This is a genomic window from Neolewinella antarctica (assembly GCF_011927835.1).
GTDB lineage: Bacteria > Bacteroidota > Bacteroidia > Chitinophagales > Saprospiraceae > Neolewinella > Neolewinella antarctica.
In genome coordinates, this window is the sequence record NZ_JAATJH010000002.1 from 806,601 (window position 1) to 864,271 (window position 57,671).

39 protein-coding genes (1 of these 39 only partly in view) are annotated in these 57,671 nt (G+C 54.3%); 24 read left to right on the plus strand and 15 right to left on the minus strand.

Going from position 1 to position 57,671, the window contains the following annotated elements; genetic code table 11:
• The 8 genes from purD to GGR27_RS08570 form a co-directional block, all read left to right on the plus strand.
• On the plus strand, window positions 1-1,012 hold the 3' portion of the coding sequence (gene purD / locus GGR27_RS08535; protein WP_168036998.1) for a phosphoribosylamine--glycine ligase. 260 nt of this gene lie to the left of the window's left edge; the window shows 1,012 of its 1,272 coding nt (coding positions 261-1,272); its start codon lies off the left edge, out of view; its stop codon occupies window positions 1,010-1,012.
• A gap of 100 nt (window positions 1,013-1,112) precedes the next feature.
• Entirely contained in the window at window positions 1,113-3,926 is a 2,814-nt protein-coding gene (locus tag GGR27_RS08540; protein ID WP_168036999.1) for a two-component regulator propeller domain-containing protein, read from the plus strand.
• A 266-nt stretch (window positions 3,927-4,192) separates the two neighbouring features.
• A complete protein-coding gene (locus GGR27_RS08545; protein ID WP_168037000.1) occupies window positions 4,193-7,255 on the plus strand; it encodes a SusC/RagA family TonB-linked outer membrane protein in 3,063 nt (1,020 codons plus the stop codon).
• A 62-nt stretch (window positions 7,256-7,317) separates the two neighbouring features.
• Window positions 7,318-8,787 (plus strand): RagB/SusD family nutrient uptake outer membrane protein, encoded by a 1,470-nt coding sequence (locus tag GGR27_RS08550; RefSeq protein ID WP_168037001.1) that lies wholly within the window; start codon window positions 7,318-7,320, stop codon window positions 8,785-8,787.
• Between the two features lie 72 nt (window positions 8,788-8,859).
• A complete protein-coding gene (locus tag GGR27_RS08555; RefSeq protein WP_168037002.1) occupies window positions 8,860-10,401 on the plus strand; it encodes a PKD domain-containing protein in 1,542 nt (513 codons plus the stop codon).
• 63 nt (window positions 10,402-10,464) lie between these two features.
• Complete coding sequence (locus GGR27_RS08560) at window positions 10,465-12,141, plus strand: family 16 glycosylhydrolase (protein ID WP_168037003.1); 1,677 nt, start codon at window positions 10,465-10,467, stop codon at window positions 12,139-12,141.
• Window positions 12,142-12,148: 7 nt separating this feature from the next.
• The gene (locus GGR27_RS08565; protein WP_168037004.1) at window positions 12,149-13,003 is read left to right on the plus strand and encodes a glycoside hydrolase family 16 protein; all 855 of its coding nucleotides are present in this window, start codon (window positions 12,149-12,151) and stop codon (window positions 13,001-13,003) included.
• Between the two features lie 78 nt (window positions 13,004-13,081).
• Entirely contained in the window at window positions 13,082-15,520 is a 2,439-nt protein-coding gene (locus GGR27_RS08570) for a T9SS type A sorting domain-containing protein (protein ID WP_168037005.1), read from the plus strand.
• Window positions 15,521-15,776: 256 nt separating this feature from the next.
• On the opposite strand, the gene GGR27_RS08575 is transcribed toward GGR27_RS08570, so the two are convergent.
• The 3 genes from GGR27_RS08575 to GGR27_RS08585 all read right to left on the minus strand — a co-directional run bounded on the left by GGR27_RS08575 (window position 15,777) and on the right by GGR27_RS08585 (window position 18,768).
• Window positions 15,777-17,051 (minus strand): replication-associated recombination protein A, encoded by a 1,275-nt coding sequence (locus tag GGR27_RS08575; protein ID WP_168037006.1) that lies wholly within the window; start codon window positions 17,049-17,051, stop codon window positions 15,777-15,779.
• Between the two features lie 285 nt (window positions 17,052-17,336).
• Window positions 17,337-17,798 carry a GNAT family N-acetyltransferase gene (locus tag GGR27_RS08580; RefSeq protein WP_168037007.1) on the minus strand — a complete coding sequence of 154 codons (462 nt, stop codon included), beginning with the start codon at window positions 17,796-17,798 and terminating at the stop codon, window positions 17,337-17,339.
• 205 nt (window positions 17,799-18,003) lie between these two features.
• Window positions 18,004-18,768, minus strand: a complete 765-nt coding sequence (locus tag GGR27_RS08585; RefSeq protein WP_168037008.1) for a sugar transferase — start codon at window positions 18,766-18,768, stop codon at window positions 18,004-18,006.
• A 754-nt stretch (window positions 18,769-19,522) separates the two neighbouring features.
• Between GGR27_RS08585 and radA the strand changes: the two genes are divergently transcribed.
• Window positions 19,523-20,944 (plus strand): DNA repair protein RadA, encoded by a 1,422-nt coding sequence (gene radA / locus GGR27_RS08590; RefSeq protein WP_168037009.1) that lies wholly within the window; start codon window positions 19,523-19,525, stop codon window positions 20,942-20,944.
• Window positions 20,945-21,076: 132 nt separating this feature from the next.
• On the opposite strand, the gene GGR27_RS08595 is transcribed toward radA, so the two are convergent.
• Window positions 21,077-22,135 carry an aldo/keto reductase gene (locus tag GGR27_RS08595; RefSeq protein WP_245184495.1) on the minus strand — a complete coding sequence of 353 codons (1,059 nt, stop codon included), beginning with the start codon at window positions 22,133-22,135 and terminating at the stop codon, window positions 21,077-21,079.
• Between the two features lie 373 nt (window positions 22,136-22,508).
• On the opposite strand from GGR27_RS08595, the gene GGR27_RS08600 reads away from it, so the two are divergent.
• The 8 genes from GGR27_RS08600 to GGR27_RS08635 all read left to right on the plus strand — a co-directional run bounded on the left by GGR27_RS08600 (window position 22,509) and on the right by GGR27_RS08635 (window position 38,141).
• A complete protein-coding gene (locus tag GGR27_RS08600) occupies window positions 22,509-25,646 on the plus strand; it encodes a glycoside hydrolase family 2 TIM barrel-domain containing protein (RefSeq protein ID WP_168037010.1) in 3,138 nt (1,045 codons plus the stop codon).
• Window positions 25,647-25,749: 103 nt separating this feature from the next.
• Window positions 25,750-28,188 carry an Ig-like domain-containing protein gene (locus GGR27_RS08605; RefSeq protein ID WP_168037011.1) on the plus strand — a complete coding sequence of 813 codons (2,439 nt, stop codon included), beginning with the start codon at window positions 25,750-25,752 and terminating at the stop codon, window positions 28,186-28,188.
• A gap of 92 nt (window positions 28,189-28,280) precedes the next feature.
• On the plus strand, window positions 28,281-29,144 hold the full coding sequence (locus tag GGR27_RS08610; protein ID WP_168037012.1) for a glycoside hydrolase family 16 protein: 864 nt from the start codon (window positions 28,281-28,283) through the stop codon (window positions 29,142-29,144).
• Window positions 29,145-29,392: 248 nt separating this feature from the next.
• A complete protein-coding gene (locus GGR27_RS08615; protein WP_168037013.1) occupies window positions 29,393-32,809 on the plus strand; it encodes a hypothetical protein in 3,417 nt (1,138 codons plus the stop codon).
• A 90-nt stretch (window positions 32,810-32,899) separates the two neighbouring features.
• A complete protein-coding gene (locus GGR27_RS08620; RefSeq protein WP_168037014.1) occupies window positions 32,900-34,090 on the plus strand; it encodes a glycoside hydrolase family 17 protein in 1,191 nt (396 codons plus the stop codon).
• 20 nt (window positions 34,091-34,110) lie between these two features.
• Window positions 34,111-35,625, plus strand: coding sequence for a glycoside hydrolase family 30 protein (locus GGR27_RS08625; protein ID WP_168037015.1), 1,515 nt, complete (start codon window positions 34,111-34,113; stop codon window positions 35,623-35,625).
• Between the two features lie 9 nt (window positions 35,626-35,634).
• Window positions 35,635-37,221 (plus strand): MFS transporter, encoded by a 1,587-nt coding sequence (locus GGR27_RS08630; RefSeq protein ID WP_168037016.1) that lies wholly within the window; start codon window positions 35,635-35,637, stop codon window positions 37,219-37,221.
• 20 nt (window positions 37,222-37,241) lie between these two features.
• Complete coding sequence (locus tag GGR27_RS08635; RefSeq protein WP_168037017.1) at window positions 37,242-38,141, plus strand: glycoside hydrolase family 17 protein; 900 nt, start codon at window positions 37,242-37,244, stop codon at window positions 38,139-38,141.
• 148 nt (window positions 38,142-38,289) lie between these two features.
• Here GGR27_RS08635 and GGR27_RS08640 read toward each other — a convergent pair whose 3' ends face one another.
• Window positions 38,290-39,156, minus strand: a complete 867-nt coding sequence (locus GGR27_RS08640; RefSeq protein ID WP_168037018.1) for a YitT family protein — start codon at window positions 39,154-39,156, stop codon at window positions 38,290-38,292.
• A 267-nt stretch (window positions 39,157-39,423) separates the two neighbouring features.
• Between GGR27_RS08640 and GGR27_RS08645 the strand changes: the two genes are divergently transcribed.
• The 3 genes from GGR27_RS08645 to GGR27_RS08655 all read left to right on the plus strand — a co-directional run bounded on the left by GGR27_RS08645 (window position 39,424) and on the right by GGR27_RS08655 (window position 41,519).
• Window positions 39,424-40,002 (plus strand): sigma-70 family RNA polymerase sigma factor, encoded by a 579-nt coding sequence (locus tag GGR27_RS08645; RefSeq protein ID WP_168037019.1) that lies wholly within the window; start codon window positions 39,424-39,426, stop codon window positions 40,000-40,002.
• Window positions 40,003-40,124: 122 nt separating this feature from the next.
• The gene (locus GGR27_RS08650) at window positions 40,125-40,388 is read left to right on the plus strand and encodes a hypothetical protein (RefSeq protein ID WP_168037020.1); all 264 of its coding nucleotides are present in this window, start codon (window positions 40,125-40,127) and stop codon (window positions 40,386-40,388) included.
• 78 nt (window positions 40,389-40,466) lie between these two features.
• The gene (locus GGR27_RS08655; protein WP_168037021.1) at window positions 40,467-41,519 is read left to right on the plus strand and encodes a DNA topoisomerase IB; all 1,053 of its coding nucleotides are present in this window, start codon (window positions 40,467-40,469) and stop codon (window positions 41,517-41,519) included.
• Here the strand turns inward: GGR27_RS08655 and porD are convergent.
• From porD to GGR27_RS08675, 4 genes are all read right to left on the minus strand, one after another.
• Window positions 41,488-42,468: a type IX secretion system protein PorD gene (gene porD / locus GGR27_RS08660; protein WP_168037022.1), complete on the minus strand. Its 981-nt coding sequence runs from the start codon at window positions 42,466-42,468 to the stop codon at window positions 41,488-41,490. The two genes, GGR27_RS08655 and porD, sit on opposite strands and share 32 nt — an antisense overlap.
• Window positions 42,469-42,564: 96 nt before the next feature.
• Window positions 42,565-43,839, minus strand: a complete 1,275-nt coding sequence (locus tag GGR27_RS08665) for a bifunctional phosphopantothenoylcysteine decarboxylase/phosphopantothenate synthase (RefSeq protein ID WP_168037023.1) — start codon at window positions 43,837-43,839, stop codon at window positions 42,565-42,567.
• A 233-nt stretch (window positions 43,840-44,072) separates the two neighbouring features.
• A complete protein-coding gene (locus GGR27_RS08670; RefSeq protein WP_168037024.1) occupies window positions 44,073-44,423 on the minus strand; it encodes a DNA-directed RNA polymerase subunit omega in 351 nt (116 codons plus the stop codon).
• The gene (locus tag GGR27_RS08675) at window positions 44,389-45,222 is read right to left on the minus strand and encodes an outer membrane protein assembly factor BamD (protein WP_168037025.1); all 834 of its coding nucleotides are present in this window, start codon (window positions 45,220-45,222) and stop codon (window positions 44,389-44,391) included. The genes GGR27_RS08670 and GGR27_RS08675 overlap by 35 nt, the downstream gene beginning before the upstream one ends.
• A gap of 213 nt (window positions 45,223-45,435) precedes the next feature.
• Between GGR27_RS08675 and GGR27_RS08680 the strand changes: the two genes are divergently transcribed.
• Window positions 45,436-46,362 (plus strand): DUF3137 domain-containing protein, encoded by a 927-nt coding sequence (locus GGR27_RS08680; protein ID WP_320060349.1) that lies wholly within the window; start codon window positions 45,436-45,438, stop codon window positions 46,360-46,362.
• A 117-nt stretch (window positions 46,363-46,479) separates the two neighbouring features.
• On the opposite strand, the gene GGR27_RS08685 is transcribed toward GGR27_RS08680, so the two are convergent.
• The gene (locus tag GGR27_RS08685; protein ID WP_168037027.1) at window positions 46,480-47,076 is read right to left on the minus strand and encodes a hypothetical protein; all 597 of its coding nucleotides are present in this window, start codon (window positions 47,074-47,076) and stop codon (window positions 46,480-46,482) included.
• A gap of 282 nt (window positions 47,077-47,358) precedes the next feature.
• Here GGR27_RS08685 and guaA point away from each other — a divergent pair, with 282 nt between their 5' ends.
• The 3 genes from guaA to GGR27_RS08700 all read left to right on the plus strand — a co-directional run bounded on the left by guaA (window position 47,359) and on the right by GGR27_RS08700 (window position 51,637).
• Complete coding sequence (gene guaA, locus GGR27_RS08690) at window positions 47,359-48,903, plus strand: glutamine-hydrolyzing GMP synthase (protein ID WP_168037028.1); 1,545 nt, start codon at window positions 47,359-47,361, stop codon at window positions 48,901-48,903.
• A gap of 146 nt (window positions 48,904-49,049) precedes the next feature.
• The gene (locus GGR27_RS08695; protein ID WP_168037029.1) at window positions 49,050-50,576 is read left to right on the plus strand and encodes an ABC transporter substrate-binding protein; all 1,527 of its coding nucleotides are present in this window, start codon (window positions 49,050-49,052) and stop codon (window positions 50,574-50,576) included.
• Window positions 50,577-50,734: 158 nt separating this feature from the next.
• On the plus strand, window positions 50,735-51,637 hold the full coding sequence (locus tag GGR27_RS08700) for a histone deacetylase family protein (protein WP_168037030.1): 903 nt from the start codon (window positions 50,735-50,737) through the stop codon (window positions 51,635-51,637).
• A gap of 134 nt (window positions 51,638-51,771) precedes the next feature.
• On the opposite strand, the gene GGR27_RS08705 is transcribed toward GGR27_RS08700, so the two are convergent.
• The 5 genes from GGR27_RS08705 to GGR27_RS08725 form a co-directional block, all read right to left on the minus strand.
• Window positions 51,772-52,332 (minus strand): hypothetical protein, encoded by a 561-nt coding sequence (locus GGR27_RS08705; protein ID WP_168037031.1) that lies wholly within the window; start codon window positions 52,330-52,332, stop codon window positions 51,772-51,774.
• 212 nt (window positions 52,333-52,544) lie between these two features.
• Window positions 52,545-53,024 carry a sterol desaturase family protein gene (locus tag GGR27_RS08710; RefSeq protein ID WP_168037032.1) on the minus strand — a complete coding sequence of 160 codons (480 nt, stop codon included), beginning with the start codon at window positions 53,022-53,024 and terminating at the stop codon, window positions 52,545-52,547.
• Window positions 53,025-53,157: 133 nt separating this feature from the next.
• A complete protein-coding gene (locus GGR27_RS08715; RefSeq protein ID WP_168037033.1) occupies window positions 53,158-54,243 on the minus strand; it encodes a proline iminopeptidase-family hydrolase in 1,086 nt (361 codons plus the stop codon).
• A gap of 177 nt (window positions 54,244-54,420) precedes the next feature.
• Window positions 54,421-56,973: a M14 family zinc carboxypeptidase gene (locus tag GGR27_RS08720; RefSeq protein WP_168037034.1), complete on the minus strand. Its 2,553-nt coding sequence runs from the start codon at window positions 56,971-56,973 to the stop codon at window positions 54,421-54,423.
• Window positions 56,974-57,207: 234 nt separating this feature from the next.
• Entirely contained in the window at window positions 57,208-57,660 is a 453-nt protein-coding gene (locus GGR27_RS08725) for a fasciclin domain-containing protein (RefSeq protein WP_168037035.1), read from the minus strand.
• Between the last annotated feature and the right edge of the window lie 11 nt (window positions 57,661-57,671).

Below are 57,671 nucleotides of genomic sequence, written 5' to 3' on the forward strand. Positions count from 1 at the left end.
GCTGTCGCGGGTGCGGTTTTTAGGACCGAGCGCCGCCGCCGCCCAACTGGAAGGAAGCAAGGCTTACGCTAAAGTTTTCATGCAAGAATTTGGTATCCCTACCGCCGGTTACCGGGCTTTTACCGGGGAAACCCTACAAGCTGGGTTGGAGTACCTCGACGGCTCCGCCACCCCAATCGTCCTGAAAGCAGATGGTCTGGCGGCCGGCAAAGGCGTCGTAATCCTCGACGACCGGGAGGAAGCAAAAACGGAACTCAAAGCCATGCTCGACGGTAAGTTCGGCGCGGCGGGCAGCGAAGTCGTCATCGAAGATTTTCTGGACGGCATCGAGTTCTCCGTCTTCGTGCTGACGGATGGTAAAGACTTTATTACGCTCCCCGTTGCCAAAGACTACAAACGCAGCGGGGTAGGGGACACCGGCCCCAATACCGGCGGCATGGGCTCCGTCAGCCACCCACCATTCGTGGACGCCGACATGGTCGCCAAAGTCGAACAGCGCGTGATCCGCCCGACGCTGGCGGGTATTCAGGCGAGAAACCTAGACTACAAAGGTTTCATCTTCATCGGCCTTATTTCCGTAGCGGGGGAGCCCTACGTAATTGAATACAACTGCCGGATGGGTGATCCGGAAACGCAGTCCGTCATGGCCCGACTCGAGTCGGATTTCATGCAGCTCTGTTTGCAAGCCACGGACAGTGAAGTTTATGGCTCCACGGTTAAGATTAAGGACGAGCAGGTCGCTACCGTCGTGTTGGTTTCGGGTGGTTACCCCGGGGCTTACGAAAAAGGCAAGGTCATTACGGGCCTGGAAGATGTTGAGGATAGCTTGGTGTTTCACGCGGGGACGACGACGAACGATGCGGGTGAGACTATTACTAATGGCGGCCGGGTGCTGGCCGTGACGAGTTACGGGGAGACTTTTCAGGAAGCACTGGAAAAGAGCTACGATAATGCACGGAAAATAAAGTTCGAGGGGGTCCAGTTTCGGGAAGACATTGGTTTTGATTTGTAGCCACCGGCCCGGTGCCAAACCGTCAGTCGCCGGACGAATTTCCGCATGGGCTTCACCGGGTAAGTCTTAACACTTAACTTCCCGTTACTGAAGTTGCCCCATGCGGATCCTCCTTTTCTTCACCTTCGTGTTTGCCAGCCTCGGTCTGGCGGCCCAGGCTCAGCCACCTACGCGGACTTTTTCACCCGACGTATATCAAGGCGGTTCACAGAACTGGTCGATCAGCCAGGGCGAGCGAGGCTTCATCTACGTAGCCAATAACCGGGGTTTGCTGGAGTTCGACGGAGAACGGTGGAGCTTGTACGCGTCACCGAATGGCAGCATCCTCCGGTCGGTAAAGGTGATCGGGGACCGGGTCTACGTCGGTAGCTACCAGGAGTTCGGGTATTACGTCCTGCCCACCGAATCCAATTCCCGCGACGCCCCGGCTAGCAACGAACCCGCTTACGTGAGTCTGTCTGCCCCCGTAGCCGATCAACTCAGCGGGGATGAGCAGTACTGGAAGATCGAGGCTTTTGGCGAGCTCGTGCTTTTCCAGTCCCTGAATGAATACTGGCTATATAACCCTACGGATGGGCAACTGAAGCCCTTCTCGGCAAACAACGGCCTGACCAGGTTATTCGTGGTTGACAACGCGATCTACTTCACCGATGGGGACCATAATCTCTTTCGCGTCAGTGGGCAAGCAAACACCACGCCGCTCACGGCGGGCGGGGATCAGTACCCGCTGGTTTATCTCTGGAAAGAACGGGGGCATTTGTTCGCACAGACGGCCGATCACGGAACGGTAGAACTGGTCGGTGAGCAGTGGGAAAAACGTGCGCGTTACCCCTTTCTCCGAGGCCACCAAATTTATAGCGCCACGGAGCTCAGGAACGGGGGCGTAGCGTTCGGGACGATCTCCGACGGTCTCTACGTAACGGACCGCGACGGCCGGCTCGTGAATCAACTCGACCGGGTCGACGGACTGGCAAACAACACCGTGCTCTCCCTTTTCGAAGACAACCAGCACAACCTTTGGGTAGGAACGGATAATGGGATCAGCTGCGTTAACTTACAATCACCCGTGAAGAAATACACGGACCAAACGGGCAGGATCGGCACGGTCTATGCGGCAACCAAGCATCGTGGCCGACTTTATCTGGGGACTAACCAGGGCTTATTCATCCAGGACGATAATGGAGCGTCTCCGCCACAAATCGTGAACGGGACGCGGGCGCAGGTATGGGCACTTTTCGTGCATCACGGTACGCTCTTCTGTGGGCACGACCGGGGGACTTACGTGATAGACGGTGAAGACGCGAGATTGGTATCACCGGGTAGCGGCACCTGGAATTTCGTATCCATCCCAGGGCGGCCGGATTTACTTTTACAAGGGACTTATAATGGCCTGGCTGTACTGCGGAAGTCAGGGAATACTTGGGCGCTGCGCAATACCGTCGAAGGCTTCAACTATTCCGCGCGGTTTCTGACGACCCACGGCGAGCGGGAGGCTTACGTGAGCCACGAATACCGGGGCGTCTACGGATTGCGCTTGGATGCGGATTACCGGCGGGTGGTCGAGGAACGGCTCTACGGTACGCCGGCTAAGGAAAACAACGCTGGGCTAGTAGATTATTCCGGGCGGATCTACTATTATTCGGGGGCGGGCATTTATGCGTTGAAAAACTTTGAAGCGGGTTTTGCGCGGTCGCGGGTGCTGAGTGATTTGTTTGACCCGGCGGAATACACGTCGGGCAGAATGACGGTAGATGACCGGCGGCTATGGTTTTTTACGAATAGAGGGGTAAGTTTTTTGCATCCCGACGTGCTGGGTAACGGCCTGAAACGAAGCAGCATCCCAATCGCGGGTGAGCTCATCGATGCCAAACTAGGCTACGAAAATATCTATAACCTGGGTGGAGATACCCTGCTGATCGGGACGGCGGACGGTTATCTATCGTTGGCGCTTGCTTCCATACCCCTCCACCAACACCGGCTGCACTTACGTAACGTAAGCGCTTTACCTGCCGGGGAAGAAGCGAAGGACCTGGCGTTGGACGACGAACCGAACCTGCGCCACGGAGCGCATAATTTACGGTTCGAGGTGGCCGCCCCGGTGTACGATAAATACTTCACGCCCGTATATCAGTACAGGTTGCTGGGTCAATCGGCGGAATGGTCGGCCTTAAGCCCGTCGGCTACGGCAAACTTTTCGGAACTGCCGGCGGGGCGATACGTCTTTGAAGCTAGGTCTTTACTTGGTCGACGCGCTTCGGAGAACACGGTTCGGTATGCTTTCTCGGTGCGCCCGGCCTGGTACGCTACTTGGTGGGCGCTTTGCATCTACGCCAGCGCCCTGCTCCTCCTCATTTACTTGTTCCACCGAAATAATCGCCAATACTACGAACGCAAAGCAGCGCTGTTGGAGAAGGAGAACCAGCGTAAAATCCTGGTTCAACAAAGGGAAGCCGAACTGGAATTGACCCGGCTCAACAATGAACGATTGCGGGAAGACGTCGCGGGAAAATCACGGGAGATGGCGCAGTCAACGATGAGCCTCGTCAAAAAAAATGAATTGCTTCAACGGATCAAAGACGAACTGAAGGCTAAACGACCCGCCGAAAATAACGTCGCCAAAGTGCTGCAAACGATCGAAGACAACATCGACGAAGCCGAAACTTGGAACGTTTTCAAGCACGCCTTCGAAAACGCCGATCAGGACTTTTTCAAGAAAGTTAAAGAACGCCATCCTTCTCTGACGCCGAGCGACCTCAAAGTCTGTGCCTACCTGCGTCTAAACCTAAGTACTAAAGAGATCGCTTCGATGCTCAACATCTCCCCCCGCAGCGCGGAGGTCAAACGCTACCGACTCCGTAAGAAGCTCGAACTCACGCGGGATGATGGCCTGGCGGACTACATCATTTCCCTCTAGCTCGGATAAAACACCCCAACATTACCCCTACAGTACTTCCGAGCCTAACGAACCCGGGGTGTTTGGTTGCGCAACCGATTGTCGCAAACACTAGCTTTTGAGCCGAATCCGGCGCAATTGGTAACCGATTGAGTTTTTGTAGGGGTGCCAAATACCGACGCTTGCGACACCGGCTGCTACTTTTGAGGCAGGCAAAAAAGGGCGATTTCCCTTTACCCGAAACGTGGTGATCAATCCGCCTTTCCGCTAGTAACTTAAAGTCAGCCATGCGTTCTAAACTTCTACTTTGTGCCCTCTTACTGGGCTGCTTCGGTCTCCACGCTCAGGAGGGCGTTGCTGTTTCAGGAACCGTCACGGACGCCACTTCCGGCGAGTCGTTGATCGGTGCCAGCGTGATCGTCGTTACCGGTGCCGACGGCACGGGCGGCGTTACGGGGACGGTTACCGACATCGACGGTGGCTACACGCTGAACAACGTTCCGTTGAACGCCACGCTCCGTTTTACCTATACGGGTTTTGCGCCTACGGAAGAGGTAGTGACCGCTGCGGGTATAATTGACGTTGCCATGGGCATGGACGCCCAGGCGCTCGACGAAGTCGTCGTGATCGGCTACGGCACCCAGGTGAAGCGTAACGTGACCGGCTCCGTCTCTACGGTAGACGCCGAAACGATTGATGAGCTCAAACCCCAAAAGATCGAGCAAGCTCTCCAGGGCACGGTGGCCGGCGTCAACGTCACTACGCAGTCCGGTTCGCCGGGCGCGGGTCTCAACATCCGGATTCGGGGTATCTCGACGAATGGCCAGAACGCGCCGCTCGTCATTATCGACGGTTACCAGGGTGACCTGAGCACGATTAACCCGCAGGACGTGGCGACCATTACGGTACTAAAGGATGCGCAAGCGGCCGTCTACGGAACGATCGGAGCGAACGGCGTCATTCTCATTACTACCAAAACGGGCAAGAAGAACTCACCCACCAGCTTTAGCTACAATACGTATTACGGTACGCAATCCACTAGCCGCAAACTAAACTTGCTCAACGCAACGGAGTACGGTCTGCTACTCAACGAGAGCTACGCCGCCGGCGGTCAGGCGCTGCCTTTCCCCGATGCTTCCCAACTCGGCGTCGGCACGGACTGGCAGGATGAGGTCTTCGAAACCGCACCGATCGTAAGCCACGATTTCACGGCTTCCGGCGGTAGTGACCGGGTGACTTACTCCGTCGGTGCTTCTTACCTCAACCAGGATGGTATCGTTGGTGGTGACAAGGCCGGCTTTCGCCGCGCGACGGGTCGCCTTTCCCTCGGCGTCGACCTGACGGACAAGTTGAAGTTGACCACCAACGCAATTTACACGTACATCGACCGCGATGCTTTGCAGGAAAACGGATTGGGCGCGGTACTCTTTAACGGGCTGAACGCCCCGCCGACGCTTCCCGTCCGGCGCGCCGACGGTGAGTTTAGTCTGATCCCCAACACCGCCGGCTTCGGCAACGAAGTCATCAACCCCGCCGCGCAAATTGCCAATACTTTCAACGATTATGACCTGAACAAGATCAACGGTATCGTCGGCCTCGATTACAATGTGATTGAGGGTTTAGTCCTGACCGGTCGGGTTGGTTTCAACACCTCCAACAGCGAGGGGCGGACCTTCAATAAGCAGATTAATTACGGCGGTAAAGTCTTCGACATTCAGCGGAGCAGCGTTAACCAGAACGCGATCAACGATAATAATTACACCTTCGATCTTTTCGGTACTTACGAGCGGACGTTCGCCGACGCGCACCACCTGACCGGGACCGTTGGAACGACCTTGTTTCGGGAGCTTGGCAACGGTCTGTTTGCCACTGGTTTTGACGTGCCGAATAACGATTTCGAATTCGCGGACATCTCACTGGCGACCGGTACGTCACCGGAGGGCGCGCGGGACGTTAGTTCTTACAGCTACGACGAGCGGCGCTTATCCTACTTCGGGCGGGTACAGTACGACTACCTTAGCCGCTACTTCGTCACCGCCATGTTGCGCCGGGATGCTTCGACCAAGTTCGGCCCGGAAAACCGCTCCGCACTTTTCCCTTCCGCCACCGCCGGCTGGATTGCCTCCGACGAATCTTTTTTCGGGGACGAAGGACTGGTCGACCTCTTGAAATTCCGGGTCAGCTACGGTATTCTTGGTAATGATCAGATTGTTAACAATGGTTTTATCGGTAGCCTAAGTGGTGAGGCTACGTACGTAATTAATGGTTTACTGGTCAACGGTACTGCCATTGGAACCTTGCCGAATCCTTCCCTTCAGTGGGAAGAGGCGAAGAAATTCAATGCCGGATTCGACCTCGCGCTGCTTGACTATCGGCTCAACTTTACGGTCGACTACTTCATCAACACACGTGATGAATTGCTGATCTCCAACATCCCCGTTTCCGGTATAGTGGGAACCGCCGCCCCCGGTGCTGGATCACCAACCGTCAATGCTGGTTCAGTGCGGAATAAAGGATTGGAACTAGCCATTAATTACCAACAGCGGTTCAATAGCGATCTAAAGCTTAATGTATCGGTTAACATGACGACACTTGATAACGAAGTCCTGGCCGTAAATAATGGAACGGGCTTTATTGAGGGTGGTGCTTTTGGGGTAGGGCAGGATCTATCTCCCTCACGCATGGAAGCCGGACAACCAATTGGATATTTTCTTGGCTACCAAACGGCCGGAATTTTTCAGAATGAAAGTGAGATCGAGGCACACGCATCACAATTAGAAGTAAGGCCGCAACCAGGAGATTTACGCTTCGTAGATACGAATGGAGATGGTGTAGTCGATGAGAGTGATCGCGTTAATATTGGTGACCCGATTGCGGATTACACCTTTGGTGGTAACGTGCGGGTGGACTTTAAAGGCTTTGATTTCTCCGCCTATGCTTTTGCTTCCGTCGGTGGTGACATCGTGCGGAATTACGAGCGCGCACTGCCCAACGTCAACCGGTCAGATTATTTCCTCGGCCGCTGGACGGGAGCGGGAACGAGTACGGAAATTCCCCGCGCGACAACCGCTGCCACCTCAAACAACGTTTTTTCTGATTTTTTCGTCGAGGACGCCTCCTTCTTACGCCTACAGAACGTCCAACTGGGCTACACGATGCCCTTCCGTAAGACGGCCGCTCGCCCATCCTCCCTCCGCATCTACGTCAGCGGCCAAAACCTATTGACCTTTACGAATTACCAGGGATTTGACCCTGGGGCATCCAGTGGCGACCCGATCGGTGGTGGCATTGACTCTGGATTTTACCCCGTAGCCCGCACCATACTATTTGGTGCCAACCTTAGCCTCTAAACGAGCAAAGCGAGTTCAATCCCATCCGATCAAGTTCAGTTTCGATACAAACTATCACGCAAATGAAATCCAAGGTACTTTCTCTTACGCTACTCTTATTCTTTGTTGTTACTGCCTGTGACGATGACTTCGTCGAGCGCACGCCCGTCTACGCCATTGATTCAGAAAATTACTTTAATGCGGAAGCAGATTATAACAATGCGCTGATTGCGGCTTATGACTTACTACAAGCGAGCTACCTCAACGTGATGCTCGGTGAGATCGCTTCCGACAATACCCTGGCCGGGGGCGAAACCGCTACGGATGCGCCCGGTATCCAGCAGATTGACGACATGATTCACACGCCGGTGAACGGACAGCTTAAAAATATCTGGGACTGGATGTTCGCTGGAGTGCAGCGGGCAACTTTCATCATTGAATTTCAGGATAAAACGGAATTTGAAGGACGAGCGCAGATCGTTGCCGAAGCGCGTTTTCTGCGGGCTTACTATAATTTCGAACTGACGAAGTGGTTCGGCCCCATTCCACTGAAGAGTGACGCACGTTTTGCGCTGGGTGATGAAAGTAGTATCCCCAGGGCGACGGTTAGCGAGGTTTACGACGCTATCGAATCCGACCTGACGCTGGCCATTGCGGACCTAGCGGTGGACGCCCCCGCCATCGGGCGGGTGAGCCGGGACGCGGCGCTCGCGCTGCTGGGCAAAGCTCACCTCTACCAGAAAGAATACGCCCAGGCGGCTACCGCTCTTCTCGGGGTGATTGACAGCGGCCGTTACCAGCTAGCGGATGACTACGCGAGTATCTGGGAGCTTACCGGCGAGAACGGTGTTGAAAGTGTTTTTGAAGTCCAGTACACGGACGCCGAGGGTGCTACTTTTGACTGTTTTCAATGCAGTGAAGGAAATGTTGCCGTTGGTTTCAATGGTATTCGTAACCACACAGGGCCACTGTACGATAATGGCTTCAGTTTTAACGTGCCGACCGAGGAGGCTTTCAATGCTTTTGAGCAGGGAGATAGCCGACAGGAGGTCAGTATTCTCGACATTGACGCGTGGGCTGCGGAGACGGGCGCTACGTTCGGCATCGGTAATGAGCATACGGGGTACTATAACCGCAAGTATATCGCCAGAAAAGGCGACGCGAACATCGGTGACCCGGTCTTGACCAACCCGAATAATTACCGGTCAATTAGATACGCTGATGTACTGCTAATGGCCGCCGAGGCATTCGCTTTTATGGAAATGAGCCAGGATGGAAAAGCTCGCGATTACCTCAACCAAGTCCGTCGCCGGGCTTTCGGAGATATGGACCATGACATCAGCGCCAGCGGTCCTGCATTACAGGATTTCATTTTACGGGAACGCCGGTTAGAGTTCGTAGGAGAGGGCCATCGCTTTTTCGATCTAGTTAGAACGGGTAGGGCCGCGGGTGCCATCGACGGATTTACGGCAGGGAAGCACGAAGTATTTCCCGTTCCTTTTCAAGAGATTCAGTTTTCGAACGGTAACTGGGAGCAGAACCCCATGTACTAACATAACCGTAGGTATTGGTGTGCAAACATACCGCATAGGTCTCCCGCCCTTCGCGCCACAATAAAATCAAACATGAAATTTTCCCATTTATTCATTTTCCTTTTCGCATTCACTTTCGTGTCCTGCGACGACGACGATGACCTCATCCCGAACATCAGTGACGTTGCCGCACCGAGTGAGTTGTCACTTGATTTTAGCGTTGCCCCCGATAATTCCGGGCGGGTAACTTTGCGGCCCAACGGGCGTGGTGTGACTTTATTCCGAGTTGACTTTGGTGACGCCGCCGTTGACACGTTGGCGGAGGTCTCGCCCGGTTCCGTAGTTGATTACGTGTATACCGAAGGGAGTTATACGGTAACGGTGGAAGCAATGGGCATCAATGGCCTAACGACTTCCGTCACGGAAGAAATTATGGTAAGCTTCGCCGCTCCGGAAAATCTGGACGTCACGATCGACCGGGTACCCGGCAACGCCTTCGGGATCGCAGTAAGTGCTACGGCCGATTTGGAAGCCAATTTCAGCGTAACCTTCGGTGACGAAGAGGATGAGGAGCCGATCTTTTTTACCGAAGACACCTCCATCGTCCACGTTTATGATGAAGTTGGTAACTACGAAGTCCGCGTGGTCGCCTTCAGCGGTGGCACCGCTACGACGGAGACGACCACTACCGTCAGCATTACCAATCCGGTACTCCTCCCCGTCACGTTCGAAGAAGTAGAACCGGAATTTGTCAGTTTCGGCGGTGGATTTGCTTCGGTAATCGACAACCCGGACGTCAGCGATGGCAACTCCAGCGCCCGCGTAGCCCAGCTTAATAGATCCGCCGGGTCCGAAGTGTTCGCGGCTAGCTTCATTGAACTGGGTGAGCCGATTGATTTTAGCACCCTGACGAAAATCCGCATCAAGAGTTGGTCGCCCACGGCCGGCACCCCCGTTACCATGAAGTTGGAGAACGCCGCTAACGGAGATATTTTTATTGAGCTTGAGCAGACTTCAACCGTAGCGAGCCAGTGGGAAGAAATCACGTTTGACTTTGTGGACCAAGATCTCACTCGCGAGTACTCCAAAATCGTGCTGTTCTACAACCTCGGCACGAGTGGCAACGATGAAAATTACTATTACGACGATATTGAGCAAACGAGTGGTTTGGCCGCCATAACGCTACCCTTAGACTTTGAGCAATCAGTAGATTACGTCTTTACCTCTTTCGGTGGTGCGGGTGCCAGTGTGATTGACAATCCGGATGTGAGCGATGGTAACGGTAGCGCAAAGGTGATGGAATTCCGCAAGGGGGTTGGCTCCGAAACCTTTGGCGGCTCGTTCATCGATCTCGACCAGGCGGTAAACTTTACGAACGGTCAGACGGTGAAGCTAAAAGTCTGGTCACCCAAAATTGGAGCGGAGATTAGGATTAAGATGGAAAACACCGATAATGCGGACGAGAACATCGAGATCTTTACAACCACCACGACGTCTAACCAGTGGGAAGAGGTTACGTTAGATTTCAGTGGTGCCGAAAGTCTCAACAACCTGCGACGCATAGTTTTCTTCGGCGACTTTGGGTTTTCCGGAACGGACGAAGCTTACTACTTTGACGATTTGCGCGTAGAGTAGCAGCATCGAGTTAGTGCAACACAAATAAGAGGCGCAGTAGCGGCCCCCGTAAAAAATAATATCATGAGACGTTCAATCAGTCTTTTTTCTTTGCTTTTTCTGCTGGTCTTCACGTCCTGTGACGAGGAAGATTATGCCTTCGGTGAAGTGCTCGCACCGAGCAGCTTATCGCTAACCACGGACTTGCAGGGCCTGTCCGCCGATATGCCAAATGGTGACGGAAGTGGTTTGGTCAATTTTGTCGCTACGGCCGACGATGCCATCACTTACAAATTTATTTTCAGCGACGGAACGACCGATGTTGTCCCTTCCGGCAGTTTTACGAAACGCTTCACCGTGGTAGGGTTGAATACCTACGACGTGACGGTAGTCGCCTCCGGCACCGGTGGCGTGGCTACTACGCTGACCGAACAATTGACCGTCGTAAATAACTTTGACGACCCCGAAGCCCGGGATTTTTTGACGGGCACCGGCACCAAGACCTGGTACTGGGCCGCCGACGAAGTCGGTCACCTCGGCGTAGGTCCGAATAACGACGACGCAAGGATAAATTACTACGGTGATTTCTACGGGGCAGCCCCCTTTGAAAAGGACGGTGCCGACGAGAGCCTGTGCCTTTACCAGGATGAGCTCATTTTTTCCCGCAACGGCGACCAGTTGCTGTATCAACTTAACAATGCTGGCCAAACTTACTTCAACGCTGGTTCAGAGGGCGTCGTCGGCGGTAGTGCGGGGTTTGACTTCTGCTATGAATTTACAACGGCCTCCACACCGCAGGTAGTGAGCTTTTTACCTTCTGAGTCCGTCGTGGTCGCTAATGACGTTCCCGGCCAGACCCGGGGAACGCTGATGGAATTCACAGATGGAGGCTTCATGAGTTACTACATTGGTCAAAACACTTACGAAATTCTTTCGATTACCGAGAGTCGTTTAGTGGTGCGTAGTATACCCGCGAACGATGCTGGCTTAGCTTGGTACCACATCTTCAGTTCCACTAAGCCGGAGCCAGGTGATACTGGCGGCGGAGACACGGACACTACGAACTACACCAACCCCGTTTTTTCCGACGAATTTAATACCGACGGCCCCCCCGACCCCGCCAAGTGGGGATACAACAACGGCACCGGCAATAACGGCTGGGGCAACGGTGAATCTCAATTCTATACGGATCGGTCGGAGAACGTAGCCGTCGAAGACGGTAACTTACGCATTACGCTCAAGCGTGAAAATTTATCTGGCTCGGAATTCACTTCCTCGCGCTTGGTGACGGAAGACAAATTTGAATTCACTTACGGTCGTATCGATATTCGGGCACAACTCCCCTCTGGCGGCGGCACCTGGCCCGCGCTCTGGATGCTGGGCGAGGATTACGCGACGAACACCTGGCCGGGCTGCGGCGAGATTGACATTATGGAGCACATCGGGAATCGACAAAATACCTTATTCTCCAGCCTGCATTATCCCGGAAATTCGGGGGGCAACGCCGCCACGGAGGAAACGCAGGTTCCTACTATCTCTACGGAGTTTCACGTGTTCACCGCCATTTGGTCGCCGCAAACCATCCGGTTCTTCGTGGACGATGAGTTGTACCACACCTTCCCCAACGACGCATCGTTACCTTTCAACGACGACTTCTTCGTGATTTTTAACGTTGCCATGGGCGGTAATTTCGGTGGTGCCATCGACCCCGACTTCCAGGAATCTTCCATGCTGGTCGACTACATCCGGGTGTTTCAATAATTAGTGGATGAGATACTTGTCTGGTCTGTTAGTTTTTTCCGTCTGTTTTGCTTCCGCGTGTAACGTCACCTCCATCCCCAAATCAGCGAGTGGCGCGGACGCGGGTGCGGGGGTGGCGGGTTCTGAAGCAAAGATTTTACGTGAATCCCTCGCGGATCGTGCGTTACACTGGTCCGACGAATTCAACGGTACCGAACTCGATACCACCGCCTGGAACTACGAACTCGGCGACGGCTGCCCTAACCTCTGCGGCTGGGGTAACAACGAGCGGCAGATTTACACCCGCACGAACCACCGGCTCGAAGGCGGTAATTTGATCATCACGGCTGACAAGCACGGGGACCGATACACCTCTACCCGCATTACGACCAAGGATAAGAAGTCCTTCAGGTACGGTCGGATAGAAACGCGCGCTAAACTCCCGGCCGGCCAGGGCGTGTGGCCCGCGTTCTGGATGTTGGGGGATAACATCGACGAAGCGCAGTGGCCACTAGCTGGTGAAATCGATATTCTGGAATACGTGGGTCGCTCGCCGGGAGAGATTTTCACGACGCTTCACACCAAGGCAAATCACGGAAACAACGCCTCCACCAAAACTACTCGCTTCAAAGACATCGAAGTTGGTTTTCACCGCTACGCCGCCGAGTGGACACCGCAAATGATTACCTTTTTCGTCGACGACCAACTCGTGTTCACCTTTGCCCCGGAAAAGCGCAGCGAGGCTGTCTGGCCTTTCGATCAAGAGTTCTACCTGCTGCTGAACGTCGCCATCGGGGGTAACTACGGCGGCCCGGAGGTGGACGATTCTATTTTTCCCCAGGAATTTACCATCGATTACGTGCGTGTTTACGCATTAGACTGAACTAGCAACGGGTGTGTTGCTTTCAATCAGGGGGTGCATATTAACACCCTCAACTTTTTTACCTATAAATTCGCTCCAATGAAATCATGCTACACTTTATTATTCATGCTACTGTTCTCCGTTGGGGCTTTCGCGCAGACGTCTCAGGTCGATCTTCCCGTCACGTTCGACGAAGAAGGCGTCGATTACGGTTTAAGTGACTTTGAAGGCACTGCCTCCACCCTCATCGAAGACCCCGAGCAACCGGGCAACACCGTCGTGCAGACCATCAAGGGTTCCGGTGCCAAAACTTTTGCGGGCACGACCATCACGTCCGTTACTGACAACCCGGCTGGGTTTGCTACGCGTATTCCGCTCACGGCGGACGCTAGCACCATCCTGGTACGCGTCTGGTCCCCAACCGTGGGTACACCGGTCCGCGTAAAAATCGAGAATGCATCCGAAAGCACCGTAAGCGTAGAGACGCAAGTGCTGACGACGGTAGCCATGGCCTGGGACACGCTCTCCTTCGATTTCCGCAATCAGGCCGCCGGCACCGCCGCGGTTAATTTCGCTTCTTCCTACGAAAAGCTCACCATCTTTTTCGACTTCGACACATCGCGTGATTTCGACGCAACCTATTACTGGGACGACGTCATGCTCGCTGAAATGAACGATGACACCGGTGGTGGCAACGACCTGTCGGAAGTCGACTTCCCGGTCACTTTTGAGAACGACAGCATAGATTACGACCTGGGCGATTTCGGCGGTGCCGAATCCATGATCGTAGAGGACCCGGAAGACAGCGACAACACCGTTGTCCAATCCACAAAGCCCGTCGGCGCGATGACCTTTGCCGGTACAACGATTGCTACTAGCACCGGTTTTATGAACCGCATTCCCGTAACCGCCGATGCAAGCATCGTTCAGGTGCGCGTCTGGTCGCCAACCATTGGCACGACGGTCAGGGTCAAAATTGAAAACAATGCTGCCCCAGCCGTTAGTGTTGAAACTAACGCCGTAACCAGGGTAGCCATGGGTTGGGACACCTTGACTTTTGATTTTAAAAATGCAGCCACGGGCACGCCAGCGGTGAATTACGCTGCGGTGTACAACAAGCTGTCGATCTTCTTTGACTTCAACAGTACGCCGACCAAAGCTGCTACTTATTACTGGGACGACGTCATCTTTACCGGCACGACCGGTGACGGCGGCGACGGAGGAGGAGATGATGCCTCACAGGTGGATTTACCCGTCACCTTCGAAGACGACGACATCAACTATAATTTAATTGATTTTGATGGTACGACGTCCACGATCATCGAAGACCCCGTAGAACCGGGCAACACGGTTGCGCAGACGATCAGAAATGTTGGCGGTGCGACTTTCGCCGGTACGACTATCTCCGCAGCCGGCACTCCCGCACCTGGTTTTGCTACCCGCATTCCGATTACGGAGTCCACTAGCGTCATTACCATGCGCGTCTGGTCACCGGCCGCCGGCGTTCCGGTGCGTATGAAGATTGAAAATTCCAACGACCCGACGGTAACCGTGGAGACAGAGACCCTCACTACCGTTGACAGTACCTGGGAAACTTTGTCTTTCGACTTCAAGAACTCCGCAACGAACAATGGTAACCCTACCGCTGCGGTGAACTACGCATCAACCTACAATAAATTGACGGTTTTCTTCAATTTCGGAGCAGAACCAACCGAAGCTGCTACGTACTACTGGGATGACGTGATGATGGCTGGAGATACTGGTGGTGGTAATGACAACGTTCCCACGATGGCAGCCCCGACCCCCACGCGTGATGCTGCTAACGTGATCTCTTTGTTTAGCGATGCGTACACGGACGTCTCGGTTGATACCTGGCGCGCCGGCTTTAGCAATGGTGAACTTGAGGACATTCAGGTTGATGGTAACGCGACCAAAAAGTACACTAACTTGAACTTTATCGGCATTGAGACGACCAGTACGCCAATCGATCTGGAAGCAAGCAACATGAATACCATGCACCTTGACTACTGGACGCCAAACCTTACGGAATTGCGCATTAAATTGGTCGACTTTGGTGGAGATGGCTCGGGTGGCGCAAGCGCAGATACTGAGTATGAGGATACTACTTCCGTCACGGATTTAGGTCAGTGGGTAAGCCTTGATATTCCACTGTCTAACTTCCAGGATATCAACAAAACTGATATCAATCAGATCATCCTTTCCGGATTTCCTACGGGAATGGGAACGGTCTACATCGACAATGTATATTTCTACAACGACATAACCAGCACTAACGGAACTCCTGAGCTAGGGCTCTTGGAGGCATTCCCTAACCCCGCAATTGATCGGATGACCATTACGGCTCCCGAACGGATGGAAAGTGTCACGGTCTACAGCATCGCTGGTCAGCAAATCGGTCAGTGGATGCCTAATGCAGAACGAATTGAACTCGATATGAGTCAGTACGCGCCGGGTTTCTACGTCGCCCTCGTGGTGGCGGACGGCCGTGCGATGACGGTTAAGTTTATGAAGAAGTAATCCTTACTTCCTCACTTTAAAGCCCCCCGAAACTTTGGTTTCGGGGGGCTTTTCTTATTAATTAATCTCAAATACGTAGCGCCTTGGCACCTGCAGTCGCAATTGTTAATTGATATTACGCGGAACTTTTGTCACATACCACAAAGTATAGTGAAACAAAGCACGAAAGCACGGGAACCGCTCTTTTAGCCAAGCAACAATATCTCTTCCCTACACTTTTGTGTCTATGTGGCATAATCTGCTTGCGCAAGGTCAGTTAGTAATACTTCTTACCCCACCACTGCTTCAAACGTTCCAGAATCGTCCGTTCCGTAGGGTTGTTGGGTTTAGGGACAAAAAAGGCCGTTCCACTTAATTCATCCGGTAGATACTCCTGAGCACTAAAATTGCCTGCGTTATCGTGGCTATAATTGTAGTTCTTACCGTAATCCAGTTGTTTCATTAGTTTAGTGGGCGCATTGCGCAGGTGCAGGGGGACGGGCAAGGTGCCAGTTGTGCGGACGGCTGCCTGAGCGGCCCCGATGGCTGCGTAGCTAGAGTTCGATTTCGGACTGGTGGCGAGGTAAATGGTGGCCTGTGACAAGATGATACGAGCTTCCGGGAAACCAACCATTTGCGCGGCCTGCGCGGTAGTTGTCGCCAACAGTAATGCGTTGGGGTTGGCCAGTCCAATGTCTTCCGAGGCGGAAATGATGAGCCGACGGGTAATGAACTTGACGTCCTCACCACCTTCGATCATCCGGGCGAGCCAGTAGACGGCACCGTTCGGGTCGGAACCCCGGATGGACTTGATCATGGCCGATGCGATGTCGAAATGTTGGTCGCCGGTCTTATCGTAACGGGTGGGGTTAGAGTGGATACGGGCCTTGATCAGCTCGGTGGTGATGACCACCTCCTCGCCCGGTCCGGCGTCGTTCGTAACGAGTTCCAGTAAATTGTACAAGCGACGACCGTCTCCCCCGGAGTACCGGAGCAAACTATCGTAGTCTTCCACCCGCACTGCTTTGCCCTTCATCACGGCATCCCGCGCCAGCGCCCCGTCCACCATGCCGCGCAAATCATCCGCGCCGAGGGGCTCGAGAACGTAAACCTGGCAACGGCTCAGCAGGGCGGGAATGACCTCGAAACTCGGATTTTCCGTGGTAGCCCCGATGAGCGTGACCGTGCCCGCCTCGACCGCCCCGAGCAAGCTGTCCTGCTGCGATTTGGAAAAACGGTGGATCTCGTCGATGAAAAGAATCGGACTGGCGCGGTCGAAAAACTGCCCCCGCTTGGCCTTGTCGATCGTATCCCGCACGTCCTTAACGCCGGAATTAATTGCCGATAGCATGTAGAAGGGCACGTTGAGCTGACTGGAAATAATCTTTGCGAGCGTCGTCTTCCCAACACCCGGTGGCCCCCACAGGATGAAGCTCGGCAGGCGGCCCGACTGAACGGCACGGCGTAGCACCGCCCCCGGGCCGACGAGGTGAGTCTGGCCCACATAATCGTCGAGCGTAGTGGGGCGCATTCGTTCGGCTAGTGGCTGCATGGAGAAATATTAAGGATAAATAGTTGATTTCAGATTCGTGAAGCGACTACAATAAAGTTCGGGGGCGGGTTTTACTCCCGTGATTACTTTTAGCTGGTAATTGGTCGACTTTTAGCCCGGCTTCCGTGTAACGCGGTTCAAGATTCCCATCTGTGCGTTACAGTACCTAAGGCAGTGGATGAGGCGCTCCCAATGGTATTTTATTCAACGGCCCTGACGACACCTATGCACCATTCCACGCGGTTTGGCGGGGCAATAAGTGAATGGCGTCCGTGCCAAATTTTACTACCGCTGCGGGTTAAATAGCATCGCGCGGTGGGGTATACCGTCTTCATCGTACTCGTCGCCAACCCCAACGAAACCAACGGAGTTGTAGTAGGCTTGCAGGTGGGCCTGGGCACTGATCTTGATGGGTTGACCGCCCCAGAGCCGTTGGAGGGATGCGATGGACTCCAGCATTAGCGGCCTGCCGATGCCTTTGCCCCTGGCGAATGGTGCGGTAATCACCCGCCCGATGCTTGCGTAATCAGCGTAAGAGATTCCTTTTGGAACCAAGCGGGTGTAGGCGGCTAAGCGATCATCGTCCGTAGTGCCCAGGAGGTGATGGGAGTTTTGGTCTTTGTCATCTAAATCCTGGTAGGGGCAACTCTGTTCCACAACGAATACTTCGGCACGCAAGCGGAGTAAAGCGTAGAGTTGGCGGTTGGTTAAATCAGCGTAGGCAACCGTACGGTAATTGATCTTCATCGGCGCAAAGTTAGCTCACCGATTGCGGTCGCTGGCAGTTCGTGAGCGGGTGGATTCTACACAAACAACCCGGCCCCGGCGAAGCCGGGACCGGATTGTTTAATTCACCAGTGGATGACGAGTAAAGTTTTAACTATTTCACTCAGGCATTAGCCCGTGTGGGAAATACCACTGGTGGGAGGCGGGAGCGAAATACCGAGCACCCTTAGAGTGCGTTCTCCTCTTCACCCATTACGTTTGCTACCGTCTTAAGAATGCACTTGCAGTCTAGAAAGAAGTTCCAATCGCGGAGGTACTGGAGATCATAATCAACACGGCGCTCCATTTTCCACAGTTCTTCCGTGGGCCCACGGAAGCCTTTGATTTGCGCCAAACCGGTTACGCCAGGTTTAATGTCGTGGCGCTGTAAGTAATTCTCGATGCGTGAACTGTAGTAAGTAGTGTGCGCGACCATGTGGGGCCGGGGGCCGACGACGGACATTTCACCCATGAAGACGTTGATGAACTGGGGGAACTCATCCAGGCTCGAGCTGCGCAGAAAAGCACCGATCTTGGTAATTCTACTGTCGCCCGACGTTGCCTGAACGGTGTCGCTAAGTTTGTTGACGCGCATGGTGCGGAACTTCCACATGCTGAAGGTCTTATTCTTGTGGCCCGTGCGCTTCTGGCGGTAGAAGATTGGCCCCGGGCTGTCGCGCTTGATCAGAAAGCCGATGACGAGCAGCATAACGGGGAAAATGAATAACAGCACGGAGGCACTGAAGAGAACGTCGAAGACTCGCTTCAGGGTAGCCAGAGTGGGGTCATCGAGTGGGATGTCCTGCTCGTCATGAGCGGGTTCGGTCGTGGGGAAGAGAGGTAGCTTAAAGGTTTCAACCTGCGCCCGAAGCGGTTGCGGGTATAACTCCTTAAAGTCATTTGACTGCTGATGAGTCAGGGTACCGGGAAAATGAAGTAGTGAAAAAATCATGTTGTATGTGTTGTTGCTAAGAAAGAAGTAAAGGTCTTCGACTTGCTAGCTACACCACGAACGGAACAAAGGATATCAGATCGAATCTTAGCTCACGCAGGAGCAGAAGGTGAGATGCGACGGAATAAGCGACTTTTTAAAAGCGTGCCTAATACAAAACGGTCCTGAAGAGGTCGCCGCAGTCAAAGAGTATTGATTGTAGCGGATGCGCTCCATCGAGATGCCGACTTAAGGTATTAAGTCAAACTAACGGAAGCACGATCAAGAGTAGTAAGTACTAGTGTACGGCTATTTCAGTAGCCAAGTGTTTGTGTTGTTCTAGTGTAAATTAGGAAGGACGAAAAATGGTTTCAAAAGAACGGACTCCATATAGTCCGCATTGACAGTATACTTATTAACTCAATAAATACAGTCGCAATGTACTCTGAGCTGAGCCAATGAACCAAATTTATAGGTTGATAATTCTACATATGAACGTTTGAGGGGCGTTATCTGCCAAAATTTAACGTTTCGGTGCGTTGCGGGCGCGGATTATTTGCCAAAATCAGCCTCCCCTCGTGGAGTTAGGGGCTGATCAGAAACTCGTAGTAGCGAGCAATAAGGCGCATTTAGACCTAATTTACTTATCTAGAGTAGCCTCGCTTTTCGCCGCAGCGGCCACAAAACAGTGGACGGTTGCTGAAGTAAACGAGGGCTTGGAAATGCGCCAAAATGTTTATATTTGTGACCTCATAACAGCAGATTAAAACAAAACATGGCTAAAACTAAAACCGCCTACTTCTGCCGCAGCTGCGGTGCCGAATCGCCCAAGTGGATGGGCCAGTGCCCGAGTTGCCGCGAGTGGAATACGTTGATCGAGGAAAAAGTCGTCAAGTCCAAAAACGAACGCCTCAACGATAAACCGGACTGGCGCGACGTCGGCGACGGGGCTGCCTCCCGGGCGAGTGGCGATGGCATTGGCCCCATGGGAAAAGGTCCCAAACCGGTTGCCCTCAGTGAAGTCGTGGCCGGGGAGGTAGACCGTTTGATCGCCCCCGACCGCGAATTGAACCGTGTCCTGGGCGGCGGTATCGTGCCCGGCTCCATCGTCCTCTTTGGTGGTCAACCCGGGATCGGCAAGTCGACCCTCCTGTTACAGCTAGCCCTGCGCCTCGGTAAAAAAGTGCTCTACTGCTCCGGTGAAGAAAGTGAGGAGCAAATCAAGATGCGCGCCGATCGGCTCGGTGGCGACATGACTAACTGCTACCTGATCACGGAAACGAACACTCACAAACTCCTTAAACACGCCGCGGCCATCAAGCCCGACCTGTTCATCGTCGATTCCATCCAGACCCTCGCTAGCCCCCACGTGGATAGCATGGCCGGTACGGTCAGCCAGGTTCGGGAGTGCTCCCACGAGCTCCAGCGGTTTTCCAAAGAATCCGGCATTCCCGTTTTTCTGATTGGCCACATTACTAAAGAAGGCTCCATTGCCGGCCCCAAACTGCTGGAACACATTGTGGACGCCGTCCTCCAGTTCGAAGGCGACCGCAACTACACCTACCGCATCTTACGAACCCTGAAAAACCGTTTCGGTAGCACGGACGAATTGGGCATCTACCAAATGGAAGCGACCGGTCTTCGGGAAGTCTCCAACCCTAGCGAATTACTCCTCTCCGAACGCGACGAAGATCTGAGTGGCTCGGCCGTCTGCGCGACGTTAGAGGGTATGCGGCCGATGCTCATCGAAGTACAAGCCTTGGTCTCAACCGCCGTTTACGGCTCACCCCAGCGAACCTCGACCGGCTACGACCCCAAGCGCCTGAACATGCTACTGGCCGTTTTAGAAAAAAGGGCGGGTCTGCCACTCGGTAACCAGGATGTGTTCCTGAACATCGCCGGTGGCCTCAAGGTGGATGACCCAGCGATCGATTTGGCCATCATTGCCTCCCTGCTTAGCTCTGCGATGGACGTGACGATTTCACCGGAAGTCGCGTTCGCCGGGGAAGTGGGTCTCTCCGGGGAAATCCGGGCGGTGACGCGCATCGAGCAACGCATTCAGGAGGCAGATCGCTTAGGCTTCCGCTCCATCTACGTCAGTAAGTACAACGTAAAGGGCCTCGACCCGGATCGGCACAGCATCAAGATCGTTACGATCAGCACGGTGCGGGAATTGTACGATGACTTGTTTGCGTGAAGAATTAGGCGGTAGATAATTAGGCGGTAGGAACGTAGGCGGTAGGCTGGTAGGCGGTAGGGCGAAAATTATAATCTTGATCAATTATCTACCGCCTACCGCCTACCGCCTACCGCCTACCGCCTAATCTTCCTAAACCGCCGGATCAGGATACCGCCCCTGCACCCCCTCAAGTTCCTCCATCACCTCCTCCGACAACCGCACGTCAATACTTTCCACATTCTCCCGCAGTTGCGCCATACTCGTCGCACCGATAATCGTGCTCTGGGTAAAATCCCGGTCGTTGACGAAGGCTAGGGCCATCTGCGTCAGGTTCAAACCGTGCTTCTTGGCAATCGCCGCGTATTCCTCGGTGGCGTGGAGAGAATTGTCGCCATTGTAGCGGCTAAACTGAGGAAACTGGTGTAGGCGCGCATCCTCGCGTTCCGTCTTGTTGAGGTACTTGCCCGTCAGGCGGCCCATGCCCAGGGGAGAGTAGGGGAAGCCGGCGATGTTCTCGCGTAGGCACACTTCGGATAGACCGACTTCGAACCCTCGGCTCAACAGGCTGTAAGGATTTTGGATGCTGACCGGGCGGGGCAGGCCGTGCACGTCGGCGAGGTGGAGTAAACGCATCACACCCCATGGCGTCTCGTTGCTCAGGCCCCAGTGCTTGATCTTGCCGGCTTTAATTAGCTCGGCCATTGTTTCGAGAATCTCCAGGAAGTCATCTTCCCACCGGTCGTTTTTGATGCTCTGGACGCCACGTTTGCCGAAAAAGTTGGCGCTGCGGGCGGGCCAGTGGAGTTGGTAGAGATCTAAGTAATTGGTCTGCAGCCGATCGAGATTTAGCTTGATGGCGTCGTTGATTTGGCGTCGGCTAAAGCCAAGGTCGCCACCCCGGATGTGCCGCGCCATCTTACCGGGGCCAGCGATTTTGGTGGCCAGGAAGATCCGGTCGCGCATCCCCGTTTTTTGGAGCCATTGCCCGACGATCCGTTCCGTCGACCCTTGCGTTTCCGCGCGGCTCGGTACGCTGTATAATTCCGCCGTGTCGAAAGCATTGATGCCGGCTTCAATGGCGTAATCCATCTGCTCGTAACCCTCTTCGGCGGTGTTTTGCTCCCCCCACGTCATGGTGCCGAGGGTAATTTTAGAGATGTTGTAGCCGGTGGTACCGAATTGATTATAGCGCATGGTTGAAGTAATCATTCCCCGGATCAATTGTTTGGTCGAGGGGGCGTCCCGACTTAGTCGGGACGGGTGCCGGGTTGACGGGGGCAGCTACTAACGAGCCAAATATGGTGACTAATTACGGTAAAACAGGTTGCTGAATTATGATACGTGTATCAGAATAAAGAAGATGTGTAACTGCATAGTGCTTTCGGCAAGGCGTATAATATTCTATTCGCAGGTCGTATATAAAATTTTGTTCTGAGCCAACGGAAAAAAGAAAGTGTTAATTTCATGGGGCAATCGGTTGCAGTCGTGCTTACTTTGGCCAGCAGCAAGCCTCCGTCGACGACTCCTTTTGGTAGCTAAATTGGTTTCTTGCCCTTACACCATTGTACAAAATCCCGCGGATATGCCCAGAAGCAACTACTTAATTATCATAGGTCTCTTGTTCCCATTCCTGCTTGCTGGTCAGTCCAACGACGTCCGGGTTCGCAACGATGGCGGTTCCTTCACGCTCACGGTCGACGGTAAGGAGATGATGATCAACGGAATGAACTGGGATTACTTTCCCATCGGCACCAATTTCAATTACAGCCTCTGGAACCAGCCGGACGATATCGTCCGCGCCGCGCTCGACGACGAGATGGGCTTACTGAGCAATATGGGCGTGAACACCATTCGCGTCTACACCGGCATCCCCGCCAAGTGGATTACCTACATCTACGAGCGCCACGGCATCTACACCATGCTGAACCACTCCTTCGGCCGCTACGGCCTGACGATCAACGGCGGTTGGGTCGCCAATACCGAGTACTCCGACCCGGCAACCCAGGAATTCCTGATGGCCGAAGTGATCGAGATGGTCTCTCAGTACCGGAACACGCCCGGGCTGTTACTATATCTACTAGGAAACGAAAACAACTACGGCCTCTTCTGGGGAGGTGCCGAGACCGAAGACATACCCATCGAGGACCGCAAATCGACGGAGCGCGCGCAGGCGATGTACGAGTTGATGAACGAAGCCACCGTAAAGATGAAGTCGCTGGACGACACCCACCCGGTAGCCATCTGTAACGGTGATCTTTTGTTCCTCGAACTGATTGTAGCGGCCTGTAAGGACGTCGACATCCTGGGTACGAACATGTACCGGGGGGCTTCTTTCGGCGATGCCTTCCAGAAGGTGAAAGACGACTTCAACAAGCCAATCCTATTTACCGAGTTTGGTGCCGATGCATTCAACGCGCTGTCTAACCAGGAAGACCAGAAGAGCCAGGCCTATTACATGGTCAACAACTGGAAAGAGATTTACGCTAACGCGGCCGGAGTGGGCGGCGCGGAAAATTCCCTGGGCGGATTTACCTTCCAGTTTAGCGACGGTTGGTGGAAGTTCGGGCAAACGGATTTTCTCGACGTACACAACAATAACGCTTCCTGGTCCAACGGCGGGTACACCTTCGACCACGAAGAAGGGGAGAATAACATGAACGAGGAATGGTTCGGTATTGCCGCTAAGGGGCCGACGAACGAGCGGGGTCTCTACCAGCTTTACCCACGGGCTGCTTACTACGCCCTCCAGAGCGCGCACAGCTTCGATCCTTACGGCGACGACGCTTCCGAGGAAAACCTCAACACCTACTTCTCCACCATCAACCTCCAGGATGCCGTACTCAAAGCACGGGGCGACAAGGCCGCCATGGAGCAGCAGCGCACTGGAAAAATTCAGGTTAGCCGACTCTCCGCTGAGTTTACCACTTTCAATACCGGCGGAAAATTAATCGCTACACCCAGGGATGCCGACCCGGATCTGGTCCGCTTTCCCGACGAATTAGGCTTCGACCACATGCAGTCCTTCTACGTGGGGCTCAAGGCCCAGCCAACGGCTAATCTTTCGGCGGAAGTACAGTTCAACATCCTGGGCAACGTAGCCGAAAACCCCATCAACGAAGTATTCTACGAGAACCGGGGCCGCGGCGTCAACATCAACACCGTTACCAATGGCCCGCAGGATCTCAATGACATCAACCGTCTGGCCGTCTACCGCACGGAAATCAACTGGACGGGCGATCAGTTCGACCTACGTGGTTTCTACCGGACGGGCCACTACCACTGGGGCTACGAAGGCGATTTGTTCGGTCTCTACCCGGAAGCGAACTACGGTCCTAACATCGATATCTACAACGGTAATGCACCATTGGGCGTCGAGATCGACGGCAAGAAGATGTTCAAAGGACTTAATATCGCCGTAGGTCCGGAACTCTGGTGGGGAGCGAATCCTGCTTTTTTGGTCCGCTACGGGCGTGAATTCGGAAAAGTGAAACTGACGGGTATTTTCCACGAGGACCTCGAACAACGGGGCGCTACGGAAAGCTCGTTCGCCATCCCGATGCCTAAAACGCGCCGCGCGACATTAGTAGGCGAGACCACGATCGGTGGCCTGGGCATTGAAGCTGGGGCTATGTGGGGCGGAAAGCCTTTGGAAGATCGTATTTTTCAAGTTTACCGGCCTGACGTCGATGGTTCCAAAGCTTTCCAGGACAAGATCGACGGTAGTGACATGTGGGGTGGTAAAATGAAAGTGACCTACTCCAAAGGCCCCGTCAACTGGTACGCACAGGCCGCCGCCATGGGGCTCGTCGCTAACGGCGGTGCGGACTACACGACCACCTTTACCGGTTGGCGACTCAGGGGTAACTCCGTCGGTAATCAGTACAGTGTGCTCAGTGGATTCACTTTTTTGATGGGCGACTTGACCATCGCACCCAACTTCATGTGGCAGCAACCCATCGAAGGCCCGATCCCCGACGACGTCGCGGCTCCGGGGCGCCCACGAAACATCTTCGACGATCCGTTTTCCGTGCGCGATAACCGGGAAACGGTTGCGGGGGAGATTTTATTCACCTACGACCCGACCCCCGCCACCTGGATGTACGCCTGGGACAGCGACCGGGCGGAAGACGCCAAATTTGCGGCCAGCGCGGGTTTCGTGTTCCGCCACCTGCCCACTACGCAGGACGCCGCCATCGGTATTCTGCCGGACGGCCGGACGACTTTCCCCTTCCCCGGTGCCGCGCCGGCCGAAGACCTCTGGGAAGCTCACGCTCGCATCGTTTCCAAGATTACCCCCGAGTGGGGCATCATTGCTAACCTATATACTGGTACCGCCCAGGCGAACGGTTCCGACCCCCGTAAGATCGAGCGGTCCGGATTTGACGTCCGCATGCTTTATAAGCAAGTGAAGTTGACGGCCATGTACAAGAATAACGACTGGGGCCCTTATGACTACCACCGGGATTTCAACCTCACCTTCCCCCACCAACTGATGCTGGACTTGTCCACTACCCTCGGCACGCCAAAATGGTTTGAGCTACCCGCTACGCAGATCGGTGTTCGTGGTACCTACCGAACCATGAACCAATTCTCCCCCCGGTACTGTCCGTCCCGCTCGCTCGAAGCGGGTGAGTTCGTCTGTGACCCGATGGCCGTTGGCTTCGACGACGGTAACGAGTGGGAGATTCGTACCTACCTCCACGTTAATATTTTTCAGTAAGCCTTCCCGTCAGCGCTCCCGTAGCGGGTGGCTCGACCAAACGTAACTATCCATGCAATACTTAAATATACACCGGCCTTTACTGCTGTCCTTATCTCTGTTAATGCTACTATTTGCTAGCTGCGAAAGGGATTTAGAAGAATTACAGCCCGCAACCTTTCCGACTGACGGTGACGTCTTCATCGACGGTTTCACCGGCGGGCTGCAATACGCCGTTTTTGCCGGTGCGAAGCCCACGGCATTCGACGTAGATACGGAGACCAAGTATAAGGGGACGACTTCCATGAAGTTCTCTGTCCCCGATGCCGGGGACGCGCTAGGGTCATACGCGGGGGGGACATTTTTTTTGGAGTCGGGCCGCGATTTGTCCGGTTATAATGCGCTTACGTTCTGGGCAAAAGCTACGAAGGCGGCCAACATTGATGTGCTTGGTTTCGCTAATGACCTCGGTGCAAATGTTTACCAGACGTCCATATCCGGTGTACCAGTAAACACGGACTGGAAAAAATACTATATCCCCATTCCGGACCCCGCCAAATTGACCATGGAAAAGGGAATGTTGTACTTCTCCGAAGCGCCGGAAAACGACCGTGGGTATACCTTTTGGCTCGATGAGGTTAAATTCGAGAACGTCGGAACGGTCGTCAAGCTAAGTTCCCTCATTTTTGGTGGAGAGGACCGGCAAGAGTCGGTCGAGTCCGGTGCCACGTTTACCGCCACGGGTACTGCAATTTACAACCTACCCGACGGTACGAACCAGATCGTTACCGTATCATCTTCCTCCTTTGCCTACACCAGTTCAAACCCCGATGTAGCCACCGTAAGCGAAGCGGGAGTAGTGACGGTTGTCGGTGAGGGTACCGCGGTAATCACGGCCACGCTTGGTGGTGATGAGGTCGTGGGCTCACTCACGATCGGAGGAAGCGGAATTGCTATTCGTCCTTCTACCGCTGCTCCAACACCGGACAAGGACGCTACGGCGGATAACGTCATCTCAATTTTTAGTGACCAATATGAGGACGAAACGATAGATTTTTATAATGGCTTTTGGACCGACTCTGATACGCAATCTGAGATAATTCAGGTATCTGGCGATGACATTATCCGTTACTCGCAATTAAATTTCGTTGGTACGGAGTTTAAGAACCCAACAATCGACGCAACGGGTGTTAACCGAATGCACATCGACATTTGGACGCCAGACGACATTGACGAACAGGCTGACTTTACAGTTAAACTGGTCGATTTTGGCTCAAATAACCAATTTGGCGGAGGTGATGATGCTGAGGCTTCCATCATCGTTAAGGCGCCAACATTGAAGAGTCGAGAATGGATAAGTGTTGACGTGCCATTAGCTGACTTTTCCGGCCTGTCATCCCGCGCTAACCTAGCTCAAATTGTGTATGTGGCAGACGGCATACCGAATACGGTTTTCGTAGATAACGTTTATTTTTATTCCGGAGAAGATGGCGGCGGCGGTGGAGGCGGTGATGGCACTGCGCCAAATATGGCCGCACCTACGCCCACAAAGGATGCCGCCCAGGTAATTTCTCTGTTCAGCGAAGCTTACGAGGACGTGCCCGTAGATAATTGGCGGGCAGGCTTTTCCGAAGCCGATTTTTCTGACGTCATGGTTGCCGGTGATGCCGCTAAGCGGTACGACAACTTAGACTTTGTCGGAATCGAAACGATCATGAATCAAATTGACGTAACCGAGATGACGCACTTTAGCATTGACGTTTGGTCGGCTGGGTTCACTTCCTTCATAGTGAAATTAGTAGACGCCGGTGCCGATAGAATTCTTGGCAACGATAACGTCGCCGACGACACGGAGTCATTCGTGATCTTCGATACTCCGGCTCAGGCTCAGTGGGTAACCCTCGACATTCCACTTGGTGACTTTGCCAGCCTGATGGGGCTAAAAAACATTGCTCAGTTAATCGTCGAGGCTACGCCGAGAGGAGAAGTAACCGCCTTTATCGACAATGTGTACTTTTATAAAGATGAAGGCGGCGGTGGCGGCGGTGGCGGCGATGGGGGACCATCCACGGCCGCACCTACCCCGACTACTCCAACTACCGACGTGATCTCATTATTCAGTGATGCTTATGACGACGTTGCGGTTGAGACGTGGCGGACGGATTGGTCTACGGCCGAGTTTTCTGACGTGATGGTCGCGGGCGACGCAGTAAAGAAATATTCAGCCCTGGACTTTGTTGGAATTACTACCGAAGCAAATCAGCTTGATCTTAGTGAAATGACTCACATCCGTCTCGATGTGTGGTCAGCGGATTTCACCTCGTTTAGCGTCAAGTTGGTTGACTTTGGGGCAAACGGTATAGGAGAACAAACCCTCGGTGATGATGCCGAACATCAAATTGACTTCGCAATGCCCGCCACGGGTGAGTGGATCAGCTACGACATTCCGCTCTCCGATTTTACGGGCTTAACGACTAAGAAAAACATAGCTCAGTACATCCTCGTTGCAAAACCCGCAGGAGCGGCAACGGTCTACATTGATAATATGTACTTCCGGAAATAATGCGGGCGCTACTACTTATTTGTTCGCCGAAGTAACTGTAATGACTTTCGCCGCGGGAAGAGCCTCGGGTTGGTCCATATAAAATAAAAACCATGGATACCTTACTAATAAACTCGAAAGCCGTGTGTCGCTTTTTGGGTATACTAACAATCGCTACGGGTTTTGCGGCGTGCGACGTAAGTGAAGACCAGCAACTGGACGAACGGTCCTACGAACTCGTCTGGAGTGATGATTTCGACGGCGCGGCCGGAGAACTTCCCAGTGCCGCTAACTGGACTTACGATATCGGAAACGGCCCTGCGGGCTGGGGTAACAACGAGCTTCAGATGTATACTGATAACCCCGAAAACGTCTCGTTGGATGGGAACGGTAACCTGCTGTTAACTGCAATTAGGATCGATAATGAAAACGGCGACCAGTTCACCTCGGCAAGAATTAAGACCGAAGGGCTGTTTACGAAAGCGTACGGTAGGTTCGAAGCACGGCTGAAGACACCCTACGGACCGGGCATCTGGCCGGCATTCTGGTTGCTGGGGGATAACTGTAACGAGATGCCCTGGCCGCAGTGCGGAGAAATTGACATCATGGAACTGCGTGGGCAGGAGCCCAACAAGATTGCCGGAAGCGTACACGGACCCGGTTATTCCGCCGGTCAGGCCATAACCGCGGATTATACCTTGGAAAATGGTCGGTTTGATGCTGAGTTTCGCATCTTCGCGATCGAGTGGGGCGAAGATTACATCGACTACTTCGTGGACGACTTTCTGTATCAACGGATTACGAAGGAAGACACTGAAGAGGCAGATGATGGTAAGGGGGAATGGGTCTACGATCATCCCTTTTACATTATCATGAACGTGGCCGTCGGTGGTAATTACGTCGGGTTCCCAGTGGACGCTACTCCCTTTCCACAGACGATGACCATCGATTACGTGCGCGTGTATGAAGAGCGGTAAGCGTGTCATCGGCGAGTTTTGCGCGCCGTAGTAGTTATTTGGGGAGTTACGCTTTGCTACTCCGCAGGGATAATGGGTACACACTGCTTGGTCGTGCAAGCTAGACCGTCACCGTGATGGGCATTTAGGTGCTGCACGGCAGGAACCCTGCACCCGCGTCCGCGCCCAATTACCATACTATCAATCTTGCGCCACGGCATACGAACCTGGTTGTGGCGAGGTGAGAGATTCATAACGAAAAATACAATATGTCCAAATTAGAGCGGGTTCAGATTAAAGCGGTTGATTATTTCAAGATCACCAACGTGGACCAGATGCGTCCATTTTTAATGAGCGTGGTGAGTGACGCAAATCACTGGCTATTTATTTCCAGCAACGGTGGCCTTACCGCGGGCAGAAAAAACTCGGAGTTTGCTTTATTTCCCTATTACACGGACGATAAAATCACCGAATTCGCCGAAACCACCGGTAGCAAATCAATTTTCAGAATTGGTGATGGTGATGCCGCGAAAGTCTGGGAGCCATTTTCATTAAGGGATAATGATCGCTACGAAACGACGAACAACGTATATAAAAGCACGTACGGAGATCGCATTATTTTTGAAGAAATCAATCATGACCTGGGGCTGACCTTTTCCTACGAGTGGTGCTCGTCGCAGCGATTTGGTTTCGTGCGTAATGGTCTGCTGCGAAATACCTCAGATAAAAATATTAGCGTCGAACTGATCGATGGTATCAGAAATATCGTGCCCGCCGGGGTGGGGAGCGAATTACAGAACCGCTCCAGTAATCTCGTGGACGCTTACAAAAGAAATCAATTAGACCAAAAGAGTGGCGTGGGTATTTTTGCCCTGAGTGCCATCATTGTCGACAAAGCGGAGCCCAGCGAATCCCTGAGTGCCAACGTGGTCTGGTCAATCGGGCTTTCCGGCGCGACCCGCCTCCTGTCATCCCGCCAGCTAAATGCATTCCGCGAGGGTGGCCCGGTTCGGGAAGAGACCGACGTAAAGGGGGAGAAAGGCGCGTACTACTTATGCCATAAGTTGAACCTTCCGGCCGGTGAAGCAGAGGAATGGACCATGGTGGCGGACGTGAATAAGAATCAGTCCGACGTCGTATCCATCATTCACCAACTTAGTGGAAATGGTGAATTGCGCAAAGAGATTATGGTGGACGTTGCCTCCGGAACCCAAAAACTCATCAGCTTAGTGGGCGCTTCCGACGGATTGCAAAAGACCGGGGATGAGTTCCGCGACGCACGTCATTTTTCGAACGTACTGTTTAACATCATGCGGGGGGGCACTTTCGATGATGGTTACAATATTGAGGGCAAAGACTTTAGCCAGTACCTCAAAAAGGCGAACCTCGGTGTCTTTAACCTGCGGCAAAAACAGGTCGACGCACTGGGTGAGGAATTCACTGTTTTCGACCTGCGCAGCCTGACCGATCGCAAAGACGAGCCTGACTTCCGCCGTTTGGTGACGGAATACCTACCCTTAAAATTCAGTCGCCGCCACGGCGACCCCAGCCGCCCCTGGAACAAATTCTCCATCAATACCCAGAGCGAAGTGGATGGTTCCAAGATCCTCGACTACGAAGGTAACTGGCGGGATATTTTCCAAAATTGGGAAGCACTCGCGCACAGCTACCCGGAGTTTATGGAAGGCATGATCCATAAATTTCTGAACGCCACGACCTTTGACGGTTATAACCCTTACCGGGTTACCAAGGACGGATTTGACTGGGAGGCGATCGAGGAAGACGACCCCTGGTCATACATCGGTTACTGGGGAGATCATCAAATCATCTATCTCCTTAAATTCCTGGAATTTATTGAGGTACAGCGGCCACAAGTACTGCACGAAGTGGCAAATGAGTCAGTGTTCGTATACGCTAATGTCCCCTACAAAATAAAGCCTTACGATAAGATCGTAGAGGACCCTAAAGACACGGTTGATTTCGACCGTTCTTTGGATGAATCCATTCGGGAGAAGCGAAGCACCATGGGCGCGGACGGTGCGCTGCTCACTACTTCCGGCGGAGAACTATACCGGGTAACCTTTATCGAAAAAATGCTGGCTACGACGCTCGCAAAAGTCTCCAACTTTATTCCCGAAGGTGGTATTTGGATGAATACCCAGCGGCCGGAATGGAATGACGCCAATAACGCACTGGTCGGTAACGGGGTCTCCATGGTGACGCTGTATTACTTGAGACGCTTTTTGACGTTCTTCAAAAAGTGGACGGCGGAGCTAGACCTTGAAGAGGTGGACCTGTCCGGTGAACTCCTAGCGTATTTTGATGCCGTTCATCAGATTCTGCGGGACCATGAGGTCAAAGCGGGAGACGAAATTTCCGACAAGCAGCGCAAAAAGGTAGTGGACGGTTTGGGCCAGGCCGCATCGACGTACCGATGGAAAATCTACGATAGTGGCTTCTCTGGCAAGCAGGGATCGCTATCTCTAGCTAACCTTACTGACTTCTTGACGGTTAGCCTCGCTCACTTGGATCATAGTATAGAAGCTAACCAACGCGCCGATAAGCTATTCCACGCTTACAACCTGATCGACATTGAGAAAGACGGATTCGGCGTGTCGCACCTGGAGGAGATGTTGGAAGGTCAGGTTGCCGTGCTGAGCGCGGAATACCTCAACCCACAACGTGCACTGAACGTAATCGAAGCGCTTTCCAAAAGTAGTCTTTACCGGAAGGATCAGAACTCTTACATTCTGTATCCTAATAAAGAACTCCCGGGGTTCCTCGATAAAAACACCATCCCCGCCGACCGGGTAGAGAAGTCGAAGTTACTGACGCAGATGCTGGAAGCTGGAGACCAGCGAATTGTCAGTAAGGATTTGAACGGAGAATACCATTTCAGCGCCGAGTTTAGGAACGTGAAAGATTTACGTGCCGTACTAAAGACCTTGTCCGGCGGTAAGTTCGGTCAGCTTCCGGTAATCGAAAAAACCCAACTGGAGGCCGCGTTCGAGGCGGTGTTTAACCACAAAGCCTTTACCGGACGTTCCGGAACCTTTTACGGTTACGAGGGTCTCGGGTCCATCTACTGGCACATGGTGTCCAAGCTGCAACTGGCGGTGATGGAAAATTACCAGATGGCCGTTCGGGAAGAGGCAGATGACAACACGATCACTTCGTTATTGCAACACTACCGCGACGTGGCGGAGGGTACGGGTCTCCACAAAAGCCCGGAGCTTTACGGTGCCTTTCCTACCGACCCCTATTCCCACACACCCGGCGGAAAAGGCGCGCAACAGCCCGGTATGACGGGGCAGGTAAAGGAGGATATTCTTTCCCGGCTCGGGGAACTCGGTATTTCCGTAACGGACGGTCGGCTCACGTTTGCACCTACGGCCCTGCGCCGGTCAGACTTTCTTAGGGAGGCTAGTACGTTCAGTTACGTGGACACCAACAGTAGGGATCAAAAAATCAGCGTAAGTAAAGATGCCATCGCCTTCACGCACTGCCAGTTGCCGATTATTTATAGATTGGGGGAGCGGAAAGCCATCGAGGTAAAACTTACGGACGGCACGGCTAATCAACTGCACTCGTTGCAATTGGATAGGGACACTAGTCGCGAAGTATTTATGCGCAGCGGAACGGTTGAGCGTATCACGGTAACCATCCCGGAATCTCAACTAAAATAATCTGCTTCCATGCGCTTATCATGCATTCGTCTTTTCTGTCTTATACTGCTGCCGTGCCTCTATGCCTGCGACACGGATAAAAAAACAAACATGGATTTACCCTCGCGCACCGCGAAAGATATTTTAGGCCAACCCGGGTTTACCGCTATTTCTTACGGCGGGTACCGATCTACGTCACGCGACGTACAACCCACGATCAAGCAGATCAAGGAAGATCTATTGATCCTTTCCGCGATGGGTATTCGAATAGTCCGGACCTATAACGTGCAACTCGCTCAGGCCGGAAACGTGCTGGTCGCTATCAAAGAACTGAAGGCCGAGGATGCTTCTTTCGAGATGTACGTGATGCTTGGTGCTTGGATCGACTGTAAAAATGCTTGGACCGGACTTGAGCCGGACCACAACCAGGAAAGCGAACAGAACCAGGCGGAGATTAAGCGTGCAACGGATTTCGCCAAGCAGTACCCGGACATCGTCAAAGTAATTGCCGTCGGCAATGAAGCCATGGTGAAGTGGGCTGCGGCCTATTACGTGCAGCCGGGCGTTATTCTGAAGTGGGTTGATCACCTTCAGGATTTAAAGACCAAAGGAGATCTTTTGGCTGATCTTTGGATCACGAGCTCCGATAACTTCGCCTCCTGGGGCGGTGGGGGAGAGGAGTACCACGTGGAAGATCTCAATAAACTATTCCGGGCGGTCGATTACGTATCCATACACACCTACCCGATGCACGACACGCACTACAATCCGGTGTTTTGGGGCGTGACGCCTGAAGAGACGGAGATGACCAAAGAGCAACAGATCGACGCGGCCATGGTCCGCTCACGGGATTACGCTATTGCTCAGTACGATTCGGTCGTCAATTATATGCACGGTATCGGAGTGGACAAGCCCATCCACATCGGAGAAACCGGCTGGGCGAGTAGCGCAAATGAGCTTTATGGCAATGGTGGGTCTAACGCAACCGACGAATATAAGCAAGCCCTTTACCATGACTACATCCGCGAGTGGGCCGGAAAGAACGAGATGGCTTGCTTCTACTTTGAAGCCTTCGATGAGCCCTGGAAGGATGCCGGTAACCCGGGCGGGTCTGAGAATTTCTTTGGTTTGTTTACGGTGGGCGGTAAAGCCAAGTATGCTTTATGGTCGGCCGTCGACGCGGGCATCTTCGAGGGGCTGACGCGTGATGGTAACCCTATTGCCAAGACTTACGGCGGCGACTTAGAGAAATTATTGGCGGACGTTCCTGTCCCAAATGAGTTAGTGACGCCAGCTCACTGAAACGACACAATATCTTCGTCATGCAAATTCGACATCTCCTTTATCTACAATTATTTTTGGTCATGTTATTAGGTTGTCAGCCAGCGGGAGGAAATGGAGGCGTGAATGATGATGGAGCATTAAGCGTTACCGTTTTTGAAACTTCGGCTGATGGTAACCAATTGACCGCCATCACCCCCGACGGGTCTGTTGGTGACCCTTCAATAATTATAATTAATCCGGAAAAGGAGTTTCAAACCATCACTGGTTTCGGTGGGTCATTCACCGAAGCTTCCGCCTATCTGCTGAATCAGCTTAGCCAAGCTAATCGGGATTCTATCATCAACGCCTATTTTGGAGACGATGGCGCTCGCTATTCCCTTACGCGCACCCACATCAACTCCTGTGACTTTTCGCTAAGTAACTATTCCTACGCGCCCGAGGCGGGAGATACGGAGCTCAACAGCTTCTCCGTAGTCGAAGACGAACCGGATCTAATTCCAATGATCCTGGACGCCCAAAAAGCTTCCACTGATGGCTTCAAAATCATTGCCTCCCCCTGGACGGCCCCGCCGTGGATGAAGGATAACAGAGATTGGCGAGGCGGCAAGCTGGAACCTAAATATTACGACACCTGGGCTCGCTTTTTTGCCAGGTATCTGGAAGCCTACCGCGCTAAAGGAATTGATGTTTGGGGAATCACCGTAGAGAACGAGCCACTCGGTAATGACAACAACTGGGAAAGCATGCACTACACACCCGAGGAAATGTCCGAATTCGTCGCTAATCATCTTGGGCCAGTACTGGCAGAAGCCGGTGAGGACGTCAAAATTCTGGGGTACGATCAGAACCGGGGAGATGAGATGAAAGATTGGGTGGACGCCCAGTACAAAAACGAAGCGGCCGCAAAGTACTTCGACGGCACCGCCGTCCACTGGTACGCCAGCACCTACGAGCACTTCCCCAAAATGCTCACCTACGCCCACGAAGCCGCGCCGGATAAGCACCTGATCCAAACCGAAGGCTGCGTTGATTCCGAAGTGCCCAAGTGGAGAGATGACGCCTGGTACTGGAGTAAGGAAGCCACCGACTGGGGTTGGGATTGGGCGCCGGACGATCAAAAACACCTTCACCCGAAGTACGTCCCCGTCTACCGCTACGCCCGTGATATGATCGGCTGTCTCAATAACTACGTCGATGGTTGGGTGGATTGGAACATGGTACTCGACCGCCAGGGCGGCCCGAACTGGTTTGAGAACTGGTGCGTCGCCCCCGTCATCGTTGATCCCAAAGCGAATGAAGTCTACTTTACGCCCTTATACTACACCATGGCCCACTTTAGCAAGTACATCCGGCCCGGTGCCAAGCGGATCGGCTTTGAAAATGCGGATGAGTCCCTGCAGGTGACCGCCGTCAGGAATCCGGACGGCTCCATTGCGGTGGTCGTGCTAAACCAGGACACTGAAAAGAAGTCGTTCCGCCTGTCCATCGGGGCGCGCACCCAAGATATCAGCATTAGCCCCCGGGCTCTCCAAACCATCGTCGTCACGCAGTAATTTGAAATCATGTCATCAGCTAAAGCAGCATCCGCACTCGATACGCCCACGCCAGACCGGGATAAGGTCCCACTTCTTCAGAAGAGCGCGTTTGGTGCGGGGCAGTTTGTCCTAAATCTTCTGCCGGGTGCCCTGAGCTTTTTTCAGTTCTTCTTGCTTACCGCGTTTGGGATCGACCCATTCCTGGCGGGTTTGTTGAGTGGTCTACCGCGAATTTTCGATGCGGTGACCGACCCGATCATGGGGTTCATTTCCGATAATACAAAGTCCAGGTGGGGCCGCCGGCGGCCTTACATCTTCGTCGGTGCTATCGCCAGCGCCGTACTGTTTGCCCTTCTCTGGCAGATGGACGATGCAAACGGCAGTACCTACAATTTCTGGTACTTCCTCCTTTTCTCGCTGATCTTCTTAATTGGTAATACCATGTACGCCACGCCATTGGTTGGCCTGGGTTATGAGATGACTTCAGACTACAAGGAGCGTACCCGTATTCAGGCGTTTGGCCAGACGGCGGGTCAACTGGCCTGGGTTGTCGTCCCCTGGTTCTGGGTGATTATTGCGGACCCCGACGTGTTTGAGTCGCAGGAGGTTGGCGTTAGGACCATGGCGCTGTACGTAGCGGGTATTTGCGCGGTGCTGGGTATTCTTCCGGCCATATTTTGTAAGGGGATCGATGCGTCGAACATGGGAAACCGAAAAGAAATTTCCTTTAAGACAATGTTCACGAACCTAACAGATCTTTGGGAAGGCATCAAAGAAGTATCAAATAATAAGCCCTTCTTGAAGCTTTGCGGAGCCACCTTTTTAGTGTTCAACGGTTTCCAAATGGTGGCGTCATTCAGCGTGTTCATCATTGTTTTTTACCTCTATGATGGTAGCTACGAAGCGGCTAGTACTTGGCCGGCATGGTTTTCTACCATCACGGCCCTTCTAACCGCCTTTTTGATCATTCCCATCATTTCGTGGATGGCAAATTCATTTGGTAAGCGTAAGGCCTTCATTATTTCCACCGGAATATCCATGGTAGGGTACGTCCTCAAATGGTGGGGTTTCGATCGGGAATTGAACGAAGAATTTAATGAAACAGGACTCGGTCAATCATTGAACAGTGGTACGGCGGCTCTTTTCGAATGGATGAATCCATTTCTGGAGAGCGTCGGTATGGACTGGTTTACGATTAACACCGACGTGACGGCTCCGTGGCTCATGTTCCTCCCCGTCCCGCTAATCGCCTTCGGTATGGGCGGCCTATTTACGCTGATGATGAGTATGACGGCGGACGTTTGTGATCTGGATGAACTGGAAAACGGTATGCCACGCAAGGAAGGTACCTTCGGAGCAATCTACTGGTGGATGGTAAAACTGGGCCAGGCACTCGCCCTGGTAATTGGTGGAGCCGTGTTGTCCTGGGTCGGTTTTGAGGGCGACTCCGCTACGCAAACCGCCGAAACCATGCACAGCCTACGGATAGCGGATATTTGGATCCCCGCCGCGACCGCTGGCCTGGCCATGATCGTCATGTGGAGTTATTCGCTAACGGAAGAACGCGCCGAGGAGATAACGAAGGAACTGGTTAAGCGACGCGGCAAGCTCTAATCAACTCATAAAACAACAACATGTCGTCAAGAACAAAGGTGCAATTTGGTGCCTCCGGTGTATCCGGCCGGAATTACGTAGAACTGGGGAAGGACAAAACCAGAGAATTATTTAATCGTACGCTCGCGGGCGGGCTGTCCGGGTTCTGCATCAGTCCCTACGAGGAAGGGCAGCAGCCTGGCGACCACCTGACCGAAGAACAAGTCCGACGACGGCTGAATATCATCCAGCCACACTGCAAATGGGTCCGGTCATTCTCCTGTACGGAGGGTAATGAGTTAGTACCCAAAATTGCTAAGGAGCTTGGTATGAAAACCATGGTCGGTGCCTGGTTAGGTGACGATCCGGAAAAGAATAAAGTAGAGATCGCCGGGCTCATTCGCGTTGCCAAAGAAGGCTTAGTGGACATTGCCGCGGTCGGTAACGAAGTCCTCTACCGCGGAGACATGGAGTTATCGGATTTGCTAGCCACCATCAAGCACGTCCAGGACGAATTGCCCGACGTGACCGTAGGCTACGTAGATGCCTATTACGAATTCACGGATCATCCGGAACTCGTCGACGCCAGTGACGTCGTCCTCGCCAACTGCTACCCTTACTGGGAAGGCTGCCCCTTCGAGCACTCGCTCGTCTACATGAAGCAGATGTACCAGCAAGCCGTCGATGCGGCAAGGGGAAAGAAAGTCATCATCACCGAAACGGGCTGGCCGAGCCAGGGTACTCCGACCAAAGGTTCCGTGCCGTCGGAAGAGAACGCCATGGGGTATTTCATCAATGCTGTGGAATGGACGGAAGAAAAGGGTATCGACTTATTCTACTTCTCCAGTTTCGATGAGTCCTGGAAAGTCGGCGCGGAAGGCGACGTCGGCGCTTATTGGGGTGTTTGGGATAAGGATGAAAATATTAAGTACCAAGAGTAGTTGTGCGCGGCCGCGGGTGCAGGGGAGGTAAGAGAGTCTGTGGTTTGTGGTCTAAAGTCCTGGGTACTATAGACTCCAGACCAAAGACCAAAGACTATAGACCCCAGACCAAAGACTATAGACCCCAGACCCCAGACCCCAGACCAAACTAAACCGTCCGCTTCTTCACCATCCCCCCGTGCACGTCCGATATACTAGAAAATACCATAAAGGCTTTGGGGTCGATGTCCTGTACGGCAAGCGTTAGTTTCCGGATCTCCAAACGGGTGATGACTGCGTAAAGCACGTCGTGGGTATGCTCCCGCCCGCCGCGCGCACCGTAGCCGCCCTGGCCTTTATATACGGTCACACCACACTTGACTTCGTTAATCAGGGCTTCCCGCACGGCCGCGTTTTGCTGGCTGATGATGGTGACGCCCGTGTATTCTTCAACGCCGTCGATGATAAAATCGAGCGCTTTCGACGCCACCACGTAGGTGATCAGGGAGTACATGGCCTGCTCCATGCTGAGTGTGAAGGCGGCCACGATAAAAATAACGATGTTGATTAGAATTACCCAGTCGCTCACCTTTGCACCAACGCGCCGGCTCAGAAAGATCGCCAGTATCTCCGTCCCGTCGAGCACGCTGCCCCCGCGCATGGACAAGCCGATGCCCGTGCCCAAGAATAAGCCGCCGAAGATGGAAATTAGGAGCTTATCGTTCGTCAGGGTAGGGAAGTGAACGAAGGTCACCACGATGGCGAGCAGTACGATGGCCGCGCCCGTTTTCCACGCAAACTGGGGTCCGATTACGATCCGGGCCAAGTAGAGAAAGGGTACGTTGAGAATAATCAACAACACGGAAAGCGGCCAGTCGAACGTATGCACGAGCAGCAGCGCTACCCCCGTGACGCCTCCGTCGATGAAGTTATTCGGTAGTAAGAATCCTTCCAGACCGAAGGCCGCGCAGGCGACACCAATTACGATAAAAAACAGGTCCGCGACGAGGGGCTCACTTCGTTTGGTTTTCGGCATGGCGCAAAAGTACACCGGGCGGTCCCCGAAATTCCCTTGCACCCGCGTCCGCGCCCAAAGAACTTTTAAAATGGACGATAAAATTTACGCGCGCCGCAACTTCTTGCGCAACCCCCGACATTTACCCCACATAACAACCACGTTAACCTTGCCCAACTACGTTCACCGTAGCGCTGGGTGGAGCCGGGAGGAAAATAAAAGCACGACGGGAAACGCCCCGCCCAACTCATTTTTCAAACCGGCACAACACCCCTCAGGGGTCCGACTATGGCACGCAACAATCGCGAGCGAATCTTCGAAACCGAAATGCTTGGCCACTACAAAGCCGTCTATAACTTCCTTGCCCGGATGTGCGGCAACGCAGCCGACGCGGCCGATCTGAGCCAGGAAGCCTTCGCCCGCGCCTACGTCAAGATCGAACAGTACGAACCCGGCACGAACGCCAAAGCCTGGCTCTTCCGCCTGGCCCACAACCTGTTCATCAACGATTACCGGAAAAAGTCCCGCCGGGGCGAAACGGAACTCGACGAACGGGTGGCCTACAACCGCCGCGACGAAAGCCACGCCATGGCCGGCTTCTCCGACCTGCGGATTGCCGGAGCCATGGACCGGGATTTCTCCGACCCCATCGTGAAAGCCATGACCTTTTTGCGGGACGACCAGCGCGCCATCATCATCATGGCCGACCTCTACGACTTCTCCGAAAAAGACATCGCCGAAGCCATGGACCTCAACTTGAATACCGTCAAGTCCACGACCCGCCGGGCCAGAGTGGCACTGATCAAGCAATTGTCAGTGTACGCCGAGGACACCTACGGAATCGTGAACACGCGTAATCTCGGCTGAGACTATTTAAAACAACTAGTGCCACCCCGCCATCAGGCTCGCGGGGTGGCACTTTTCACATATACCGACGAGTCACCCGTCACGAAATCATCCTCTAATCATCGCCTTCAATAATTTCCGCCATGCAGCATCCCAACAGCTTTCACCAGAAGAAAACACCCGCCACGCCCTCGCAACCGGAAGTTGCCGACCGCGAACCGGAAGAAGAACTACGCTGTCAGAGTAGTGACCTGAATCTGTCGATAGACGCCAGAACGGAAGAGCTGGAAGACCTGCCTTCGTTCAAAGTCTTCCTAAAAAAGAATTTACCCTACCAGGCTACGCCAAAGGATTTGCTGGCAAGCATTTATGATCGGGTGGATCGAATCAAGGCTGAATCGCTGTAGCGTTTCTAGCAAGGGCGTCATAAACAATTCCCCCGAAAGCTTCTTCTAATCCGGAACCCTACACCGCAAGAAGAACCCATGGGAAACAAAGCCACCAAGCGTTATAAAGGCCTGCCCGACCTGATCCACTATCCCGACGATAAACCCGGCTGGTCGCGCAAACCTAAAAAATCCGGTGGTTTCAATTATTACAAAGAAGACGGCGAGCGCATCACCGATAAGCTGATCCACGACCGCCTCGAAACCCTGGCCATCCCCCCGGCCTGGACCGAAGTCTGGATCTGCCCCAAAGAAAAGGGCCACCTCCTCAGCACCGGGCGCGATGACGCCGGCCGCAAGCAATACCGCTACCATCCCGACTGGATGGCTTTTAAGCAACTCAACAAGTTTAGTAAATTACTGGAGTTTGCCGAAGAACTACCCGCAGCCCGCGTCACGATCCGTAATATCCTCACCGACAACTCTAACGGCTGGCACCGCGAACGCGTCGTCGCCCTTTCCCTGGCCCTGATGGACGAAACCGGTATGCGCGTCGGCAACGCTGCCTACCAACGCCGCAACGGCACCACCGGCCTCACGACCCTGCGCCGTAAACACATGACTACCGATAGCGACGGACTTCATTTCGAATACGTCGGCAAAAGTGGCATCGACCGGGAAGTCGATCTGCACGATCCCGTGCTCACCCAACTCATTAGCGACGTCAGCGAATTACCCGGCTACGAAGTTTTTCGCTACCGGGATAAAGGTGGTTCGATGACTAATGTCGACAGCGGAGACGTGAACGATCTCGTCCACGAATTACTGGGCGACCGCTTTAGCAGCAAATACTTTCGTACCTGGGCGGCCACTTCCGCCGCCGTGTATTTCTACTGGGAGATTCAATCCGAAAGCGGTGACGCGGAACTGCCCGAACGGATGGACTTACGCGTCGTCGAGCGCGTCGCGGATTACCTCGGCAACACGGTCAACGTCTGTCGAAAATACTACATCCACCCGTCGGTGCTGGCGGCCGTGACCAACCACGAAATCCCTCCGGCGGACAGTATCACCAAAAAGGAAGAGAAAACTTTTATGGGTGAATTCGACGCCGAGGAAATTATCGCACGCCGCGTTTGTTCCGTGAAGTAGCCGGCCCCTTGAAGCGAATGCTGCGGTAATCACCGGATTTGGCGGGGTCGATGCGCGACATGGCGGTGATCACCGTATTCTGTTCCACGCCCGTGGCGCCTTTATAAATTTCAATGATTTCTTCCCGTTTCGCGTCCACGAAAGCCTGGGCGAAAACGGAGTTTGGGTTGGCTGCGTTGGCCTTCTGCGCGTCCTCGACGGCGATCGTAATGTTGTTGCGGGCGCTGATCTGGTCGGTCGTCATCATGTCGAGGCCGAGGCGGTGGTAATTATAGTAGGCGCGCCGCATGGGGAGCATCCGGGGGTCCAGGATGTTGTCCATCAGGAAAAACCGGTTGCGGCTGCGCGCGGTCGTTTTCCAGCCGTTCGTATTTTGTAACCCGGGGGGTAGGCGGTTGTAGAGTTCGCGGGCTTTGTTGAAGTGGGGGGTGCCGCCGAGGGGAGAAAAAGTGTCGTAATCGAGGCCGATAATGATGTAGCTGTAGAATGCCATGATCGTCCCCAGGTCACTGAGATAACTCTGTTCCGAGTACTGAATGCCCTCCCCCTGGCGGTAAGAAAAGTCGATGTTTTCGTCCTGGGTGTTGAAGACGGGCGTCTGGTCCCCCACGCCGTAGATCGGGCGGAGGCTCTGGATGGCCATCGTCCCGGTAAACTGATTCGGGGTGGGGATGGAGGCACCGTCTCCCTTAGTAGATTGTTCCATGCGTTCCCGGATGGTGAGAAACACGGTTGCTTCGATGCGTTCTTCCTCTTCGAAGCGGTCGCCCGTCCACGTTTGTCCGTTGAGGAAAGTGACGAGGTCTTTTTCCAGGGCTTGCAATTGGCTCTTGTCCGTCTGGGTTATTTGTTCCGTATTCAGGTTGACCGTCCAGCGGATTTCGCTCTGGGCGCGGACGCTGGTGCAGAGGGAAACTAGTAAGAGCAGGGGAAGTAGGGATCGTACCATAGGGTAAAGGTAATTAGTGAAGGTTGAGGGCATCCTGCCCGAACGAAAAGGCGGTAGCGCTACCGCACGAACATTCGGGCAGGATGCCCTCAACCTTTAGAAGCGAGTCACGAGTTCGTTTAAAATATCGTCCGCCACCGCAGTTTTTTCTTTCAGATCGAAAGGCTTAACGCTAGTAGCATCAACGAACTGCACCCGGTTAGTCGTATGCCCAAAGCCGGTTCCCTCATCCGAGGGAGAATTGAGAACGATGAAGTCCAAATTTTTACTCACCAGTTTTCGCCGGGCGTTGACCAGTTCGTCGTTGGTTTCCAGCGCGAAGCCCACCAGTCGCTGGTGGCTCTTTTTGTCCTGCCCCAGCTCGGCCGCGATGTCGGGGTTGCGGACGAGTTCCACACTTAGCGCTCCTTCTTTTTTCTTGATCTTTTGCTTAGCGACGTTTTTCGGTCGGTAATCCGCCACGGCGGCGGCGAGGATGGCGGCGTTGGCTTTCGGCCAGAGGGCAACGCTGGCGGCGTGCATCTCGCGGGCGGTACGGACGGCCAGAACCTGGACGCCTTCAGCGGTGGTCGACAGGTTAGTCGGCCCCAGAATCAAGTCTACCCGGGCGCCCCGGGCGGCGGCTGCTTCGGCGATGGCGATGCCCATTCTGCCGGTACTGCGATTGCCCAGGTAGCGAACCGGGTCTAAGTCCTCGTGGGTAGGCCCTGCGGTCACTAAAATGCGCTTGCCCAATAAATCCTGCTCTCTTCGAATATCCTTAACACCCGCGACCGCGCCCTCCGTCTCGGAAGGCAAAGCAAGCTTGGGTTTAACATTGTTTTGCTGTCTACCGGAGAAGTAGCCATCAAGTATGGTAATGATGTTCTCCGGCTCCGCCAACCGCCCCGCGCCCGACAGACCGGAAGCCAACTCACCATCACCGACGTCGATTAAGTGATTTCCGTAAGTCTTCAGTAATGCTACATTACGCTGCGTAGCCGGGTGCGCCCACATATCCAGATCCATCGCCGGCGCGAAAAAAATCGGGCAGCGGGCGGAGAGATACACGGCTACGATTGCGTTGTCACAAATCGCGGTAGCCATTTTACCCAGTGTCGTCGCCGTCGCCGGAGCAATGATCATTGCATCCGCCCAGAGGCCGAGCTCGACGTGATTATTCCAACTCTCGCCATTGTGCACCGAAGTCGTAACCTCGTTTTTGGATAGCGTCGCTAGCGTGAGCGGGGAAATAAAATCCGCCGCCGCCCGCGTCATCAGCACTTTCACTTCCGCACCACCCTTGATCAACCCGCGCACGAGTAGCGCCGCTTTGTAAGCCGCGATGGAGCCGGAAACGCCGAGGATTATTTTCTTGCCCTTGATTGACATATTAGTATGGTAGTAGCGGCTACGCCTTTAGTACGGTAGTATGATAGTAACGGCTTCGCCTTAGTATGATAGTAGCCAGTATATGACGCGCGGCAGCACTATCATACTACCATACTGCGCGTAGCGCTACTACCATACCACCTAATGCGTAGCGCTACTGCCATACTAGAAAAGGCCACGAATAGAGCGGGTCCATTCGTAGCCTTCGCTAAATTTTGTTGAACTACGGGAGCTTAAACTTCTTCGTCCTCATCTTCCCGCGGCTCGTTAAAGCGCGAGTAAAGCTCGCCGTCCAGGTATTCGCGCATGGCGATCAGGACGGGGTTGGGGAGCTTTTCGTAGAACTTGGAGATTTCAATCTGCTCCTTGTTCTCCACGACTTCCTCGATGGTATCGGTCACTTCGGCGAACTCTTCGAGCTTCAGGTCGAGCTCGTGCTTGAGGTCGACGGAAAGCTGACGGGCGCGGCGGCTGACGATGGCGAGGGTTTCGTAGATGTTATCGGTGTCGCTGACGAGTTGGTGGATGTCGCGGGCGGCTACGTCGGGGCTAAGGCCTTGAGCGCGTGCTTTGATATCTGACATTTTCGAGTTCTTTTAGTCTTGCGTTATCTTTTTCAAGAAGGGTGGTGAGTTCCGGCGCGTATTTGCTGTCGGGGTAGCGGGCGAGGAAGTTCTCAATGAGTTCTATGTCTTTAGAGAATCTTTCTTGTTGGCGGGTAACGAAACTGCGCGTCGCGTATTCGTACTGGCTCATCGCCATCAGGTAACGAATCTCTTCGCCGCGCTTCGTTTCGGGGTAGTCCTTGAGGACGTTCTCAAAACTCTGTTGAGCTGATTCATAACGCCCAATGTCCATGTACAGTTTGGCGGATTCGAAATCCTTTAGCTCCATTTTCGCCCGCATCTCGTCGATCAGGCGGTTGGATTCGGTGATGCGCTCGCTCTCGGGGTAGCGGTTGGCGAACTCTTCGAAGCCTTCGATGGCCTTTACGGAAAAACTCTGGTCGAGGCGGTAAACGGGGCTGAGGCGGAAGTTAGAGTAGGCCCGCATGAAGTCGGCTTCTTCCCGCAACGGGCTGCCGCCGTAGGTCGTCGCGAAGTTCTTGAAGTAGTAACTGGCCAGGACGAACTGGTCCGTGTAGTAGTACGTGTAGGCGTAGCGGTAGGCAATCTGCTCGGCGTCGCTCGTGCCCCGGAACGGCGCGATGGAGAGTTCGTAAAGCGTCTGTGCCCGCTGGTATTCCTTGGCCTCGAAGTAGACGTTAGCCTGCTTGAGGATGGACTCGGGGTTACCACTCGTCCGGACGGTTTCGAATTCTGACTTGCAACCCAGGGTGACCAGGGCAACTAGGAGGAGGGAAAAGAGGTGGTTGAACTTCATTTGGCGCGCAAAGATAGGGAGAAAAATAATGGTCGGGGGTTTGAGGTCTGGAGTCTGAGGTCTACAGTCTATGGTCTACAGTCTATGGTACCTCAGACCATAGACCCCAGACCACAGACCATAGGTTGGTTGGTTACCAAGCAAGCCATGTGCGGGACAAAGGATAACTTCACCCAGAAATCAGGCTAAAAAATTACCGAGCTATTGCCCACCGTGCCCCGAATCGACGAACTCCGGTTGTACTACAACACGACCATCCGCCCGGAACTGCTCCGGTTGGAACGCTTGCGGCGGCAGTTGATCCGTGAAATCATTATTTCAGTGATCTCAATGGTCGCCGTGGTCGCGCTGTTCTTCGTGCTAAATTTGGGCTTTCTGGTCCTCATCCTCGGTGTGCCCATCATCTTCTACCTCGGGACGCTTTACTTCCGCGCGGAAAAATTTCGCCAGGCGTTCAAGCCCGCTATCGTTAAACTGCTCCTAGAATTTCTGAACCTCTCCCCAAATTTTCAGGACCTCAGCTACGACGCCACCAAATCAATCAACCAGGACCGCTTCGAACGGAGTGGCCTGTTCCGCCCGACGCCCGATCTGTACCACGCCGAAGACTACATCCGGGGCATGGTGGGGGAAATGGCTTTCGAGATGGGGGAGGCGTACGTGCGAGAAATTAGCCCGGCGAGCACCAAACTGCAAGCTGTCTTCAGTGGCCTGTTCGTGCACGCCATCTTCGGGGAGCGGACGACGGGGCGCGTCGCCGTCTGGCCAAAAACCAAGCTTCGTCGCCTCAAACGCACGGTCGATGCCTACGTCGCCAAGGGCGGGCGCAACGCCGACATAGAGATTATGAATCCGCAATTCCGCGAGCGCTTCGCCGTCTACGCCCACGGCGGCACCCACGTTGCCGGCATCCTCACCCCGCCCATGCAGGACGCGCTGGTCGACTTCGCGCTGACGCAGGAGAACGAGTTGTACTTCGCCGTGCACAACCAGGACTTATTTATCGGGGTCGCCCACGATTATGATTTGCTGGAGCCGAGTTTCTGGCGGCCGAACGTTTCGTTCGGCCTGGTCCGGAAGTTCTACACGGACATTGTTTTTATGCTGGAAACCATTCAGGTTTTTGACCAGAATCACTAGAGGGGGTTAGACGGCTGTGCCTTCAAGAGGTAAGACGACTTTGGCGCTTAGGCTGCCGTACGTGGAGGTGCATCACTCCTAAATTCGATGCGCCTTCACAATCTTATTAAGGTCTACTTATTTACAACTCGTGTATTCGACGAGGTGGCGCAGGCCTTTACGGAGTGCCCGCACGCTCATCTGGTCTTCCTCGTACCACAGTTCCCACCAGGCGGAGTCGGCGTCGGCGTTCAGAGAACCATTGACGGTGATGGTCTTGACTTCTTCGCCCGTCTCCACGTCGTAGAGTACCAGGTAAGCAAAGGCTTCCCGCACGGAAGCTGCGGGGAAGCCTAATCCGGGCACGGCCTCCGACCGGCCGGGGCCGAATTCGGTAAAAATGACGTAATCGAGGTCAGTGTGGGTAGCCATGTAGGTGAGGTTATCCTCCGTCAGTCGATCGCCGTAGGGTGGGGGCGGGATGGAAGTCCACTGGAGGTCGGCTTCGGAAAGGACCAGTGTCGTCGGGCATTTTGTGAGGCGGCCTAGTTCACGTAGTTGCGTTTTGAAGGCTTCGTCGGTATTGACGTAACCGCGGGGGTCGAGAACGCCAATTTTGGTGTCGGCGATCCCGAGCGCTACTTTATCGTAGGTACCCTGGATGCGGTATTTGCCGCGGTGGAGGCAACCGGAGAGGCAGAGGGTAGAGATTATCAGGACGAAGAATACTTTCACGAATGGTGGGGTTAAGGCTTAGCCGCAAAGATGTGGGACCGAATGCCGTCAGCGTCCCTGCTGTCCCATTTTTAGCGTGAACTTAACTCGGAAGGCGCCAAAAGTTAAATTTTCTTGCCAAACCACCCGGCACCCGCCCCGATAGCTAGCGGGGCGCAAAAAAAGATCTACTCCAACACCGCGCAACACGTCCAATGAGCGGCAGCCCCAAAAGCAAAGCGTCTGAAAAGCTGAGGGCGACCTAAAAGCGCAAAGCGCGTCGAAAATATTACCTTCGCGCCCATGACCGAAAAAGTACTCATCCTCGACTTTGGTAGCCAGTATACCCAGCTCATCGCCCGCCGGATTCGCGAACTGAACGTGTACAGCGAGATCGTGCCGTACAACAAGGTGCCGGAGTTGGACGACAGCATCAAGGCCGTTATTCTCAGTGGTAGTCCTTTCTCAGTCCGTGAAGACCGCGCCCTGCACCCGGAGCTGGATCGGTTGATCGGTAAGAAGCCAGTGCTGGGCATTTGCTACGGTGCGCAGTACATCGCCCAGGCCCACGGCGGCCGCGTGGAACAGTCCGTAACGCGGGAATACGGCAAGGCAAACCTCGGCAAAATCCACCAGGCGAACGGCCTTTTTGCCGGCCTCGAAATCGGTAGCCAGGTGTGGATGAGCCACGGCGACACCATTAAGGCCATCCCCGAAAATTTCGAGCTGCTCGCCAGCACGGCCGACGTGGAGGTCGCCGCATTCGGTAGCAAACCCGGCGCCTTTGACGAGCCGGTGTTCTGCATCCAGTTTCACCCGGAGGTCTACCACAGCCTCGACGGTAAAAAGTTACTCGAGAACTTCGTGATCGACATCGCCGGCTGCTCCGGCAGCTGGACGCCGGCTCACTTCGTCGACGAAACGGTAGCGGGACTACAAGAAAAGATAGGAGAAGAAGACCGCGTCCTCCTCGGTCTGAGCGGCGGCGTCGACAGCTCCGTAGCCGCAATTCTTCTCCACAAAGCCATCGGTGACCGGCTATTTTGCTTCTTCATCGACAACGGTCTGTTGCGCAAAGGAGAATTCGAAGAAGTCCTCGCCAGCTACGACGGCATGGGACTGAACGTCAAGGGTATCGACGCCAAAGAAGAATTTTATGGCGCGCTCGCGGGTGAAAGTGATCCCGAAAAGAAGCGAAAGGCAATTGGCAAGACCTTCATCGACGTTTTCGACCGGGAAGCCAAAAAACTCACGAACATCAAATACCTCGCTCAGGGGACAATCTACCCGGACGTGATCGAATCCGTCAGCGTTCACGGTCCCTCGGTGACGATCAAGAGCCACCACAACGTTGGCGGCCTACCGGCGAAGATGGGCCTGAAGATCGTAGAACCCTTGCGATTCCTGTTTAAAGACGAAGTACGCCGCGTCGGCACCGAAATGGGCATGGCCGATCACCTGATCAAGCGCCACCCCTTTCCCGGCCCCGGCTTGGCGATCCGCATCCTCGGTGACATCACCCGCGAGAAAGTGAGCATCCTCCAGAAAGCCGACGCGATCTACATCAACCTCATGCGGGAATACGGCCTTTACGACCAGGTCTGGCAAGCCGGCACGATCCTGCTACCCGTGCAGACCGTCGGCGTGATGGGCGACGAACGCACTTACGAGCAAGCCGTTGCGTTACGGGCAGTGACTTCTACGGACGGGATGACGGCCGAGTGGAGCCACCTGCCCTACGATTTCCTCGCCGCGGTGAGTAGTTCGATCATCAATAATGTGAAGGGTATTAATCGCGTTGTTTATGATATTTCTACCAAGCCGCCGGCTACTATTGAGTGGGAGTAGGTAAGCTTATTAGGCGGTAGGTAGTAGGCGGTAGGTTCCAATCGTCTAGCGTGTGGTTCCTTGTGAGCGATTGAGTTTCAGCGTGTGGCATTTTATTTTTTAGCTGGATGGGGTTTACCGCCAGCTTTGAAACAACGATAGTAATTATGATTAAATCGATTTTTACCTTCTCGAACAGCCTATTTTTAATGGCATTGTTTGTGCTCAGTTTTGCGTCCTGCGACGCGCTGAAACCCGCTACCTCACCCACCAGGGATGACAAGCGGACGGAGGACCGACGCGCCGGCAACGACGACCCGGAAGATCTCGACCCCATCCAGAGCCGCCGCGTCTACGACCCCGAAACCGGAACGTACATCAACGTACAGAACGCCCCGACGGGCCGGATGGATACCGTGCAGTGGACGACGACCCCGGAGGATCAGCAGCCACCGATCGTCGATAGTCAGGAGGATGCTTACGTACCACCAACCACTACCAACCCCGGCACCTCGGCGCCGGCGACGCAAATCGGCTCGGGCAACAATGGCTCGCGCAAGTTGAGCGGTTATAACATCGAAGTAGCCCTGCCATTTCTGACGAGCCGGTATTTCGGCAGCGAGGACAAAGTCGACGACAATTCTCTCTGGTCGCTGCACTTCTACTCTGGTGCGAAGATGGCGCTCGACGAAATGCGCACCAGCGGTGGCCTCAACGCTGCCTTCAACGTCAAGGTGCAGGACACCAACGCGGACGCAACGCAAGCCCGTAGCTTGACGGAAAGTGCAGATTTTAATTCCGCACAACTAATTATCGGCCCCTACGTGAAGGACAACGTCGGCATCATGGCGGAAGCGGCCAGGGGCAAAGAAACGGTCGTGGTTAGTCCTTTTTCTGCGGGGACGGGCGTCAGCGCCCAGAACCCGAACTACATTCAGGTCAACCCGACCCTGAACACCCACCTGCGGAACATCATGCAACACGCGGTTTCCACTCAGGGCGCTGACCGAATCATTTTGGTGACGTCCGGTAGCTCCGCACAGAAAAGTCGCCTGGTGGCCCTGCAGGAAGCGTACAAAATGATGGAGAACGACCCGGCTACGGCTGATCTGGAAGAAATCACAATTAACCTCAATTCCAATCCTGACCTGACGCTCGATCGGTACCTATCCGACCAAAAAACCGTCTTCATCGTTCCCGTTTACGAGGACGAATCCTTCGTCGCGAACTTCCTCCGCCGCCTGTACACGGACACGCGGGAAGACTTTGGCCGCAACGTGGCGGTTTACGGACTACCCCAGTGGGTGGATTTTACGCGCATCAACTTTGATTACTACGAAGGGACGAACGTGCACGTGAGCGCGAGCGTGTTCGTCGATAAGCTGGACCCCGCCGTACGGAGTTTCCGCCGTGACTTTTACGGCCGCTTCGCAACACTACCGCGCGACGAGGCCTTCGTGGGTTACGACGTGACGCGGTATTTTCTGCGGATGCTGGCGGAAAACGGGACGAAGTTTCAGTACGACCTACCGAATAACCCCGAAGATTTGCTGCACACTAAGTTCAAGTTTGCACCGGTGGTCGACACGCCCGCTGGGCAGCCCGCGGTGGAGAATGCGCCGGTCGATCGGTTCGAAAATTCTTTCGTGAATATTCTGCGATTTCGGGATTATACTTTTCGGCGGGTTAATTGAGTTTCCGAAGGTTTGCCTCCTCCCCGACTGAGTCGGGGGAGGAAGAGAAAGGAAGAAAAAGAGGGAGAGACGTAAATTTTTATGCTTCTTTTACTTCCTACACTTCTTCGTCATCTTCTGGAAACCGCCGGAGGCATGTAAAGAAACGCCAGAACCAGTTGATGAGAATCGCCTTTAGTCCCACCTACCGCTACACGTTACCCGCGAAGCACCGCTTTCCGATGGATAAGTATACGCTGCTACCCGAGCAGTTGCTGTACGAGGGGACGATTACGGAAGCTAATTTCTTCGCCCCAAATCCACTACCGGAAGAAGCTATTTTGCGCACCCACACGGCGGACTACTGGCACAAACTCAAAACCAACACGCTGAGCGTTAAAGAAATCCGTGCGATCGGTTTTCCGATGCGGCCCGACCTGATCGCACGCGGGCGCGTCATTGCCCAGGGGACGCTCGACTGCGCCCGGTATGCTTTTCAGGATGGCGTCGCCCTCAACATCGCCGGCGGTACGCACCATAGTTTCGCGGACCGGGGGGAGGGGTTTTGTGTCTATAACGACATCGCCATTGCCGCCCACGAATTGCTCCACACCGGCGAAATACGGAAAGCCATCGTCATCGACTTGGACGTGCACCAGGGCAACGGAACGGCGAAAATCTTCGAACGTGACGACCGCGTCTTCACGCTAAGTTTTCACGGCGCGCGGAACTATCCCACGCGCAAAATGACCTCGGATCTGGACGTTGGCTTCCCGGACAAAACGGAGGATGCCGCCTACCTGGCGAAACTCGAAGAAGTATTACCAACCCTGCTCGATCGGGAACAACCGGACATCGTGTTCTACCTCAGCGGCGTTGACATTTTAGCCACGGACAAGCTCGGTCGGCTGGCCTGCACGATCCAGGGCTGCAAGCAGCGCGATAAGTACGTATTCGAACAGTGCGCGCAAAGGGGACTTCCCGTAGCGGTGAGTATGGGCGGCGGATATTCCGAGCGGCTGGCGACGATCATCGAGGCGCACGCAAACACATTTCGGATGGCGGAGGGTGTGTTTGGGTAAGGGGTACTGGGTATTAGGAATGCGAAGGGTTGTGATTACGCGCTGGGTTGACAATGTCGTACCGGTGTTACGGTCGCCCTCGTCCCCGCACGGGGCGCTACGGATGGTGCTGCCCTCGCGCTGAAACCTTAACCCTAACTGAGATAAATAACCGCCCCGCCAACCAACAATAGTACCACCAGAATTAGCCACCAGGGCATCGAGTTATCCCGGTATTTCGCTACGATTTTTTCCAGCGCTTCGTCCCAGGTCAGGCGCGAGCCAATGTGCTCGACGGCGTAGAAAAGGTACTTGTTCGTAAAGTTAGCTTCGTTGCCGTGGCGCTTCAGAATGAGAAAATCATTGTCCAGAAAAGCCAGTTCGTAGAGAAAACTATCGCGGTACAGGCTTTGCCCGATGATGATGCGCTTGGGGGAAACGATCTGGTGAGAAAGGGAGTCCATCGCCCCGTCGTTCGCGATCTGAATTTCCCCACCCCGGTTGAAGCGGTGCAACTGTACGATCGTATCGCCCGGGTTATCCGTCATCCGTACCCAGTTGTTCTCGTACAGGGGGCTGTCCTCGGCCGCGAGTTCCGGCTCGCTGAAGGAGCGGACGGCGGGCAGGATCTCCTCAATCATCTCGTGCATCGAGGTGTACTCGGGCAGTTTGAGGTTGAAGGGTTCGGCGATCTTGTCTAGTAAACGATCATCCACGGGGGTAGTCTTTAGTCTAGGGTCTGTGGTCTAGGGTCTGTGGTCTAGAGTCTTTGGTCTAAAGTCTCTGAGCTAATGTTTTAGTTTATAAAAATAATTACGAAGATACAATTCAGGTGGGCTAATTTCTACCGCCTACCGCCTACCGCCTACCGCCTACCGCCTACCGCCTACCGCCTACCGCCTACCGCCTACCGCCTACCGCCTACCGCCTACTTCTTGTCCCAATCCTTCCGCCGCCCGTAATACTTCTCATCCACCACGAGTAGCCCAAAACTCTCCGACCCTTCTTTTTCCGTAAAAACATGGTGGTGACCGTGCGCCCGCAGGATCGCGCGGCTGTATTTATTATCCAAATGCGTAAACCACTTGAACCGGCGGTGAATGTACACGTCGTGAATCAAAAAATAGATCAGGCCGTAAATGCTAATGCCCAGTCCGACGAACGTCAACCACATCAAGCCGGGCGTACTCAGGCCGATCCAGTAGGAGAGCGCGCTCGGCACGGCAAAAATGATAAAAAACGCGTCATTCTTCTCGAAAAAGCTATCGTCCTCGTGGTCGTGCTTGTGGTGGTCTTCGTGCAGGAACCACAGCGCTCCGTGCATAAGGTACTTGTGCGCCCACCAGGCGGTGAACTCCATGGCCGCCACGGTGGCAATTGTGATACCGATGTAGAGCAATACGATCATAGTTGGAGAAACGAACAGTGACGAAGAATGTTGAAAATTTACCGATCATTGAGTATTCCCCCCCCCGACACGCCGGAGCCGTCCTTACTCTTGTCTCTATACTCTCACCTCTTTTCTCTTATTTCCCAACTCCTTACTCCCTCTCCTGAAGCCAATCAATCAACCCCGCAAAATAAACCGCCTGGTCATCGTAAAAACTCATGTGGCTACCGTTCGGGCAGTGCAAATGACTACCGTTCGGAAATTCATCCGCGATCTCCCGCATGTGCTCCGGGTCCATGGTGTCGTACTGGCCGCCGATGGTGAGAACGGGGATGGTGATCTTCGGCAGGTCCGCCCGGCGTTCCCAGCTGGTCAGACTCGCACCGCCGCGGATACCGAATTCCGACGGGCCCTGCATCTGTACGTAGATCTGCCCGTTGGCGTGCTCGAAGGCGCGATTGACGGGTTCCGGCCACTCGGCCATCGGCATACGCAAAACGTGCTTCGGGTAAAAGTTTTCGGAGATCATGCGGAAGTACTCCGGATTGGCAAAATCCCCTTTTTCTTCAAAAGCTAAGATGCTGCTTAGCGTATCCTGATCGAGTTGCGGACCGAGCACTTCGTCGGCGTACTTGTTGTACGCGCTGACGGACACCATCATGTTGGAGATGATGAGGCCTTTCATCTTGTCCTGGTGTTGTAGCGCATATTCAAGTCCGAGAATACCGCCCCAACTGTGGCCGAGGATGTAGAAATTATCCGCGCCCAGGTCCAGCGCCTGCCGTACCTGTTCCACTTCGTCCACGAAGCGGTCGATCTGCCAGAGGCTGGTATCGGTCGGCTGGTCGGAGAGCCACGAGCCGAGTTGGTCGTAATAAATGTACTCGATGCCGGCGCCGGGCAGGAAACCGTCGAAGCACTCGAAGTAAGCGTAGTTGACGCCGGGGCCGCCGTGTAGGAGCAGCACTTTCGTCTTCGGGTTATTCCCCACGCGTTTCGTCCACACCTTAAAGTCACCGCTCGGCGTCGTAATTGGGATCATCCGCACCCCGCCGGCGAATTGCGCTTCCGGGTCATCCGAATAATCGTGGTAGTCGGCGAGATTTAGGGGGTTGCCCGTAACGTCTTCCTGGGCTTGGGCGCGGTCGCCCCGACTGAGTACGGGACTTACTACCGCGTCGCAGGTGCAGAGTAGGGTGGTGAGGGCAAGAAAAATTAGCGTAATAAGTAAGCGCATAAATAACTTGATTTGGACGAACTAAGTAGTTAAATTACTTGAGGCTCTTAGCGGACTAACCGGATGTGTGCCGTGTCCAACAAAGAAACCTTGCACCCGCGACCGCGCAGGAAAAGTCATTGGTCTATGATCTAAAGTCTAGATTCGCCATACTTAAGACCACGGACCACAGACTAATTACTCCGTAGCCCACGAAGATATCGTATGACCAAACATCACCGCGTTCATAAACAACCGATTCGTCCCGTACCAGAACGCCCGGAAATTGGGGTTGTCCGCAAAACTAATCACCCGCCCGCCGCGGTAGTTACCCACGACGATGCCCGCCGTGCCGCCCAGCGCCTCCTCAAAACCGCGCGGCGAATACCCGCTTAGTAACGAGTTCGCCCCGTAGGTAAGTGGCGAAGCGTACAGGTTTTCGGGCAGGTCAAAAAGCAACGTACCGCGCTTGAACACCGGAATATCCGCCCGGCGCAGGCCGAACATCAGCGGGTGCGTTAAGTCCGCTCGCGCCTCGAAGATCGAACCCCCGAGCACCTTGCCGCCGCCGTCGCGCGAGTACCGCGCATAAGGCCGCCGCAACGTATCGGCCTGATCCGGATCGTCGGCGTTGCGCACGGAAATTTCTGACAAGCCATTACCCTGCGCCCAGGTGCCCGCCCGCTTGAGGGTGATCAAAACGTGGTCGGGCCCGAGCCAGTCCTTGATGGCCTCCGTACCCCTGGTCCCCAGGTCACCGTAATTTCCGTCGACCATAATGATGGTGTTGTACCGGCTCAAATCCGCCCCCGCAACGTCACCGAGCGGAAGTTTTGTAACCGGGATTTCGAACCGCTGATCGAGCAGATGCCAGGCATCGGCTACTTCCAGACTGGCCGTCCCGCCCTCGACGAGAATGGCCACCTCCGGCTTCCGCAGCGTCTGGTAAGCCGACCGGCTACCCAGCATCAGACCCTGAGTTACCCGCCCGCTGCTCAGCGGCAGGAAGGGTAGACCGGTCTCCCGCTCCACGCGCTGCACGATCGCGTAAATCTCCTCGGGTGTTTGCTCCTGGTTGTTGGCTACCGGCACGACGATGGCGCCGGCACCTATTTCTTGTCCGTTGACGGAAAAAGCTTGGTCGCTAACCTTTACGATCAGCTCCTCGTCGAGCAATTTATAAAGGGCTTTTGCGGAATAGTAGTCGTCCCACGGAAGCAAATAAGCGTACTCGGCCCGGGCAACTGGCCGTATTTCGTTGGCCCGTGCCGTCCCGCCCGTGTCCATCCAGTTACCGCCGCGCGGAACGCCGCCGCTGATCTTTTCGTAGGGCAGGTTGAAAGCGTAGGGAAGCACGAAAGTGGAAACGTCGTAGAACAAACTGTCCGTAAACTCCGAGATCGGTTCGAAAAAAGCGCGGCTCGCGGGCGTTTCCGTGACGAAAAACTCGGTTACCTCCCGCCCGTCGCCGTTCTGCTGCACGGGAATTTGGTGACGGCGGATGATGTCCATCAGCTCGTTAGCGCGGCCCTGGTCGCCGTCGGCCTGGACGAGATACCCGGCGTTACCACCGTCAAAATTCGTGTTGAAGTCGCGCTGGTAGGTGAGCAGATCGTTGCGCAGTTCGCCAAACGCGGTGAGCGTGCTCAGCGCGGTGGCTACTTGGTTGCGGACGGTAAAGGCAAAGCTGAGCAATCCGTTATCCGTTTCCTGGAGGTGGCCGCGCGAACTGGCCTGTTCGAAGAGAATGCCGACGCAGCCGTGAATGTCCGGATAGGTGGAGCCCTTACCGTAGTAAAAGTCATCGTAGCCCTCGCCGGAGTAGTACAGCGAGCCGATCTCGTCGAGCGCCGCGGCGTGGTATTCGCCGATCTTAAAGGTAAGCCCCTGGTTCACTTTTGGCGTCATCGGGTGGACGCGCGTCGGCTCGCCGGGCATGAAGAAGAAAGTGGCGTCCTTGCCCATCTCGTGGTGATCCGTGAGGATGTTCGGCTGCCACTGGTGGAACTGCTCGATGCGCGCGCGGCTCTCCGGGTGCTGGACGGGCAGCCAGTCGCGGTTGAGGTCGAACCAGTAGTGATTCGTGCGGCCGCGGGGGTAGGCTTCGTTGTATTCCCGGTCGTTCGGGTCGGCGGTCAGGGCTTTGTTTTTGTGGCTATTGGCCCAGCTGGCGAAGCGATTGAAGCCGTCCGGGTTGTAGCAAGGGTCGAACAGCACGATGTTGTCGTCGAGCACCTTGGCGACGGCGGCGTACGGCGCGGCGGCCAGGTAGTAGGCCACCAGCGGCGCGGCGTTTCCGCCACTCGGCTCGTTGCCGTGGATGCTAAACCCCTGGTAAAGCACGGCCGGCACGTCGTCGATTTCGTTGGCCTTTACGCCTCCGTTGCGGACGTTCCAGGTCGCGTGTTTCGTGCGGAGTTCCTCCAGGCGGCCCTGGTTGTCGGGGCTCGTCACGATGAGGTTCAGCAGTGGCCGTTGTTCGTAGCTTTTTCCGATCACCTCCAGTGTCATCCGGTCGCTCTGGCTGGCGAGCAGTTTCACGTAAGCCTGCTGTAGATCGTGGCTGATGTGCCAGTCGCCGATCTGCCAGCCGAGAAATTCTTCGGGGGTGGTGATGGCCGGGTCGTAGGCTAGGTCCGGAAGGTAGTAGGTGAGGTCTTTGGAATCTCCAGAGTTCGTTGTTTGGGCCCGGATTTGGGCGCTGGCGCTGGTGCAAAGGAGGAACGCTATAAAGCAGAGGTACTTAGTCATGGCGGCTGGCTGAATTTTGGAACGGGAAAGATAAGCCCCCGTACGGTAGCCACTGGCCGGCTTTAAAACCAAAAATCCGACACCCCCTCCGGTAGCGACGCTGCAGCGTCGCCACCAAAGGGAGCGTCGGATGTACCGATAAAATAGGGTGACCGGCCGCATGGGCCTGGCCATTCGAAATAGGTTAGATGGTCATTGAAATCCGCACGGGGCGAATCGGAGAGGAGACCGCTATTAATCAACTAACTCGGAAAGGTCGAAACCCGGTGGCAACAGTACCCGATCGATCAGGTAAACGACGCCGTTCGAGCATTCGATGACTTCCCCTAGCGTAGCTCCCCCATCGGAGGCGCGCGTAGCCGTGTCGGAAGCCCCCTGCTCACCGCCCTCCAGGAGGTGGTAGGTAAGAATCGTGCGGAGCGAAGAAACATTCTGCGGATCCAGCAACTTAGCCATCGTTTCCGACGGGATGCTCGCAAAGGCGTCATCAGTCGGGGCGAGTAAAATAACCTCCCGATCCTCGGCGAGCGCGGTCGATAGGTCAGCCGCGTCCAGCGCGGCGTATAAAGTAGTCGTAGTGCTGTCGGCACTCAACGCATCGGTAATCGTGGGGAGCGCTTCCTGGGCGTGCAAGCCTGAAGACGCAAAGCCGGTAGTAACCAGCAGAAGAAAAAATAAGGATCTCATGTCGTTGTTGG

What these genes read in the sequence shown, in the direction of transcription:
- GGR27_RS08695 (WP_168037029.1), top strand. Translation starts at nt 49,050, where the DNA reads ATGATTAAATCGATTTTTACCTTCTCGAACAGCCTATTTTTAATGGCA.
- GGR27_RS08710 (WP_168037032.1), bottom strand. Translation starts at nt 53,024, where the DNA reads ATGATCGTATTGCTCTACATCGGTATCACAATTGCCACCGTGGCGGCC.
- GGR27_RS08555 (WP_168037002.1), top strand. Translation starts at nt 8,860, where the DNA reads ATGAAATTTTCCCATTTATTCATTTTCCTTTTCGCATTCACTTTCGTG.
- GGR27_RS08585 (WP_168037008.1), bottom strand. Translation starts at nt 18,768, where the DNA reads ATGATTTTTTCACTACTTCATTTTCCCGGTACCCTGACTCATCAGCAG.
- GGR27_RS08640 (WP_168037018.1), bottom strand. Translation starts at nt 39,156, where the DNA reads ATGCCGAAAACCAAACGAAGTGAGCCCCTCGTCGCGGACCTGTTTTTT.
- porD (WP_168037022.1), bottom strand. Translation starts at nt 42,468, where the DNA reads ATGGTACGATCCCTACTTCCCCTGCTCTTACTAGTTTCCCTCTGCACC.
- GGR27_RS08630 (WP_168037016.1), top strand. Translation starts at nt 35,635, where the DNA reads ATGTCATCAGCTAAAGCAGCATCCGCACTCGATACGCCCACGCCAGAC.
- GGR27_RS08540 (WP_168036999.1), top strand. Translation starts at nt 1,113, where the DNA reads ATGCGGATCCTCCTTTTCTTCACCTTCGTGTTTGCCAGCCTCGGTCTG.
- GGR27_RS08670 (WP_168037024.1), bottom strand. Translation starts at nt 44,423, where the DNA reads ATGTCAGATATCAAAGCACGCGCTCAAGGCCTTAGCCCCGACGTAGCC.
- GGR27_RS08610 (WP_168037012.1), top strand. Translation starts at nt 28,281, where the DNA reads ATGGATACCTTACTAATAAACTCGAAAGCCGTGTGTCGCTTTTTGGGT.
- guaA (WP_168037028.1), top strand. Translation starts at nt 47,359, where the DNA reads ATGACCGAAAAAGTACTCATCCTCGACTTTGGTAGCCAGTATACCCAG.
- GGR27_RS08645 (WP_168037019.1), top strand. Translation starts at nt 39,424, where the DNA reads ATGGCACGCAACAATCGCGAGCGAATCTTCGAAACCGAAATGCTTGGC.
- GGR27_RS08725 (WP_168037035.1), bottom strand. Translation starts at nt 57,660, where the DNA reads ATGAGATCCTTATTTTTTCTTCTGCTGGTTACTACCGGCTTTGCGTCT.
- GGR27_RS08560 (WP_168037003.1), top strand. Translation starts at nt 10,465, where the DNA reads ATGAGACGTTCAATCAGTCTTTTTTCTTTGCTTTTTCTGCTGGTCTTC.
- GGR27_RS08675 (WP_168037025.1), bottom strand. Translation starts at nt 45,222, where the DNA reads ATGAAGTTCAACCACCTCTTTTCCCTCCTCCTAGTTGCCCTGGTCACC.
- GGR27_RS08620 (WP_168037014.1), top strand. Translation starts at nt 32,900, where the DNA reads ATGGATTTACCCTCGCGCACCGCGAAAGATATTTTAGGCCAACCCGGG.
- GGR27_RS08575 (WP_168037006.1), bottom strand. Translation starts at nt 17,051, where the DNA reads ATGCAGCCACTAGCCGAACGAATGCGCCCCACTACGCTCGACGATTAT.
- GGR27_RS08545 (WP_168037000.1), top strand. Translation starts at nt 4,193, where the DNA reads ATGCGTTCTAAACTTCTACTTTGTGCCCTCTTACTGGGCTGCTTCGGT.
- GGR27_RS08720 (WP_168037034.1), bottom strand. Translation starts at nt 56,973, where the DNA reads ATGACTAAGTACCTCTGCTTTATAGCGTTCCTCCTTTGCACCAGCGCC.
- GGR27_RS08580 (WP_168037007.1), bottom strand. Translation starts at nt 17,798, where the DNA reads ATGAAGATCAATTACCGTACGGTTGCCTACGCTGATTTAACCAACCGC.
- GGR27_RS08655 (WP_168037021.1), top strand. Translation starts at nt 40,467, where the DNA reads ATGGGAAACAAAGCCACCAAGCGTTATAAAGGCCTGCCCGACCTGATC.
- GGR27_RS08600 (WP_168037010.1), top strand. Translation starts at nt 22,509, where the DNA reads ATGCCCAGAAGCAACTACTTAATTATCATAGGTCTCTTGTTCCCATTC.
- GGR27_RS08570 (WP_168037005.1), top strand. Translation starts at nt 13,082, where the DNA reads ATGAAATCATGCTACACTTTATTATTCATGCTACTGTTCTCCGTTGGG.
- GGR27_RS08550 (WP_168037001.1), top strand. Translation starts at nt 7,318, where the DNA reads ATGAAATCCAAGGTACTTTCTCTTACGCTACTCTTATTCTTTGTTGTT.
- GGR27_RS08595 (WP_245184495.1), bottom strand. Translation starts at nt 22,135, where the DNA reads ATGATTACTTCAACCATGCGCTATAATCAATTCGGTACCACCGGCTAC.
- GGR27_RS08650 (WP_168037020.1), top strand. Translation starts at nt 40,125, where the DNA reads ATGCAGCATCCCAACAGCTTTCACCAGAAGAAAACACCCGCCACGCCC.
- GGR27_RS08615 (WP_168037013.1), top strand. Translation starts at nt 29,393, where the DNA reads ATGTCCAAATTAGAGCGGGTTCAGATTAAAGCGGTTGATTATTTCAAG.
- radA (WP_168037009.1), top strand. Translation starts at nt 19,523, where the DNA reads ATGGCTAAAACTAAAACCGCCTACTTCTGCCGCAGCTGCGGTGCCGAA.
- GGR27_RS08605 (WP_168037011.1), top strand. Translation starts at nt 25,750, where the DNA reads ATGCTACTATTTGCTAGCTGCGAAAGGGATTTAGAAGAATTACAGCCC.
- GGR27_RS08635 (WP_168037017.1), top strand. Translation starts at nt 37,242, where the DNA reads ATGTCGTCAAGAACAAAGGTGCAATTTGGTGCCTCCGGTGTATCCGGC.
- GGR27_RS08625 (WP_168037015.1), top strand. Translation starts at nt 34,111, where the DNA reads ATGCAAATTCGACATCTCCTTTATCTACAATTATTTTTGGTCATGTTA.
- GGR27_RS08715 (WP_168037033.1), bottom strand. Translation starts at nt 54,243, where the DNA reads ATGCGCTTACTTATTACGCTAATTTTTCTTGCCCTCACCACCCTACTC.
- GGR27_RS08565 (WP_168037004.1), top strand. Translation starts at nt 12,149, where the DNA reads ATGAGATACTTGTCTGGTCTGTTAGTTTTTTCCGTCTGTTTTGCTTCC.
- GGR27_RS08665 (WP_168037023.1), bottom strand. Translation starts at nt 43,839, where the DNA reads ATGTCAATCAAGGGCAAGAAAATAATCCTCGGCGTTTCCGGCTCCATC.